Source organism: Leifsonia sp. 1010, from assembly GCF_031455295.1.
In the GTDB taxonomy this organism is placed as follows: domain Bacteria; phylum Actinomycetota; class Actinomycetes; order Actinomycetales; family Microbacteriaceae; genus Leifsonia.
Genome location: NZ_JAVDSL010000001.1, coordinates 955,247 through 1,010,402 on the forward strand (window position 1 = coordinate 955,247; position 55,156 = coordinate 1,010,402).

The following is a 55,156-nucleotide window of genomic DNA, read 5'->3' on the forward strand; positions in this document are numbered from 1 at the left end:
GGCGAGGACACCGTCGTCATGGAGCACGCCGTCATCCGCGGGAGGTCGGGGCACCCCGCCCGGGTCGGCGCCGCGGTCATGGTCGGGCCGCACGCTCACGTGAACGGCAGCACCGTGGGCGATGAGGCCTTCATCGCGACCGGCGCCTCGCTCTTCCCCGGCTGCCGCGTCGGAACGGGCGCGGAGGTGCGCATCAACGGGGTCGTCCAGGTGAACACCACGCTGGAGCCCGGTGCCGTGGTCCCGATCGGATGGATCGCGGTCGGGTCGCCCGCATCCATCCTGCCGCCGGAACGGCATGACGAGATCTGGGCCATTCAGCGGGAACTGGACTTCGCCGGGACCGTCTACGGCACCGGCCCGGACGTGTCGATGCGCGAGCTCATGAGGCGGCAGTCGGAGTTCTATGGCTCTCATGCCGACGACGTGGTGATCGACGGCAGCTGACGGGACGCGCCCGAAAGCGCTCAGCCATTACCTTGCTGGAGGATGCGGACCGCGTTGCCGAAGGGATCGCGGACGCCCATGTCGGTGCCGTAGAAGTGCTCGGTCGGCTCCTGGGTGAAGTCGGTGACACCTCGCTCGCGCAGGGTCGCGTACAGGGCGCGCACGTCATCCGCGACGAAGACGAGCCCCCCACCGAGGGCGCCTTTGGTGATCAGCTCGCGGATCTGGTCCCCTGTCGCCTGGTCGTGCACGGGCGGCCCCGGCTCCTCGAGGGAGATCTCGGTCTCGCCTCCGGGGACGCGCACGGTGAGCCAGCGGTAGGTGCCCTGCTGGACGTCGTTCCCTTTCTCCAACCCGAGCTTGCCGACGTAGAAGTCCAGCGCCTCGTCCTTGTCCAGGACGAAGATGGACGCGACATTCAGCGCGGTGATCATCTTCTTCTCCGGCCCCTTCGCCTGCTCGATCCGATCGTTGTTCTGATCCTAGGAAGCGGCGGCCGCCTCGGCCTTATCCGAACGTGCTCACTTACGCGATTTGAGCGGGCGCGCCGACAGGCCGGAGTACGGCGCGCTGAACGCAATGCGGCGTGGTCGCGGGCTGGTGCTGTTTCCGGTACGCGCCCGGTGTCTCCCCGACAATCGCCACGAACGTTCTGCTGAAAGTCCCCGGGCTGCTGAAACCGACGTCGAGACAGATCTCGCTTACCGGCCGTTCGGTCTCACGCAACAGGAACATCGACCGTTCGACTCTCCGCCGCTGCAGGTACCGGTGGGGCGACTCGCCGAACACGGCACGGAAGGAGCGGCTGAAATGCGTCGGCGAGATGTGGGCGACCGCCGCGACGGCACGCACATCGAGCGGCTCGGCGTACGACCGGTCCATGGCGTCCCGGGCTCTCAGCAGGCGCCGATTGCGCTCCTCGACTTCGCGGCTCACGTCTCCAGGTTAGGAGCTCGGACCGGTGGCGTGAGGATCAGATCGGGGCCATGTCCGTGAAACGGGAGTACATGCCCTGGAACGCCACCGTGACCGTGCGGGTGGGGCCGTTACGGTGCTTGGCGACGATCAGGTCGGCCTCGCCGGCGCGCGGGTTGTCCTTCTCGTAGGCGGACTCGCGGTGAAGCAGGATGACGACGTCGGCGTCCTGCTCGATCGAGCCGGACTCACGGAGGTCGCTCAGTGCGGGGAGTTTGTCCGCGCGCTGCTCGGGACCACGGTTCAGCTGCGACAGTGCGATGACTGGAACCTGGAGCTCCTTGGCGAGGAGCTTGAGGGCACGCGAGAACTCGCTGACCTCCTGCTGGCGGCTCTCGACGCGCTTACCGCTGGTCATGAGCTGCAGGTAGTCGATGATCACCATCTTGAGTCCGACGCGCTGCTTGAGCCGGCGGCATTTCGCGCGGATCTCGACGAGGGTCATGTTGGGGCTGTCGTCGATGTAGAGGGGAGCATCGTTGATGCGGCCGCGGGTGGATGCGATCGTCGTCCAGTCGCGGTTGTCGACGGTACCCTTGCGCATGTTCTGGAGCGGAACAGTCGCCTCCGCGGAGAGGAGGCGCATCGCGATCTCGCTGCGCCCCATCTCCAGGGAGAAGAAGATGGTGGGCATGTCGTGCTTGATCGCCGCCGCGCGGGCGAAGTCGAGCGCCAGCGTCGACTTACCGAGCGCGGGTCGGGCGGCCACGATGACCATCTGACCCGGGTGGAGCCCGTTGGTCAGCTCGTCCAGCTCGGCGAAGCCGGTGGGCACGCCGGTCATCGAGCCGTCCTTGTGCTTCGCCGCCTCGATCTCGTCGATCGCGACGGTGACGGCCTCGGTCAGCGGGACGTAGTCCTCGGTCTCCTGAGTGCCCGTGACGGAGTAGATCTCGGCCTGGGCGTTGTTGACGAGGTCCAGAACCTCGCCCTCGGCCTTGTAGCCCATCTGCGTGATGCGGGTGCCGGCCTCGACGAGCCGGCGGAGCAGCGCCTTCTCGCCGACAATGTTGGCGTAGTAGCCCGCGTTGGCTGCTGTCGGGACGAGGCTGGTCAGCGTGTGGAGGTACTCGGCGCCGCCGGCGCGGGAGAGCTCGCCGATCTTTGTCAGCTCGTCTGTGACGGTGATGACGTCGGTCGGCTCGCCGTGCGAGTACAGCGACAGGATCGCGTCGTAGATGATCTCGTGCTTGGGGATGTAGAAGTCGGTGCCGCGGATCACCTCGACCACGTCGGCGACGGCGTCCTTGCTGAGGAGCATTCCACCGAGGGCGCTCTGCTCGGCAAGGAGGTCGTGCGGGGGAGTGCGCTCCGGTGAGCGGGCGTCGCCCGGGTCACGACCGTCGGCGAGACCGATATGGGCGATCGACACGTTCACTCCTCTGCTGGTCCGTTGCCTCGGGGCACGACGAAGACGCCGCGGGGTCGTTCGACGCTTTCGCGTGGACGAGTTCCCCCGGGTCGATTGTCGGGACGACCTCCGACATCGCCGCTCCTCGCGGCCGCCGTCCGTCGACGTCGATCAACCCTACGAACCCCTGTCTGCGCTGACAACTCAGCCTGTGGATAAAACTGGGGAGAATGTGGGCGAAACGCCGTAGAGCGTGTGTAGAAGGTGTGTGGAAACCTGTGGACAAGAAAGAATCTTCGGCGCTGAAACCGGCGCTGAACAGCGGTTTTACTTTCCCCAGGCTGTGTGTAAAAACTTCCTTGAACCCTGTGTTCAAGCTTGCCCGGGAAGCGTCACGCCCTGTGCACAGAACGGGGGAAAACACCCTTAACGAGAGGTAGCGGCGGGCCTTCGCCCGCCGCTACACTTCTGCCTCGTCGCGCCTACTTGGCAGCGACCACCTGCAGGCTGATGACGGCCGAGAGGTCGTCGTGCAGACGCACGGTCGCCTCGTGGTCGCCGACGACCTTGATGGGGTTCGGGAGCTCGATCTTCCGCTTGTCGAGCTCGCCGATGCCGGCCGCCTTGACGGCGTCCGCGACATCGCCGGTCTTGACCGAACCGAACAGACGGCCCTCGCGGCCCGCCTTGACGGTCAGCTTGACGCGGGTCGCCTCGAGCTTGGCCTTGAGGTCCTGAGCCTGCTCGACGGTGTGCAGCTCGCGAGCGGCGCGGGCCGCCTTGATCTGCTCGACCTGCTTCTCGCCACCACGCGACCACGCGATCGCGAAGCCCTGCGGGACGAGGTAGTTACGGGCGTAGCCGTTCTTGACGTCGACGACGTCACCGGCCGAGCCGAGGCCGGTGACCTCGTGCGTGAGAATAACCTTCGACATGTCGTTGCTCCTTAGCGGCCAGAGCCGGCGTAGGGGAGGAGCGCCATCTCGCGCGCGTTCTTGACCGCGCGGGCGATGAGACGCTGCTCCTGGACGGAGACACCGGTGATGCGACGGGCGCGGATCTTTCCACGCTCCGAGATGAACTTACGCAGGGTGGCGACGTCCTTGTAATCGATGACGCCCACGCGAACGGACTTCGCGGGAGCGGCGTTCTTGCCGTCCTTGCCCTTGCGGATCGGCTTGCGGCGGTCGCCGCTCGACTTTCCAGCCATGGTTTCCTTTGCTTTCCGCCCGACCCGGCCTCCGGCCGGCGGGCTGATGATGTATGCCCCTCTGCGGAGGAGCGAGTCTCGTTAGAAGGGGGTCTCGTCGTTGTAGGAGCCCGGAGTGTTCCAGACATCCGCACCGGCGGAGGGATCCGCCGGAGCCGATGCGGCCCACGGCTCCTCGACAGCAGGCGAACCGCCGCCGAAGCCACCCGGGCCTCGTCCGCCTCCGGACGACTGCGTGCGGGTGATCTGAGCGGTGGCGTAGCGCAGCGACGGGCCGATCTCGTCGATCTCGAGCTCGATGCTGGTGCGCTTCTCGCCTTCCTTCGTCTCGTAGGAGCGCTGCTTGAGGCGGCCCTGCGCGATGACGCGCGACCCCTTGGTCAGCGAACCGGCGACGTGCTCCGCGAACTCGCGCCAGACGCTGGCGCGGAGGAACAGAGCCTCACCGTCCTTCCACTCGTTCGCCTGACGGTCGAACGTGCGGGGAGTGGACGCGATGGTGAAGTTGGCGACAGCCAGCCCGTTCTGCGTGTAACGCAGCTCGGGATCGGCGGTGAGGTTTCCCACCACGGTGATGACGGTCTCGCCGGCCATGGGACTAGGCGCCGGCCTTCTCGGAGGTGGCAGCCTTGCGGGCGGCCTTCTCGTCGGCACGCTTCTGAGCGGCGGCGACCTGAGCGATCGCTTCCTCGGCGCGGAGGACCTTGGTGCGCATGACGGCCTCGCTGAGCTTCAGCTGGCGGTCGAGCTCCTTGGTCGTGTCGCCCTCAGCGGTGAGCTGGACGACGGCGTAGATGCCCTCGGACTTCTTGTTGATCTCGTAAGCCAGGCGACGACGTCCCCAGATGTCGACGTTGTCGATCGTTCCACCGTCGTTCCGGACGACGTTGAGGAACTTGTCAAGGCTCGGAGCCACGGTGCGCTCATCGATCTCGGGATCGAGGATGACCATCAACTCGTACTGATGCATGACTAACCCACCTCCTCTGGTCTCAGCGGCTGCAGACGTTCTGCAGCAGGAGGGTGTCATAGACGTGCCCAGGGCAGGACTCTGCCCGGGCAACTTCCCTAGCGTAACGGATGCGGATGCTGGGCGCCAGCCGGCGGTGATCTCGGTCATGCATCCACCCTCGCCGGAGTGACGCATCCACAAGCCCGGAAATCCGAATCTGTGGACAGTCGGGTGATGCCCCGACCTGTGGACGACATCGGCGCCGAGCGGCCGTCCTCACGAGCCGATCGGACGGGTCAGCGGTTCTCCCACCACGTGAGGAGACGCCGCGTGGCCTCCTCTTCGCCCAGCGGCCCCTCGTCGAGGCGGAGCTCGAGCAGGAATCGCATCGCCTGCCCCACCTCCTTGCCGGGACGGATGCCGAGGATGCTCATCACCTGCTCTCCGTTCAGATCCGGGCGCACCGCATCCATCTCCTCCTGCTCGCGGAGCTCGCGGATGCGGGTCTCGAGATCGTCGTAGGCGAAGCCCAGGCGGTCGGCCTTACGCCGGTTGCGGGTCGTCACGTCGGCCCTCGTGAGCATGTGCAGGCGCTCGAGCTCCGGGCCGGCGTCACGGACATAGCGGCGTACCGCCGAGTCGGTCCAGTGAGCATCGGCGTAGCCGAAGAACCGCAGGTGCAGCTCGATCAGCCGGGCGACGGAGTCGATGGTCGACTTGTCGAACCGCAGAGCGGTGAGCCGCTTCTTCGCCAGCTTCGCGCCCACCACGTCATGGTGATAGAAGCTGACCGCCCCGCCGGGCTCGAAGCGGCGGGTCGCCGGCTTGCCGATGTCGTGGAGGATCGCGGCCAAGCGCAGCACGAGATCCGGCGCCTCGCCGGGATGCCGCTCCTTCTCGTATCCGATCGCCTGGTCGAGCACCGTGAGGCTGTGCTGGTAGACGTCCTTGTGGTGGTGGTGCTCGTCGGCCTCGAGCCGGAGCGCGGGGATCTCGGGGATCACCTCGTCTGCCAGACCGGTCTCCACGAGCAGTTCGAGACCCCGTCGCGGCTCGTCCGCCATCAGCAGCTTGCTCAGCTCGTCGCGGACGCGCTCGGCGCTGACGATCTCGATCCGCTCGGCCATCGACGACATGGCCTCCCGAGTGGCCTCGTCGACCGTGAAGCCCAGCTGGGCGGTGAAGCGGGCGGCTCGCATCATCCGCAGCGGGTCGTCGCCGAACGAGATCTGGGGGCTGCTCGGCGTGGTGATCACGCCGGCGATGAGATCCTCGACGCCGCCCGACGGATCCACCAGGCGAACCTCGGGCAGCCGGAGCGCGAGCGCGTTGACGGTGAAGTCGCGGCGCAGCAGGTCACCCTCGAGGGTGTCGCCGAACTCGACCTCCGGCTTGCGCGTGGTGCCGTCGTAACTGTCGCTCCGGTAGGTAGTGATCTCGACGGTGTCGTCGCCGAGGCGCGCGCCGATCGTGCCGTACTTGCGCCCGACGTCCCAGATCGCGTCGGCGATCGGCCCGACCGCCCGAACGATGTCGTCGGGCCGGGCGTCTGTGGTGAAGTCGAGATCGTGCACCGGCCGGCCGATCAGGGCGTCGCGCACCGGGCCGCCGACGAGTGCGAGCTCGTGCCCCGCGGCCTCGAAGGCGTCGGCGAGGCGGGCGACCGACGGCGTGCGTGCGAGGTCGCCGAGGCGTTCGAGGGATTCGGCGACGCTCTGCATGGTGCCCCAGTTTAACGGCCCTCCTCGCCGGCCTCTCAGCAGGCGGCCTCTACAATCGACCACATGGAGGCCGAGTCGGGATCGCGCGTCGACGCATGACGGCAACCTCCCCCACCCTCCGGAGGGGTGCGTCGCTTCACGCCCTGCTGCGCATGACGGCGGCAGCCGTGGCCGTCGGTGCACTCGCCGTTCTCGCGGGCGTCGCGCATTCCTCGAGTGCCGCGGAAGCGGCCACGCCGGCTCCAAAAGCCGCGGCCGGGACGGAGCTGACCGCATCCATCACCGCTGATGACGCAGGAGTCCTGACGCCCGGCAAAGACCTGGGCGTTTCGGTCACGGTCTCCAACCCGACCGACACCGCTTTCCAGTCGGGCACCGTCTCGCTCTGGGTCGATCCGGTGGCGCAGAACGACCGGAAGACGCTGGCGTCCTGGCTGGCGTCCACCGAGCCCGTCTCGGGTGCGGTCGACCTCGGCAAGGCGCAGCTGAATACGCTCGAGCCGGGGTCGAGCACGGTGGTACGCGTGAGCGCGCCCGCGGCCTCGCTCCCGTTCGCCGGTCGCACGTCGTCGGCCGTGTTCGGGATCGGCGCCTCGGTTCATGCCGGGTCCTCGGACGCCACCGCGCGCGGCTCCGCCGTCTGGTATCCGGGGGGATCCGCAAAACAGGCCAGCGTCAACGTCGCTCTGCCGATCGTCACACCGTCGGGCACGAACGGGATCATCGCGGCAGACGACCTCGCGACCTACACGGCGCCCAACGGCATCCTGACCCGCGAACTCGACGGCCTCGCCGGGCACACCACCGTCACGGTCGGCATCGATCCGATGATCATCGCCTCGATCCGTGCCCTCGGCAACGCAGCCCCGGCGAGTGCGCTCGACTGGCTGGAGCGGCTGGCCGACCTGCCGAACGAAACCTTCTCACTGGGTTACGGGGATGCGGACCTCGCCGGGCAGATTCAGGCCGGCCTCCCGACGCCGCTGCAGCCGACCTCTCTCTCGTACGCGATCGACCCCAAGAACTTCACTCCCGCACCCACTCCCGTGGGGGAGCCTGCGACGGCGACGCCCACCCCGACACCGAAGACCTCGACGTCGACGCCCACCCCGACACCGACGACCAGCCCGGGCCCCGTCCTGCCGACGATGGATGAGTTGCTGGCCTGGGACTACACCCTCACCGGCATCGCCTGGCCGGGCGACAAGACGGTCCGTCGTGCCGACCTCGCGCCGCTCGCGGCAGCCGGGCTGAAGACCACCATCGTCTCGGGCAGCAACACCAACGCCACCGACCTGAGCACGACCCCCAACGCCACCCTGAGCTCGGGCGACACCCGCATCCTGGCCTCCGATCAGCCGCTGAGCGACGCACTGCGCCAGGCGATCTCCGCCCCCAGCGACGTCGCGTGGAACTCGGCCATGTCGAAGGTGAACGCGCAGCTCGAACTCATCGCGCAGGAGTCCGGCGACGCGCGCCGACTCCTCGTGGCGCTCGACCGCTCCTGGCCGTCGAGCGGAACACAGTTCGAGCGAACGCTCAACGCACTCTTCTCCTCCCCGTGGTCCGCCCCGGCCTCCTTCCCGGCCATCGCCGGCGCGCCGCAGACAACCGGCTTCGACCTCGTCGACACTCCGGAGAGCGCCGACCGCATCACCGGCGTCCGCGCGCTCATCCAGGACGAGGTCGCGCTGGGCCAGTTCGCCACGGTGCTCGACGACCCGACGACACTGACCGGCCGTACCCGTTCGGATCTGCTCGCACTGCTCGCCGTCTCGTGGCTGAACCCGCGAACGGACTGGAACGCCGCCGTCGCGAAGGAGCGGGCGACGACGGACAAGACGCTGCACTCCATCCGCATCCTGCCGACGGAGAACGTCAACCTCGTGAGCGCCCAGGGGTCCATTCCCTTCACGGTGAGCAACGGCCTCACAGACGAAGCCGTGACGATCGTGCTGACCGCCGCGCCGTCGAACGGCCGGCTCGAGGTCGACCAGTCGACCACGAAGCGCATCGTCAAGGACTCGCGAGCCACCGTCCTCATCCCCGTCAAGGCGAAGGTGGGCAACGGCCAGGTCGTGCTGTCGCTGCATCTGTACAGCCCGACCGGCGTGCCCATCGGCGACCCCACCTCGGTGACGGTGGATGTGCATGCCGACTGGGAGGGCATCGGCGCGCTGATCTTCGGCATCCTGCTGGTGCTGCTGTTCGGCTTCGGGATCGTCCGGAACATCCTGCGACGACGGTCGAAGCGCGCGGAGGATGCCGCAGAGGCGGCCGAAGACGGGCAAGCCGAGGCGCAGGGCGACGGGGGCGCCGAGGACGTAACCCCGTCAGAGGGTTCCACTGCGGCATCGCCCCCGGAGGAGCGGCCCGGTGGCTAGCGTCGGCCGCGCCAGCGCGCTCCTCGCCTCCGGCACCCTGGTGTCGCGCCTTCTCGGGTTCGCGAAGGCGTGGCTGCTGGTGCAGGCGATCGGCGCCATCAGTTTCGCCGCGAACGCCTACGGCACGGCGACGATCGTCCCCAACAGCGTGTACGCGATCATCGCGCAGGGCATCCTCAACGCCGTCCTCGTCCCGCAGATCGTCCGCGCCTCCGTCAACGCGGACGGCGGCCGCGCGTACATCAACAAGCTCGTCACTCTCGGGATGGTCGTCTTCGCCGCGGTAGCGGTGGTCGCCACGTTCCTCGCACCGGTCCTGGTGTCCCTCTTCGGCATCCCCGCGGCCCAGAAGGACCTCGCCACCGCATTCGCCTACTGGTCGCTGCCGCAGATCTTCTTCCTCGGCCTCTACACACTGCTCGGCGAGGTGCTGAACGCGCGCAAGTCCTTCGGGCCGTTCACCTGGGCGCCGGTCGTCAACAACGTGATCGCCATCGTGCTGCTCGCGGCCTTCATCCTCGCCTTCGGCACCGCCGCCTCGGGCAAGCACGACAGCGGCTGGTCGTTCTGGATGATCGCCCTGCTCGCCGGCGGTGCCACCCTGGGCGTGGCGGTGCAGGCGCTCATCCTGTTCGTCTTCTGGCGGCGGGTCGGGCTCCGCTTCCGTTTCGACTTCGGCTGGCGCGGGGTGAACCTCGGGACGGCGGGCAAGGCCGCGGGCTGGACGTTCGCCATGCTCATCGCCACCCAGATCGCGGGTCTGGTCGAGACGAACGTCTCCAACTCGGCGGGAGAGGCCAACGCCGGTCCCTTCGTCATGCAGAACGCGTGGCTGATCTTCATGCTCCCGCACGGCATCATCGCCGTCTCCATCGTGACCGCCTTCTACACGCGCATGGCCGAGCACGCTCACCGGGGCGCAACCGCCGACTTCCGTCAGGACTTCTCGTCGGCGGCACGGTCGATCATGTTCCTCATCGTCTTCTCGTCCGCGGCCCTCATCGTCACGGCGTACCCGATCGCTCGCGTGTTCACCGGCGACTATCAGGCGATGGGGCTGGTCCTCATCGCGTACCTGGTCGGTCTGGTGCCCTTCTCGCTCGTCTTCATGGCTCAGCGCGCCTTCTACTCGCTGGGAGACACGCGCACCCCGTTCTTCTTCACGCTGGCCCAGGTCGCCGTCATCCTCGCCGGCGTGCTGCTGTGCTTCCTGGTTCCCGCCCCGAACCGGGCCGCTGCCGTCGCCCTCGTGGTCTCGATCGCCAGCTTCGTGCAGGCGGTCCTGGCCTTCGCGCTGCTGCGCCGCCGGACCGGGGGAGTGGATGGGGCGCGCATCCTGAGCTCGCTCTGGCGCTTCCTCGTCGCCGCCCTTGCCGCCATGGCCGCCGGCGCGGGCTTCCTGATCATCCTCGGCGGTGTAGAGAAGGGGGCGTTCCCCGTGAGCGGCCCGATCGCTGCGGTGGTCGCCACGGCGATCGTCGGCGTGGTCATGCTCGTCGTCTACGTCGGGTTCCTCGGGATGCTGCGGTCGCCCGACCTGGAGGCCGGTCTCGCGCCCCTTCTGGGCCGCGCCGGAAGGCGTTCACGCACGCCCAGGTGACACGGAATAGCATCCGCCTAGGATGTGTTCTACAGGTCGACGCCTCCAGACGAAGGTGTCGCGATCAGGTCAAGGAGTTCCGCCGTGCGGCAGATCATCATCATCGGTTCCGGCCCTGCCGGTTACACCGCGGCCATTTATGCGGCCCGCGCCAATCTGAAGCCGCTGCTGATCGCCTCCTCGGTCGAGGCCGGGGGTGAGCTGATGAACACCACGGAGGTCGAGAACTTCCCGGGGTTCCCGGAGGCCGTCATGGGCCCGGACCTCATGTTCAAGATGCAGGCGCAGGCCGAGAAGTTCGGCACCGAGATCGTCCTCGACGACGTCGTCTCCGTCGACCTGACCGGTGAGGTCAAGCGCGTCACGCTCGGATCGGGCGCCGTGCACGAGGCTCTCGCCGTGATCTTCGCGACGGGGTCCGCGTACCGGAAGCTGGGCCTGGAGGACGAGGAGCGCCTCTCCGGCCACGGCGTCTCCTGGTGCGCCACCTGCGACGGGTTCTTCTTCCGCCAGCGCACCATCGCGGTCGTCGGCGGCGGCGACTCGGCGATGGAGGAGGCCACCTTCCTCACACGCTTCGCCGACAAGGTGTACGTCATCCACCGCCGCGACTCGCTGCGCGCCTCCAAGATCATGCAGGATCGCGCGTTCGCCAACGACAAGATCGAGTTCATCTGGAACTCCGAGGTCGTGGCGATCGGTGGCGACGAGCAGGTCCAGAACATCACCCTCCGCAACCTGGTCACGGGCGAGGAGAGCGAGCTTCAGCTGCACGGTCTGTTCATCGCGATCGGCAACGACCCGCGCGTCCACCTGGTGCACGGTCAGCTAGACCTGACCCCCGAGGGGACGATCGCGGTCGACGGCCGGAGCTCGAAGACGAACCTGCCCGGCGTGTTCGCCGCGGGTGACGTGATCGACCCGACCTACCGCCAGGCGGTCACCGCCGCCGCGTCCGGTACGGTCGCCGCGCTGGACGCGGAGCACTACCTGACGACGCTTCCCCAGAACTTGCTCGACAGCGCAGCGGATGGCGCGTCGGGTGACCTCGAACTCACGACCACCGCATAAGGAGATACAAGAAAATGTCAGCAGCACGTTCGGTTACGGACGCCAGCTTCGAGCAGGACGTCCTCAACAGCGAGAAGACCATTCTGGTGGACTTCTGGGCTGAGTGGTGCGGTCCGTGTCGCGCCGTCGGCCCGATCCTCGACCAGATCGCCTCCGAGCACGCCGACAAGATCGAGATCGTCAAGCTCAACGTCGACGAGAACCCGCAGACCGCTGCGAAGTACCAGATCACCTCCATCCCCGCGATGAAGGTCTACCAGGGTGGCGAGGTCGTCAAGACCGTCATCGGCGCCAAGCCGAAGCCCGCCCTCGAGGCCGACCTGGCCGCCTACCTCGCGTAGCGCGACCCGTCCTCTTCAGACCCGTCCGGCGCTCACCCGCCGGGCGGGTCTTTTTCGTACCCGGCGACGCACGATTTTCTCCGCAGTGCGTCGCCCCCATAGCATGGCTCAACGGCAGAGAAACGGAACTCACACGTGATCGAACAGGGCACTCCGCAGCAGCGGGGCAACAATCTGGACCCGTGGTATCACCACTACGCACAGCGTACGAGCGGCCTCGCCGCCAGTGAGGTCCGAGCCCTGTTCGCCGTCGCCAGCCGCCCCGAGGTGGTCTCGCTGGCCGGCGGCATGCCGTTCGTCTCAGCCCTCCCGCAAGACCTGGTGGTCGGCGCGATGGATCGCGTCATGCGCGAGCGGGGAGCGGTCGCCCTGCAGTACGGCTCCGGTCAGGGCGTTCCCGCGCTGCGCGAGCAGATCCTCGAGGTCATGGCGCTCGAGGGCATCAGCGGCAGCGCCGACGACGTCGTCGTGACCACCGGCTCGCAGCATGCTCTGGAGCTGTTCAGCAAGCTCTTCATCGACCCGGGCGACGTCGTGCTCGCCGAGGGCCCGAGCTATGTGACCGCGATGGTCATCTTCAAGTCGTACCAGGCCGAGGTCGACCATGTTCCGATGGACGCGCACGGCCTCATCCCCGAGGCGCTGCGCGAGCACATCGCCCGGCTGAAGGCGGCCGGACGACGCGTGAAGTTCCTGTACACCGTGCCGACCTTCCATAACCCCGCCGGCGTCACCCTCACGTGGGAACGTCGCCTGGAGATCCTCGCGATCGCGCGAGAGAACGACATCCTGGTGCTGGAGGACAACCCGTACGGTCTGCTCTACTTCGACGAGAAGCCGCCCGCGGCGATGCGCTCGGTCGAGAAGGACGGCGTCGTCTACCTGGGGACGTTCTCCAAGACACTGGCTCCCGGATTCCGGGTGGGATGGGCGCTCGCGCCGCACGCCATCCGCGAGAAGCTCATCCTCGCCAACGAGGCGGCCGTACTGAGCCCCAGCTCGTTCAGTCAGCTCGTGATCTCGGAGTACCTGCAGGACGCGGATTGGAAGGCGCAGATCGACACCTTCCGCGGCGTCTACCGGGAGCGCAAGGAGGCGATGATCTCCGCACTGAACGAACACCTGCCCGAGCTGAGCTGGACCGACCCGAACGGCGGGTTCTACGTCTGGCTCACCCTGCCGCCGCACCTCGACTCGAAGGCCATGCTCCCTCGCGCCGTGACCGAGCTGGTGGCCTACACACCGGGCACGGCTTTCTACGCCGATGGATCGGGCGCCCAGAACATCCGCCTGTCCTTCTGCTACCCGACACCGGAGAACATCCGGGTCGGCGTGCGCCGGCTCGCGAACGTGATCGGCGGAGAGCAGGACCTGCTCGACACCTTCGCCGGCACGGGACCTCTCGAAGCCTCTCAGCGCCGAAGCCGAACGAGCGCCAACCCACCGACCGATCTGCGCTAGAGAAAGACCTGATCATGGCTGAAAAAGCTGCACTGAATGTTGTGGTCCTCGCCGGTGGGATCTCGCACGAACGCGACGTGTCCTTGCGCACAGGACGCCGCGTGGCGGACGGATTGAACGCGCTCGGCCACACGGTGACCTTCCGCGACCCGGACGCCTCACTGCTCGCCTTCCTGGAGGAGTCCGCGCCCGACGTCGTGTGGCCGGCGCTGCACGGCGCGAGTGGGGAGGACGGGGCGCTGCGCGGCCTGCTGGAGATCACCGGCGTGCCCTTTGTGGGGTCGCGGGCCGACGCCTCCCGTCTCGCCTGGTCGAAGCCGACCGCGAAGACGATCGTCGCCCGTGCCGGAGTCGCCACACCGGAGTCGGTCACCCTTCCGCAGGAGACCTTCCGCGAGCTCGGGGCGGGGAGCGTACTGACCACCGTGCTCTCGGGACTGGACCTCCCGGTCGTCGTGAAGCCCGCCCAGGGCGGGTCCGCGCAGGGCGTCACCATTGTGACGTCGGCCGAGGAGTTGCCGCGCGCCATGGTCGACGCCTACACGTATTCGGATGTCGCCCTGATTGAACGCAAAGTCGAGGGCGTGGAGGTCTCGGTCGCCGTGGTGGACACCGGCGATGGCCCGGAGGCCCTTCCCGCGGTGGAGATCGAACCCGTCGATGGTGTGTACACCTTCGACGCGCGGTACAACGCGGGGGAGACCCGGTTCTACGTGCCCGCACGGCTGGACGAGAAGGTGCTGGAGGCCGTGGCCGAAGCGGCGCGCACCGCCCACAATGCGCTGGGCCTGCGGCATCTCTCGCGGATCGACCTGATTGTCGACAGCGCTGGAACGCCTTGGTTCCTCGAGGCGAACGTCTTGCCGGGACTGACGGAGACGTCCATCATGCCGCAGGCGATCAGCGCCTCCGGGCGTGAGCCGGCCGAGGTGTACGCGGCGTTGGCTGCCGCGGCGATCGCCGACGCCTGATCCCGCGCCGCGCCGTTTCCGGACCGAGTCCTCGGGCCTGTCAGCTGTAGCTGGGCTGCCCGATCTCGTCGAGGATCCGGTTGAGGTCTTGGATGGTGGCAAAGTCCACGACGATCTGGCCCTTGCGCGCACCCAGGGAGATCTTCACCCGAGTGTTCAGCCGATCTCCCAGCTGACCAGCAATTTCATCCAGATGACCCCGGTGGCGACCTGCCGTCGCCTTGGTGCGCGGAGGCTTCGGGGTCTTGCTGGCGGCCGCCTCGGCAGCCCGCACGGAGAGGTCCTCGTTGACGATCTTGTCGGCAAGGCGGATCATCGCCTCCTGGTCGTCACCGAGTGACAGGATCGCGCGGGCGTGCCCAGCGCTGAGCACGCCGGCGGCGACACGCGCCTGCACCGATGCCGGCAGTTTGAGAAGACGGATGGTGTTGGTGATCTGCGGGCGCGAGCGACCAATCCTGGTCGCCAGCTCCTCCTGGGTGATGCCGAAGTCGGCCAGGAGCTGCTGGTAGGCGGACGCCTCTTCCAGGGGGTTCAGCTGGCTGCGGTGGAGGTTCTCCAGCAGCGCATCCCGGAGCATGTCCTCGTCCGCAGTGTCCTTGATCACTGCGGGGATGGTGTCGAGCCCGAGCTCCTTGGTGGCACGCAGGCGACGCTCACCCATGATCAGTTCGTAGCGGCCCGGCTCGTCGGGGAGCGGGCGCACGACCACCGGCTGAAGCACCCCGACCTCGCGGATGCTGGCGATCAACTCGTCGAGGGCGTCTCGGTCGAACTCGGTGCGCGGCTGGACACGGTTCGGGACGATGTCGGCGGGGGAGATGCTCGCGAGGCGGGCTCCAGGAACGGCGACGAGGTCATCCTCGCGCTCAGCGACCGCGACCGAGGAGCGCGCTGCTGCGCCTCCGGCGTTGTTGTCCGGGAAGAACACGTCGACGGGACGAGCGGACTGGTCGCTGGTCGGGATGAGGGCGCCGATTCCTCGGCCCAATCCGGTGCGCTTCGCTGCCATTAGCGGGGTACTCCTCTTCGTGCGATCTCGGCGGCCGCCTCCATGTAGGAGAGGGAACCGCTGGAGTTGGTGTCGTAGCTGATCACGCTCTGGCCGTAGCTCGGAGCTTCGGAGATGCGGACGGAGCGCGGGATGATCGTGTCGAGCACCTCGTTGGGGAAGTGCTCGCGAACGTCCGCGGCCACCTGGTGAGCGAGGTTGGTGCGGGAGTCGTACATCGTCAGCAGGATCGTGGACACCTGCAGCTTGGGATTCAGGTGACGCTCGATCAGCTGGATGTTCTTCAGCAGCTGGCTGAGGCCTTCGAGCGCGTAATACTCGCACTGGATGGGGATGAGAACCTCGCTCGCGGCCACGAACGCGTTGATGGTGAGCAGACCGAGTGACGGCGGGCAGTCGATGAGCACGTAGTCGATGTCGTACTCGTCGAGGAAGCGGTTGAGGGCGCGTGACAGCCGCTGCTCGCGCGCCACCATGGAGACGAGCTCGATCTCGGCGCCGGCAAGATCGATGGTTGCCGGGACGACGAAGAGGCCATCGAACTCCGGGCTCTTCTGAATCACCTCTTCAAGCTCCCGGTCGTTGACGACCACGTCGTACACGCTCGGCGTACCTTCGCGGTGTTCGACGCTGAGGGCCGTCGATGCGTTGCCCTGCGGGTCGAGGTCGATCACCAGCACCCGTGCGCCCGACTTGGCGAGCGCCGCGCTCAGGTTGACCACTGTCGTAGTCTTCCCGACCCCACCCTTCTGGTTGGAGATGGTAAAAATGCGCGTCTGCGACGGAAGGGGCAGCGTCGTGGATGCGATCACCTGCCGGCGGCGGGCCAGGTCCTGAATCTCCTCCGCCAGGGGAGTGCCTACATCAAAGCTGTCGTCTGTCGTTTCGGCATCCGTCACGCTGTCGATCTCACCTACTCCGCCGTGCTCGTCCTGATCGTGCTCGTCTTGATGGGGTTGTTTCACGTGAAACTCGCGTCGCTCCATGATGCGTGGCACCGGCTTCCGGCTGGTCGTCGGCACACCAGCAGCGCACCCGTGAACCACTCTAACTCGGATGTCTGACGCTTTCGGCGCGGCGCGCAACCTGTGGAGAAGTGTCGTTCCGTTCGCGCGCATCGGTGGGGACGAAGTGGTGTCGTTTCACGTGAAACGTCGGTTTCTGCCTCGCGTACCTCCGGTCGGACGTGTGCCTGTAACCGTCGGTGCCTCAGCCGAACATCTCCAGCCAAGCGAGCCTCTGCGCCGCCCAACCCACGTTTCACGTGAAACGCACGTAGGTGACCAGTGCCAGTCGCGTAGCGCGTCGAACCCCAGGATCCTGCACGGAGCGAGGATAGGCGACTGCTTGGGTCACGCGAGTTCCCCTGTGGCAGCGGGTACCACGGTAGCCAGGTTGGCCACCGGGCGTCGCAGCGGTAGCCTACCGGGGAAGTCGGCGGGACCCGGTTCAGCCCATCCGGGTGGACACGCAGTGCTTTCGCCCGTTAACGTCGAGTGGTTCACGCGGGACTAGTAGCGGATCCCGCCAATCGCACTCCTTGCCTACCGGGGGTCGACGCGGTACTGGCCAGATCGTGCCCAAGGGGTGGTGGGTAGCGCTCGTCGAGTCTGACCCGCCCGCCACGACGCCCGAGGTCCGACCGGTCTTCCACTCGCACCGGACAAGCCCATTGCCCGCCTGAGTCGCGCCCGTCTAGCTTCTGCGAGCAGTGGCCCCGACTTGCTAAGCGGATTGATCGACCGCGTCCCAGGGCGCGCGTCTCAGGGGAATCCCGCCGCAATTCTTTCTGGCCGCATCGCATTCCGAATGCCTGCTGTTGAGACGCCAGGGGATGCCTGCGTACATGCCGCGGCCTCCGTCGCCTTACCCGGGCCCGTTCCTGCGCTCCCCCTGCCGAAAGATGAAGGGGGTGCACAGAAGGTCGATCGGGGGAGGAGCAAAGGGGAGTCGAGCGCGCACCCCATAGTGGAGAGCAGAGCGGCGCGAATCAGACGGTCTGCCGGACTCCAAGCGCTCGCACCTTTGGTGACGCTCCGCTTCACGCACGTCAAGCGGCGCAACCGCGCTGTTTCACGTGAAACAACATCGCGCCCACAAAGGGCGCGACAGCCGCGCGCCGTCCCGCTGTGGCGAGCGTCGGCTCGCGCAGTTCGCTGCGGTCAGGGTCGGCTCGCGCAATTCTGCTGCGGCAAGCGTCCGCTCGCGCAATTTCGCTGCGATGAGCCGCGCAGTTCCGTTGCGAGGAGCGCCGGCTCGTGCAGTCCCACTGCGGTCAGGGTCGGCCCGCGCAATCCCACTGCGGTCAGGGTCGGCCCGCGCAATCCCACTGCGGTCAGGGTCGGCCCGCGCAATCCCACTGCGGTCAGGGTCGGCCCGCGCAGCCCCGCTGCGGCAAGCACCGACCCGCGCAGCCCCGCCACGGCAAGCACCCGCCCGCGCAGCCCAGCCACGGCATGCACCCGCCCGCGCAGCCCCGCCACGGCAAGCACCGGCCCCCGCAATCCAGCCACGGCATGCCCCCGCCCGCGCAGCCCCGCCACGGCAAGCACCGGCCCCCGCAGCCCAGCCACGGCAAGCGTCGGCCCGCGCAGCCCCGCCACGGTGAGGGTCGGCGCGCGCAGCCCCGCCACGGTGAGGGTCGGCGCGCGGTGAGCACCGAATCCGAACGGTCCACGTGGCGCCTACCGACCGCCAGACTGAAGAGCACGGCAACGGCGCCTGCGGGCGACTATTGTGCAAGCGCAGATGATCTACTAGTCCGGAGGCTGCGATTCAGGGGAGTCACTTCAATGGAAGGACTCGGCTCATCGGCGCCCGGTCGGGGAGGGCAAAGCTGGGCCTCGCGCCGCCGCGGCGGCGAGCCTCTCTCTGCGTCCAGCTGGGATCCAGAGAAACAGCCAGCGACCCGAATCCTCGGTTCCTGATCTCTCATGGGAAAGTCTGCGGCGAAGGCGCCTTTGGGTACGTCGGCTGCGCCGAGTCCGCATGGCGCTAAGCGACCGAGCGGCCCGTCGTCCAGCCCAATGAACGTGAGCGTGGCCGCCCAACCTGCTGACCTAGCAGTGGCGTTTCACGTGAAACGTTACCCGGACTCGACCGAGGGCCCGCTATCGCCGCGGGGATCGAGCGGCCCAGTGGCGCCGAGCAATGGAGCACGCTCGGTCGTCGCCGCAGGCTCAGCGCCGGCCAACCGTAGCCTCTTGCCCGTGCAACAGGCCGCCGCGACCGTTCAGAACCAATAGAGGCTGAGCTACTACAAGTGCGTCGCGGCGTCTCAACCACCAGGGCACGCGTGATGCGCGCGCCGGGAGCTGACTCGCTTCCCGAGTCCCGCATCGGTCGGCGCGCCCACCCGAAGCGACAGCAGTCCCGGTCGTCGACGTTTGGCGTCGCTAGAATTCGCGCCACTCGATCACGCCACGCGCCCGAAGAGAAGCAATCAATCTGGCGACCAGCGAACCGCGAACTAGAGAAGCCAACGACGTTCGAGCATGCTCTGTCACTGTTGCCACCGCAAAACGTGCTTCGCGGACGCGAAACCGAGTCCGGAGCCGCGTGGAACATAGCCTTAGAACCGCTCTGACGCAACGGAAGCACGTGATCCGCGTGTCAGAGAGCGATCGTAAGCGCGCCCGCTATGCCGCCGAGCGGTCCCAATCAGCGCACGCGAGCGCGGATAACGCGCGTGACCTCCGTCAGGACACCCTCACCGAGGGTCAGGACCTCGATATCGGTCACCCTGTACTTCCGAGTCTCCTTGGTTGCGGCTTCGACTTCGGCCGACGCGGCAGCGCCCTTCATCAGGACGAGTTCGCCACCATCGCGGAGCAGGGGAGCGGTCAGCGGAAGAAGCTTGCGGAACGCGCTGACGGCACGGGCCGTCACCTGGTCGAGAGGATCATCGAACCGGGCGTCTTCGGCGCGCGCCCGGAGGACCACCACATTGTCGAGACCGAGCTCAGCAACCTGCTCATTCAGCCACGCAACACGTCGCTCCATCGGCTCGATCAAGACGAACGACACGTCGGGTCGGGCAATGGCGAGCACCAGTCCCGGAAGCCCGGCGCCGCTTCCGACATCCCCGACTCGTCCTGGTCGAAGCAGCGGAGCGACGATCGCGCAGTTCAGGATGTGGCGTGACCACAGGCGGGGGAGTTCCAAAGGTCCGATGAGACCGCGTTCCTCACCCTGCTGCGCCAGGTTCCGCGTGAACTCGCGGGCGAGGTCCATACGGTCGCCGAAGAGGACGGCCGCCGCCTCGGGTTCGTGCTCGACGTCGGTCACAGTTTCACGTGAAACTAAGCGGCGGTGATGACCGTGTAACGGTCGCGGCCTTCGCCTCGCGACGTCGACACGTAGCCGCGCTCCGACACGACGTCATGCACGAGCTTCCGCTCGTAAGACGACATGGGCGGAAGCGCCGCCTCGGCCGCTCCCTCGTCGAGGCGCTCGATCGCGCGGTCGACGAGTCGAGCCAGCTCGGCCTGGCGTGCGTCGCGCGAGCCGGCGATGTCCAGGATGAGGCGAGAGTAACCGCCGGTCTGGTTCTGCACCGCCAGTCGCGTAAGCTCCTGCAGCGCGGCGACAGTGTCTGCATTGGCCAGGAGCGAGAGGTTCGACGACTCGTCGTCGGTGTTGACCGAGATGTACGCACGGCCGTTGCGGGTGTCGATGTCGATGTCGCCGTCGATGTCAGCGATGTCGAGCAGCTCCTCGATGTAGTCGGCCGCGATGTCACCCTCGCGGTCAAGATCGGCAGCAGTCGGCTCGGACGTCTCGGTCGAGACGGGAGCGTCGTCCGCCACCACCTCGGTGAGGTCGGCGGGATCGGGGGAGGAGGTCTGCACGTCGGTCATCGGTTGAAGATCCTAACTACTTTCCGGCCTGCTTCTTCGCGCGAGCCTTGCTCACCGGCTGAACGCGCTGAACCTGCTTCTTGGGCTGCTCCTCGACGGTCAGCACCGTCGCGCCATCCGGCTGGACCAGCTTGCCCTTCTTCGCGAGGCGCGCCTCCCGAGCCTTGGCCGCGTCCGACCCGGGGGTCGGCATGTTACGGATGACGAGGAACTGCTGACCCATGGTCCACAGGTTCGAGGTCAGCCAGTAGAACATGACGCCGAGCGGGAACGCGAAACCGGAGAAGAGGAAGACGAAGGGCAGCAGGTAGAGCAGGATGCGCTGCTGCTTGAACTGCGGGCTCGCCTTGGTCTCCGGCGACATGTTCTTCGAGACGATCTGCAGCTGCGTGAGGAACTGAGACCCGGTCATCAGAATAACCATAACGGCCGCGATGATCATGACGGCGACCTGCGGGGGGTGCGCGTTCATCGCACCCTGGAAGCTCTGGTGCAGCGGTGCGACGCCGAAGAGCGTCGCATTTCCGAACTGCTGCGCAAGCTCCTCGTTCAGCGGGCCGACACCGGCGTGACCGCTCTGCGCGCCGTTGAGCACCTGGAAGAGCGAGAAGAAGACAGGCATCTGCAGAAGCAGAGGCAGGCACGAACTCAGCGGGTTGGTGCCGGTCTTCTTGTAGAGCTCCATCGTCTCGCGCGACATCGCCTCGCGAGAGAACTGATCCTTCTTGCCCTTGTACTTGTCCTGGATCTTCTTCAGCTGCGGCGCGATCTCCAGCATTCGCCGCTGGTTCTTGATCTGGCGCACGAAGATCGGGATCAGCGCCGCACGCACGACCACGGTCAGGCCGACGATGGCCAGGACCCAGGTCAGACCCGCGGCCGGGTCGAGACCCATCTGCGTGAACAGCCAATGGAAGGCGACGAGGATCAGCTCGACGACCCATTTAATGGGCCAGAGGATGAGTCCGATGATGTCAGGCATGACTTCTTGCTAGGCCTTTCCCTGGCTGGTGGCGACGACGAATCCGAACGGGGTCACCCGATACCGCGGCCTCTTCGCCGGGGGGACGTCGTCGACCCCGCCGGCCGCCCACGGATGGCACCGGGCGATGCGCCGGATGCCGAGGAACGAACCCACGATCACGCCGTGCTGCTGGATGGCCTGCAATGCATAGGCCGAGCACGACGGGTAGTACCGGCAGACATCGCCGTAGAGCGGTGAGATCACGGCACGATACGCACGCAGCACCAGCACCGCGGCATTGCGCGGCGCGAGGAGCACTGCTGCGAGCGCGGTGTTCATGAACGGACGCTGCCCTTACTGAGATGACTGCGGCTGGTGAAACGGGACGATGCCCGTGAGAGCTCTTCGTGCAGGCTAGCCCACGGTGCTTGAACAGAGGCTGGCAATGCGCGCACGACCACGTCCAGCCCGGCACTATCGCCCAGACCCGGAGAGTAGAGCGGAAGCAGATCGTAGGCGGCGGCCTTGAGCCGGCGCCGGACCCGGTTCCGCATGACCGCGTTACCGACCGTCTTGCTCACGATAAAGCCGAATCGCACCACACTGGAGTCGGGATTCGGGCGGATGTACGTGACGGTGGACGCTCCAGTGAAGCGAGCACCGCGTCGTACGGTCGCCCGGTAGTCCGCCCCCCGCGTGATGCGATTGGCTTTCGCGAGCACCGGAAGCGGTTACGCCGAAAGCTTCTCGCGGCCCTTGCGGCGGCGAGCGGAGAGGATGGCGCGACCCGCGCGGGTGCGCATGCGCAGACGGAAACCGTGGGTCTTCGCACGCTTGCGGTTGTTCGGCTGGAAGGTTCTCTTGCTCATATCTATCTCCGTGGTGGTCTCTTCACAGGCCTGTGCTGAGAGAAAGAGCCAGCACGGGGAGGCCAGGAAAGTTACAGGGCAGCCGCAACGGCCGCAAGTCAACTGATTAAAACTACGGCCTGGGGTGGGACGAGGTCAAACCGATCGAGTCAAATCCACTGATTATGCACGGTATTAGCAGGGAAGCGATGGCCGACGCGCCGACGTATGCCGCCGATCGGATTTGATCGCTCTTCTGTGGACAAGTTACCGTGAGGTCGAAAGTTATCCCCAGGCCATGCCAATTCTGGCCGGAGATCGCTACGGTATTGCTCACACAGCGGTGGATAACTCTGTGAATACCCACCGGCGGCATCCGAAGCCGCCAACCCGACGAGAGTCACCGGGGGTCGACTCGTCCCCTCGTCGGGCTGACGGCATCCGCAACACAGACGAAGACGGGGAACGATGGCAGGCGGCGAAGAGTCCATAGCTGCGGCATGGCAGGACGTGCTCGGGAAACTCGAGACGGACGACCGGATCACCCCGCAGCTGTACGGGTTCCTCAGCCTGGTCGAGCCCAAGGGCATCATGGCCGGCACCTTCTATCTGGAGGTGCCCAACGAGTTCACCCGCGGAATGATCGAGCAGCGCAGCCGGGTCCCGCTCCTCCACGCGATCGGCTCGCTCGACGATGAGCTGCAGGTCAACACCTTTGCAATCGTGGTGAACCCGGAGATCCAGCAGGACACCATGGCCGGTTCGGCGCCCGAGACCGACTCCGCGCCTTCTTATGTCGAGCAAGCTGCACCGGTCATCTCGACCCCCACTGAGATCACCGCACCGCCGCGCGGCGGCGACACCCGGCTCAATGCCAAGTACAGCTTCGACAACTTCGTTATCGGCCAGTCCAACCGCTTCGCTCACGCGGCCGCGGTGGCGGTCGCCGAGGCGCCGGCCAAGGCGTACAACCCGCTCTTCATCTACGGCGATTCCGGACTCGGCAAGACGCACCTTCTCCACGCGATCGGTCACTACGCGATGAGCCTCTACCCGGGGATCCGGGTTCGCTACGTCTCGTCGGAGGAGTTCACGAACGACTTCATCAACTCGATCGCGAACAACCGCGGCTCGTCGTTCCAGGCGCGCTACCGCAACATCGACATCCTGCTGATCGACGACATCCAGTTCCTCCAGAGGGCGGTCGAGACGCAGGAGGCGTTCTTCCACACCTTCAACACGCTCCACGACCACAACAAGCAGGTGGTCATCACCTCCGACCTCCCGCCGAAGCACCTCACCGGCTTCGAGGACCGTATGCGGTCGCGCTTCGAGTGGGGTCTGATCACCGACGTCCAGGTGCCCGACCTCGAGACCCGCATCGCGATCCTCCGCAAGAAGGCGCAGAGCGAGAAGATCCAGGTACCGGACGACATCCTGGAGTTCATGGCGTCGAAGGTGTCGAGCAACATCCGGGAGCTCGAGGGCACGCTCATCCGTGTGACCGCCTTCGCGAGCCTGAACCGCACGCCCGTCGACATGCCGCTGGTGCAGACCGTGCTGAAGGACCTCATCACGCTGGACGACGACAACGTCATCGCGCCGACGGACATCATCACCAACACGGCCGAGTACTTCAAGCTCAGCGTCGATGACCTCTACGGCTCCAGCCGTTCGCAGGCGGTCGCCACGGCCCGACAGATCGCCATGTATCTGTGCCGCGAGCTCACGAACCTCTCTCTGCCCAAGATCGGCCAGTTGTTCGGCGGCCGCGACCACACCACCGTCATGTACGCCAACAAGAAGATCAGTGAGCTCATGAAGGAGCGTCGCTCGATCTACAACCAGGTCACCGAGCTCACGAGCCGGATCAAGCAGAATCACCGCTACGGCAAGTAGCGACGCGCCCCTCTAGCGCAGAACTTATCCACATATCCATCCCCAGAGTGGGGACAAAGCGTTATTAACACTTGTGGATAACTTGTGGAGAGCTTCCGGAGAACCACACGTTTAATGGGGACTGCGATCCGGATGCTGTGAAAAGGCGTCGCTCGGTCGCATCCCTGCGGATCGTTGTGAACACCCGGAATCCTCAGGTCATCAACAAGTCACCGACGTGTAGTTCCCAGTCGTCGCGCGGCTTCAACAGAGTTATCCACATTTTCCACAGCGGTTAACACGATTACTCCTTAACTCTTTTCAATGAGGGCGGACGACAACCTCAAGGGGTCGGGGGAGCGCCGCTTCAGCGTCACAAGGCAGGCGCTAGGATTTGTGACGTCCGTGACCGTCAAGCCGACAGAGGTGACTTCGTGAAGTTCCAAGCCAATCGGGATGTGTTCAGCGAGGCTGTCTCCTTCGCGGTGAAGCTCCTGCCGCAGCGGACGACCCTGCCCATCCTGAGCGGTGTCCTCATCGAGACGACGGACGACGGGCTTCAGCTGTCATCCTTCGACTACGAGGTGTCGGCCCAGACCCAGATCGCCGCAGAGGTCGAAGAGCCCGGACGCGTCCTGGTCTCCGGCCGCCTCCTCGCTGAGATCGCCTCGAAGCTTCCGAACGCACCGGTGCAGTTCTCGACCGAGGAGTCGAAGATCGTCGTTCGTGCCGGATCGGCGAACTTCACCCTGCTGTCCATGCCGGTCGAGGAATACCCGAGCATCCCGCAGGTGGGCGGCGATGCCGGTCTGGTGCCCGCGGAGGAATTCGCCGAAGCTGTGGCGCAGGTGGGCGTCGCCGCTTCGCGCGACGATGTGACCCCCGTGATCACCGGCGTGCAGCTCGAGGTCGGCGACAACACGCTGGGACTCGTCGCCACCGACCGGTACCGTGTCGCCGTTCGCGAGATCGACTGGGACAACGGCACCACCTCGGGTGAGCCCGTCACCGCGCTCGTTCCGGCACGGACGCTCACCGAGATCGGCAAGACCTTCGGGCACAGCGGGAACGTCTCCATCTCCATCACGAACCGCGAGGACCGGGAGCTGATCGCGTTCACCGCGGACAGGAAGACCGTCACGTCGCTCCTGATCAAGGGCAACTTCCCCCCGGTCCGCCGGCTGTTCCCCGAGCAGGTAGACAACTACGCGGTGATGAACACCGCCGAGCTCATCGAGGCGACCCGCCGAGTCGCTCTCGTCCTCGAGCGCGAGGCCGCGCTCCGCTACACCTTCACCGCCGACGGGCTGACGCTGGAAGCGATCGGATCCGAACAGGCGCAGGCATCCGAGAGCATCGACGCTCTTCTCACTGGCCAGGAGACGGTGGTTTCATTGAAGCCGCAGTTCCTGCTCGATGGTCTCGGTGCGGTGCACTCGGAATTCGTGCGCATCTCGTTCACCAAGACCGAGAACCCCAACAAGCCGGGCCCTGTGCTCATCACGAGCCAGACGTCCAAGGATCAGGCAGGAGCGGACTCTTACAAGTATCTGCTCCAGCCCAACCTGCTCCTGCGCTAGATCCCGGCGCCGCTGAAGCAAAGAAGAGAAGGACAATCATGCACATCGGCCTCATCGGTCTCGGACGCATGGGCAACAACATGCGTGCTCGTCTCGAGAAGAACGGCATCGACGTCACCGGCTACGACACGAACCCCGAGGTCTCCGACGTCGCGACCGTGGCCGACCTCGTCGCGGCGCTCCCCGCTCCGCGCACCGTCTGGGTCATGGTGCCCGCCGGCCAGATCACCGACTCGGTGATCCGCGAGCTCGAGCCGCTGCTCGAGAAGGGTGACCTCGTCATCGACGGCGGAAACTCCAAGTTCACGGAGGACTTCAAGCACTCCGAGCTCCTCGCGCCGCGCGGTGTCGACTTCATGGACGTCGGTGTCTCCGGCGGAATCTGGGGCCTGGAGAACGGTTACGGCCTGATGGTCGGCGGTTCGGCCGAGCAGGTCGAGCGCGTGATGCCCGTCTTCGACGCGCTGCGTCCCGAGGGTCCGCGCGACGAGGGATTCGTCCACGTCGGCGAGGTCGGTGCGGGTCACTACGCGAAGATGGTGCACAACGGCATCGAGTACGCGCTGATGCAGGCATATGCCGAGGGATACGAGCTCCTCGACACCCGCAAGGACATCATCAAGGACGTCACGGGCACCTTCAAGGCCTGGCAGCGCGGAACGGTCGTGCGGTCGTGGCTGCTCGACCTGCTCGTCCGCGCCCTGGAGCAGGACCCGGAGTTCGAGCACATCGAGGGCTACGTGCAGGATTCGGGCGAGGGTCGCTGGACCGTCGAGGAGGCGCTCAACAACGCCGTCCCCGTTCCGACGATCAGCGCCTCGATTTTCGCGCGCTTCGTCTCGCGCCAGGAGGACTCGCCGGCCATGAAGGCGGTCGCCGCCCTGCGCAACCAGTTCGGCGGCCACGCCGTCAAGGCCGTCGACTGAGACGCGTGAACTGAAAACTCTGTGCGTGTCACTCATCTCTCCCTGACCGACTTCCGCAATTACCGCACTGCGGAGGTGCCGTTCGCGGCCGGCGCGAACCTCTTCGTCGGCCGCAACGGCCAGGGAAAGACGAATCTCGTCGAATCGCTCGGCTACCTGAGCACCCTCGGGTCGCATCGGGTGTCGAGCGATCAGGCGATGATCCGCAAGGATGCCGACGCGGCGATCGTCCGGGCGCGCATCCAGCACGAGGGCCGGGAGATCCTCGTCGAGGTGCAGCTGAACCGCAGCTCACCGAACCGCGCCCAGGTGAATCGGGCCGCGATCAAGCCGCGTGAATTGCCGCGGTATTTCTCGAGCGTTCTCTTCGCACCGGAGGACCTCGCTCTGGTCCGGGGCGAGCCGGGCATCCGCCGACGCTTCCTTGATCAGCTGCTGATCCAGCGGAACCCGCGGTTCTCGGCCGTCATCGCCGACTACGAGCGCGTGCTGAAGCAACGGAACACGCTGCTCAAGTCGGCGCGCGCCTCCCGTGTGCGGGAGGATCAGCTAGGCACTCTCGAGATCTGGGACGATCGGCTCGTCCAGCTCGGTTCCGAGCTGATGGATGCGCGTCTCGACCTGGTCGGGCGCTTGAGCGATCCCCTCGTCGCGGCCTACCGCTCGGTCGCCGGCGACGACCATCATCCGCGACTGCTCCCGCAGCTCACCGTCTACGGTGCGCACGTCGACGAGGAGGATGGCGCGACGGAAGAGGATGTAACGGGCTCACCCGGTGTCGCGACCCCGGAGGCGTTCCGGCGGGCGCTCGCGGCCGTGCGCCGCAAGGAGCTCGATCGCGGTCTCACGCTGGTCGGACCGCACCGCGATGATGTGCTGTTCGAGCTGAATGCTCTTCCCGCGAAGGGATACGCCAGCCACGGTGAATCGTGGTCGTTCGCCCTGGCACTCAAGCTGGCCTCGGCGGAACTGCTCCGCCAGGAGTCGACGACCGGCGACCCTGTGCTCATCCTCGACGACGTCTTCGCCGAACTCGACCAGGCTCGGCGGCGGATGCTCGCAACCGCCGTGGCCGGTTACGAGCAGGTGCTGATCACCGCGGCCGTTTACGACGACGTGCCGGACGAGCTCACTGCGCACACGGTCCGCATCGAAGCGGGCAGCATCGTGGAGACGCCCGATGCCTGATCGCGCAACCCGCAACACGCCGAGCGAGAGCGAGGCGTCCGCCGTCTATCTGCGGCTGAAGGCGCTGTTCACCGGCACGACCTCCCGAAGCCGCCGCGGCCCGCGTCGCGAGGAGAGCACGACCGGCAGCCAGCCCTTCGGGTCGGGGCGCGACCCGCGCGGTGTCGGTGACGTCGTCGACGCGCTCGCGGCGCAGCTCGGCTGGACCTCCGCCCTCGCAAAGTCCGACCTGCTCGAAGGATGGCGTGAACTGGCGGGGGAGGAGACCGCGAAGCACGCCGAACCGGACCAGATCGCAGACGGCGTCCTCGTGGTCCGGTGCGAGTCGACGGCATGGGCGACGCAGCTGCGGATGATGCGATCGGAGCTTCTCGCGCGCATCGCGGAGCGATTCCCCGAGGCGGGCATCGAGTCGATCCGTTTTCAAGGGCCGGACGCCCCCTCCTGGAAAAGAGGCCCCAGGTCGATTCCAGGGCGTGGCCCGCGCGATACTTACGGCTGAGAGCGCAAAAGAGGTCGCCACAGTGCGGAAAAAGCCTCAGACGGCCGTTTTCGGGGATTTCGGCCCCCGTCTCTTGGTAGAATGGAACGTCACTGTTGAGTGCGGTCAGGAGCCTAATTTCATATGACGATGGAACCGAACGCGGCCGGGACGGAACACGAATACGGCGCTAATGAGATCCAGGTCCTCGAGGGTCTCGAAGCCGTCCGCAAACGACCCGGGATGTACATCGGTTCCACCGGTCCCCGCGGTCTTCACCACCTGGTCTACGAGATCGTCGACAATTCCGTTGACGAGGCCCTCGCCGGTCATGCCGACAACATCGAGGTGACGATCCTCCCCGATGGCGCCGTGCGGGTCGACGACAACGGTCGTGGTATCCCGGTGGATGAGCACCCGGTCGAGAAGAAGTCCACGGTGGAGGTCGTCCTCACCATCCTGCACGCCGGCGGAAAGTTCGGCGGTGGCGGGTACGCGGTGTCGGGCGGACTCCATGGTGTCGGCAGCTCTGTTGTGAACGCCCTGTCCAGCCGCCTCGACGTCGAGGTGCACCGCCAGGGTCACGTATGGAGGCAGAGCTACCGCAACGGTGTTCCGCAGGCTCCGCTCGAGAAGGGCGAGGCGTCGGACCGCACCGGGACGATCATCACGTTCTGGCCGAGTGCCGAGACGTTCGAGACGATCGTGTTCGACTACGAGACGCTGCGCACGCGGTTCCAGCAGATGGCCTTCCTGAACAAGGGCCTGCGCATCGCGATCACCGACGAGCGCGCGCCCGAGATCGAGCACGTCGAGGGCGAGGTCGACGAGGAGCACACTCCGCGTCACGAGGTCTTCCTCTACGAGCGCGGCCTGATGGACTACGTGCAGTACCTGAACTCCGCGAAGAAGGTGGAGGTCGTCCACGACGAGATCATCTCGTTCGAGTCGGAGGACACCGACCGCAAGATCGCTCTCGAGGTCGCCATGCAGTGGACGACCAGCTACAACGAGAGCGTGTTCACCTACGCGAACACGATCAACACGCACGAGGGCGGCACGCACGAAGAGGGCTTCCGCGCCGCGCTGACCACGCTGGTCAACCGGTATGCGCGCGAGAAGGGCATCCTCAAGGAAAGGGATGACAACCTCTCGGGCGACGACGTGCGCGAGGGTCTGACCGCTGTCATCTCCGTGAAGCTCTCCGAGCCGCAGTTCGAGGGCCAGACCAAGACGAAGCTCGGCAACACCGAGGCCAAGGCCTTCGTGCAGAAGGTCGTCGGCGATCAGCTCGGCGACTGGTTCGACCGCAACCCGAACCAGGCGAAGGACATCATCCGCAAGGCGCTCCAGGCCGCGACCGCGCGCCTCGCCGCCCGCAAGGCCCGCGAGACCGCGCGCCGCAAGGGCCTGCTGGAGAGCGGCGGGATGCCGGGCAAGCTCAAGGACTGCCAGTCGAAGGACCCGACGATCTCGGAGATTTTCATCGTCGAGGGTGACTCGGCCGGCGGCTCCGCCGTGCAGGGCCGCAACCCGGAGACGCAGGCGATCCTGCCGTTGCGCGGCAAGATCCTCAACGTCGAGAAGGCGCGGCTCGATCGCGCCCTCGGCAACAACGAGGTGCAGGCGATGATCACGGCATTCGGCGCCGGCATCGGTGAGGACTTCGACCCGGAGAAGGCGCGGTACCACAAGATCGTGCTCATGGCCGACGCCGACGTGGACGGCCAGCACATCACCACGCTGCTCCTCACGCTGCTGTTCCGCTATATGCGCCCGATGATCGAGCTCGGCTACGTCTACCTGGCGCAGCCGCCGCTCTACCGGCTCAAGTGGTCCAACGCCGAGCACGAGTACGTGTACTCCGACCGCGAGCGCGACGCGTTCCTGGCCGAGGGGCTCGCGGCTGGCAAGCGCATCCCGAAGGACAACGGCGTGCAGCGCTACAAGGGTCTCGGTGAGATGGACTACCAGGAGCTGTGGGAGACCACGATGAACCCGGAGACGCGGACGCTGCTCCAGGTCACGCTCGACGACGCGGCCGCCGCGGACGAGATCTTCGCCACGCTGATGGGCGAGGACGTCGAGTCGCGCCGCTCGTTCATCCAGAAGAACGCCAAGGACGTGCGGTTCCTCGACATCTGATGCTCCGGCATGGATGAACGACGAGGGATCGCGAGGGAGAGAAGACTGTGACGGACGAAGAGAACGTGTCGGGCGAAAGCGGGGCCGGCTTCGGCATCCACGGCAGGATCGACCAGGTCGACCTGCAGTCGGAGATGCAGCGGTCGTACCTCGACTACGCCATGTCGGTCATCATCGGGCGCGCACTGCCCGAGGTGCGCGACGGCCTGAAGCCGGTGCACCGCCGCGTGATCTACGCGATGTTCGACGGCGGCTACCGCCCGGACAAGGCGTTCTCCAAGTGCGCGCGCGTCGTCGGCGACGTGATGGGACAGTTCCACCCGCACGGCGACTCGGCGATTTACGACGCGCTGGTCCGCCTCGTCCAGCCGTGGAGCCTGCGGTACCCGCTGGCCCTCGGCCAGGGCAACTTCGGCTCGCCGGGCAACGACGGCGCCGCGGCCCCGCGGTACACCGAGACGAAGATGGCCCCGCTCGCGCTCGAGATGGTGCGGGACATCGACGAGGAGACCGTCGACTTCCAGGACAACTACGACGGACGCACCCAGGAGCCCGCGGTCCTCCCCAGCCGGTTCCCGAACCTGCTCGTCAACGGCTCCGTCGGCATCGCGGTCGGCATGGCCACCAACATCCCGCCGCACAACCTGCGCGAGGTGGCCGATGGTGCTCTGTGGCACCTGCAGCATCCCGAAGCCTCCCGCGAGGAGCTGCTCGAGGAGCTCATCAAGCGGATCAAGGGACCGGACTTCCCGACCGGCGCGCAGATCCTCGGCGTCAAGGGCATCCACGACGCCTACCGCACCGGTCGCGGCTCGATCACGATGCGCGCCGTCGTCACGATCGAGGAGATCCAGGGCCGGGTCTGCCTCGTCGTCACCGAGCTGCCGTACCAGGTCAACCCGGACAACCTGGCGATCAAGATCGCGGACCTCGTCAAAGAGGGTCGGATCGGCGGTATCGCCGACATCCGCGACGAGACCTCCGGCCGCACGGGCCAGCGCCTCGTGATCGTGCTGAAGCGCGACGCGGTCGCCAAGGTCGTGCTGAACAACCTGTACAAGCACACGCAGCTGCAGGAGAACTTCGGCGCGAACATGCTCGCGATCGTCGACAACGTGCCGCGCACCCTGGCGCTCGACGGATTCATCACCGCGTGGGTGGATCACCAGATCGAGGTCATCGTCCGGCGCACGCGCTTCCGTCTGCGCAAGGCGGAGGAGCGCGCCCACATCCTGCGCGGCTACCTCAAGGCGCTGGATGCGCTCGACGAGGTCATCGCGCTCATCCGCCGCTCGCCGACGGTCGACGACGCACGCGATGGGCTGAAGACGCTTCTCGACGTCGACGACGTGCAGGCGGATGCGATCCTCGCGATGCAGCTCCGCCGCCTGGCCGCCCTCGAGCGGCAGAAGATCGTGGACGAGGCCGATGCGATCGAGAAGCAGATCGCCGAATTCCACGCCATCCTCGACGACCCGATGCGCCAGCGCTCGATCGTCAGCGAGGAGCTCACCGAGATCGTCGACCGCTTCGGCGACGACCGACGCACCGAGATCATGTTCGGCTACGACGGCGACATGAGCGTCGAAGACCTGATCCCCGAAGAGGAGATGGTGGTCACCGTCACCCGCGGCGGCTACATCAAGCGGACGCGCAGCGACAACTACCGCAGCCAGCACCGCGGCGGGAAGGGCGTCAAGGGCGCGCAGCTGCGCGGCGAGGATGTCGTCGACCACTTCTTCGTGACGACGACGCACCACTGGCTCCTCTTCTTCACGAACAAGGGACGCGTGTACCGCGCCAAGGCCTACGAGGTGCAGGAGGCCGGGCGCGACGCCAAGGGTCAGCACGTCGCCAACCTGCTCGCCATGCAGCCGGATGAGGAGATCGCCGAGATCCTCGACATCCGCGACTACCAGGCGGCCAAGTACCTCGTGCTCGCCACGCGCGACGGCCTGATCAAGAAGACGGCGCTCGAGGAGTACGACACCAACCGTACGGGCGGGATCATCGCGATCAAGCTGCGTGAGGACGACGAGCTCGTCTCCGCGCTGCTGGTCGAAGAGGACTCCGACCTGCTCCTCGTCTCGCGCAAGGGCATGTCCATCCGGTTCACGGCGTCCGACGAGGCCCTCCGTCCGATGGGACGGTCGACCTCCGGTGTCATCGGTATGCACTTCCGCGGCGACGACCGGTTGCTGGACGCTTCGGTGGTATCCGACGAGGGCTACGTGTTCGTCGTCACCGAGGGCGGGTATGCGAAGCGCACCGCTGCGGACCAGTACCGCCTGCAGAACCGCGGTGGTCTGGGCATCAAGGTGGCCAAACTCAACGACGACCGGGGCGACCTGGTGGGTGCGCTGATCGTCGGCGAGGACGACGAGGTCCTTGTGGTTCTTGCCAGCGGCAAGGTGGTACGCTCTGCCGTGGCCGAGGTACCAGCCAAGGGCCGCGACACCATGGGTGTCGTCTTTGCACGTTTCGCCGAGTCCGACAAGATCATCGCTCTGGCGAAGAACACCGAACGTGATCTCGAATCCTCCCTTCCCGCGGAGGATACCGAGGCCGTCGGGAAGGATGAAACCGTAGATGAGCAGTAGCGTCGCCGAGAAGTTGGCCAAGAAGTCGTCCCGTCGACCCGCATCCGCGAAGCAGGTGCGGCTGAAGCTGGTGTACATCGACTTCTGGTCGACCGTGAAGCTGTCGTTCCTCGCCGGGATCTGCCTCGCGATCATCGCCATCGTCGGTACGTTCCTGATCTGGACCGTGCTCGACCGCACCGGCATCTTCGACCAGGTGAACAGCCTGTTCAAGGACATCTCGGGCGCCGGCGGCAGCGACCTCCGCTCGGTCCTCGGGCTCGGTCAGGTGATGGGCTTCTCGCTCATCGTGGCCATCCTCGACATCGTCGTGGTGACCGCCCTGGGCGCCGTGTTCGCGCTGCTGTACAACCTCTCGGTGAAGATCACCGGCGGTCTCCTGGTCGGTTTCACCAACAACTGACCGATTTCGCAATGCTCGGGCAGATCGGGTAGTCTCGTATCTGCCCATTCGGGGATATAGCTCAGGCGGTTAGAGCGCTTCGCTGATAACGAAGAGGTCCGAGGTTCAAGTCCTCGTATCCCCACCATCACCTCATACGGGGCCTTAGCTCAGTTGGTAGAGCGCCTGCTTTGCAAGCAGGATGTCAGGAGTTCGAATCTCCTAGGCTCCACCCTTACGGGTCTGTCGCGGTTCACGACTGCGGCGGGACGATCGTCCGCGTCGGGAACGGGCTCGAGTACGAAACGCTCGTGGTCACGCTCCCCAGTGTTCCGACGCGACCGCTGATCTGCTCCAGGTGGCGCATGGAGGTTGCGACCACTTTGAGGATGAAGCAGTCGTCTCCGGTGACATGGTGCGCTTCGATCACTTCGGGGATCTCGGCGAGCAGGTCGTGGAGCGGCTTGTACTGACTGCTGGGGTAGCGCAGCCGCAGATACGCGAGGATCCCGAAGCCCAGCCGCTCGGGATCGATCACCGCCCGATAGCCGGTGATCACACCGGCCTCCTCCAACCGCCGCACGCGTTCGGCCACCGCACTGTTCGACATGTGGACGGTGCGGGCCAGCTCGGCGATCGACTGCCGGCCGTCGCGCTGCAGCTCCGCCAGGATGCTCCGGTCGGTGCTGTCGACGGCGAACGCTGAAGTGACGGTCATGGCGCGATTCTGCCACGAGATCGACGGCCGCGGCGGCCGAACGCCGTGGATCGGCCCTTCAACCGGCTGCCGCGTTTTCCTAGTCTCGTGGCATGAAGACAATGACCGAAGACGCCATCGAGCACTTCTCCGCGAAGCTCCGCTTTGAGACCGATCCGTCCGATGTGCACGCCGCGTTCGAGCGTGGTGAGCGCTTCGTCCTCATCGACAGCCGGGCCGCCGCCGCATGGAATCACGGACGCGTGGCGGGAGCCGTCCACCTCCCGACCGCGGAAATCGAAGAGCGGGCGCCCGGGTCGATTCCGCTGGACACGCCCGTCGTCGTCTACTGCTGGGGTCCGGGATGCAACGGCTCCACCCGAGCAGCCCTCGCTTTCAGCCGTCTGGGCTACGAGGTGCGGGAGATGATCGGCGGCTACGAGTACTGGGTGCGAGAGGGTCTCCCGACCGAGGACGAGTCGGGCCGCCGCATGACTGCGTCGGTCGACCCCCTCACCGCGCCGCGCGGGATCGGCTGCGCCTGCTAAGCTGGTAGGGCAGGACGCGAAAGCCTCCCGCAACAGCCAACGCCCCGCTCGCGCGGGGCGTTGTGTCTTTCACGGACGCCAGATGTACTCGCTTATCGTCACAGAGCGAATGTTCCTGACGATCTTGTCGATCACCCGCGCAGATCGTGGATCACGCTCCTCGATCGTGCGATGCCGATTCAGGAAGTACGTAGCGATGTCAGCGGCCTGCAGCATCCGACTGTCGCCGGAGGGCCCGAAGTAGAGGGTGTCGGCAATGCATTCCAGTGTTCGTGTGGTGTATCCGGGGACCGCCTGCAGCTTGAAGCTGCGCAGGCTCCTTCTGGCGTTCCCGGCTGAATGGTGCTCGTCGGCAAGGACCAGCCCGAGACCATCCTCGTCCATGCCACCCAACCGCATGTGCACATCTTCCAGGGTGTGGGCGAGCGCAAGGAGATGCGCGGGAAAGGGCCGTGCATATCGCGACCGCTGAGCGACCAGATCCACGCCTCTGAAGACGAACCGTGCAGTCGAGGCGGCCAAGATCTTGGCCACGACATCGCACGCTTTGATACGCCAACTGACGGGGACGCCCTCCCACCTGCCTTTGCCCTGGAACATCTCGACAGCATGGAACTCGGTGTGAGGGTCGAACGCGCGCACATTGGTCGCGATGAGGCGGCCGAGCTCGTCGATGCTCTCTTCGATGTGCCGTACGGCCGCCGCATCGGCGATCAGCGCACCGAAGAAGTAGAAGCGGTCGTCGCGGGCGGATTCGTCGAGGTAGACCAGGCGCATGCTGGGCGACTTTAGCCGTCTCCCAGGGTGGCGCTCGGCCGGTTGTCCGCAATCGGCGGCTACTTCAGCAGCCGGGAGAGCACGCGATCGGCGAGGGGCTTGCCGCCGGTCTGGCACGTCGGGCAGTACTGGAAGGTGGAGTCGTGGAAGATGACCTGCCGGATGGTGTCGCCGCACACAGGGCACGGCTGGCCGGTGCGTCCGTGCACGCGCAGGTTCGACTTCTTCTCGCTCTTCAACTCAGAGGCGGCCAGACCGTCCGCCCGAGCGAGAGCCTCCCGCAGCGTGGTCCGCATCGCTTCGTACAGGCGGGCGACGTCGTCGTGCGCCATGTTGGCCGGCTTGTACGGTGACATCTTGGCGACGTGGAGGATCTCGTCGGAGTAGGCGTTCCCGATCCCTGCGATGAGCGACTGGTTGCGGAGCACGCCCTTGATCTGTGCGCGACCCTGCCCGGCGAGGATGCCGGCGAACGCCTCTTCGGTGAACGACGGGTCGAGCGGGTCCGGGCCGAGGCGCTGGATGCCGGGAACCTCCGCGGGATCGCGAACGACGTAGATGGCGAGGCTCTTCTTCGTTCCGGCCTCGGTGATGTCGAGGCCGGAACCGTCGTCGAGGACGAGACGCGCCGCGAGGGGGCCCTTGCCCAGGCGGCCGTTGGGCGGTGGCGGAGGCGAGTCGCGCCAGCGGATCCAGCCCGCTCGTGCGAGATGCACGACGACGTGGAGCTCGCCCGCGGCGATGTCGAGGAACTTGCCATGGCGGCTCACGCCGGCGATCGTCAAGCCGTGCAGAGCGTCGGCCGGCGGGTCGAAGGTCTTCAGTGCGGAGAAGGCGACGATGCTCAACCGGTCGATGACACGCTGCTTCAGCCGGCCATCGAGGTCGGCGGCGAGGGCGGTGACTTCCGGCAGTTCGGGCATCACCCCTAGTCTGCCCTCGTCCACCGACAATGGCAGTACGTTGGTGCGATGGATATCAGAGTGGCTGCCTATGGCGTCATTGTCGACGGCGACCGCATCCTGCTCGCCCACTGGAACGAAGGCGGCCGGTCGGGCTGGACCCTGCCGGGCGGCGGTATCGACCCGGGCGAGGACCCGGTGGATGCGGTGGTCCGTGAGATCGCGGAGGAGACCGGCTATGTCGCTGAGGCCGGCGACCTGCTGGGGATCGACTCCAAGGTGATCCCGGCCGAGCACCGCTTCGCACCGGACGCCGGGCCGATGCACGCCCTGCGGATCGTCTACCGCGCGCGGGTCGTCGGCGGGTCGCTCACCAACGAACTCGATGGCACGACCGACGAGGCGGCGTGGTTCCCCCTGGACCGCATCCCGAGCCGCCGCGTCGAGTTGGTGGACACGGCGCTCGAGATGGCCGGACTGGCCGGCGGCCGCTAGACCGTCGCGGGGCCGCGTCCCTGCTGGTTCGGGATGACGATCCACATCACCAGGTAGGCGATGAACTGCGGACCCGGCAGCAGGCACGACAGCAGGAACAGGACGCGGACGGTCCACGGCCGGAGGCCGAAGCGGTTCGCCAAGCCGGCGCACACGCCGGCGATCACACGGCCATCACGGGGACGCATCAAAGTGCTCATGCGTCCCAGACTCGCAGCGGCGCGCACGCCGCACCATCGGGGTAACCCCCGAACAGACCCTGGTCGAGCGGTCGGACCTTACTGCTGCGTCGTGTCGGCGCCCGCGGTGGTCGTCGGGGTCGTGGGCTCCTCGTCGGCGACCCACAGCTCGTCGTCGGCGCGGAAGGTCTGCCACACCGCATACAGGAGGCCGACGGCGGCAACGATCCCGAGACCGATCGCGATCACACCACCGGCGCCGGGGCCGGACTTCTTCGCGGGAGCCTTCGGCTTCTTCGAGAGCTCCTTGCCCGCCTTCTTGAAGTCGCCGGCGAAGGCGGCCGCACGAGCGGCGCGGGCGTGGTCGACCACGGAGAGCGCAGTGCCGACGGCCGTGCCCACAGCGGGGATGACGTCCGTCACCACGCGCTGACGCGCCTGGCCGGCATAGTGGGTCGCCGTGTCCTTCGCGGTCTGAGCCGCGGGGCGCACGTACTGGTCGTAGCCGTCACGGACGCGCGGCGCGATCTCCTCACGGGTGTAGTAGGCCGCCTGCTTGCGCGCCTCGGCAGCGAGGGCGTTGGCGGTGGCCAGCACCTCCTGCTGCTGGGTCCACAGGTCCTCGGCTCCGCTGCGCAGTCGCTTGAGCTCCTTCTTGCGCTTCCGTGTCAGGCTCATCTGTTCCTCCGTTGGTCGGGGTGGCGACTGACTCCATCTTGCCACCGAAAGGGCTGGGGATGGCCCGAGAGGTCTCGAGCCCGCCCAAGTCAGCTATACGCGCTGTGCAAGAATTGGTGCCATGTCTAAGCACACCGCTGTCGCCACGCTCCACACTAACTACGGAGACATCAAGGTCAACCTCTTCGGCAACCACGCGCCGAAGACGGTGCGGAACTTCGTCGGGCTGGCGACGGGCGAGATCGAGTGGACGCACCCCGCCACCGGAGAGAAGTCGAAGACTCCTCTCTACGACGGCGTCGTCTTCCACCGCATCATCCCGGGCTTCATGATCCAGGGCGGCGACCCGCTCGGACAGGGCGTGGGCGGACCGGGCTACCAGTTCGACGACGAGATCAGCCCCGACCTCGACTTCACGCGGCCGTACATCCTGGCCATGGCGAACGCCGGCATCCAGGGCGGCCGCGGCACCAACGGCTCTCAGTTCTTCATCACGGTCGCGCCGACGACGTGGCTGCAGGGCAAGCACACCATCTTCGGCGAGGTCGCCGACGACGCGTCCCGCAAGATCGTCGACAAGCTGGCCGAGGTCCCGACGGACGCTCGCGACCGGCCGCTGGACGACGTCGTGATCGAGTCCATCGACATCGAGCAGGTCTGAGGAAGGACGGGCGAGCAGGACACATGACTCAGCCCGTCGACGCGCGCGCCAACTACTGTTACCGGCATCCCGATCGGGAGAGCTACGTGCTCTGCCAGCGGTGCGGCCGGACCATCTGCGGCGAATGCCAGACCCCGGGCGCGGTCGGGGTCGTCTGCCCGGAATGCATGGCGCAGCAGCGCGCTACCCACCCGCGGACGAAGCCGGCGTGGGTGACGCGGCTCACCGGCTCCGGCGCTCCGGTCGTCACCTACGCGATCATCGCGGTCTGCGTGCTCGTGTTCATCGTCCAGACCCTGGGGTCGTTGCTCGGCCTCCCGGTCAATTCGGCGTTGGTCTATGCCGGGGCGTACTCGTATCCGAGCGGGACGTTCGGCGTGGGCTTCGAGCCGTGGCGGATGTTCACCAGCGTGTTCGCGCACGCCAACATCATCCACATCGCCCTGAACATGTACACGCTGTTCATCTTCGGGATGGCCCTCGAGCCCCTGCTCGGTCGCGCGCGTTACCTCGCGCTCTTCCTGATCAGCGGGTTCGCGGGATCGCTGGGTGTGCTGCTGCTGGCCTCGCCGGTCCAACCCGTCCTCGGGGCCTCCGGCGCAATCTTCGGTCTGTTCGGTGCGTTCTTCATCATCCAGCGCCGTCTGGGCGGGAGCGCGACGCAGATGCTCGTGCTGCTGGCGATCAACCTCGGCATCGGATTCCTCCCGGGGTTCAACATCGCGTGGCAGGCGCACGTCGGCGGACTGATCGGCGGCGTCCTTGTCGGACTCATCTATGTGGAGACCCGGCAGCCGCAGCGGCGACGCTGGCAGCTGCCGCTCCTCGCTCTGCTGTGCGTCATCTTCGTCGCCGTGAGCGTCATCCACTTCTTCGTGTAGTTCCCCACACGGCGTGGATAAGTTATCCACAGGCTTATTAACATTGTGAGGAATTACACGCCTGTAACTCTCCACAGGCTTATTAACACTGGGGAAATCAGCGTCGAACGTGCGGCAACTGTTCACAGGGGGCCTGTGGAGAACTGTGGAAAACACGAAGCCCGGGGCGGCTGATGCCGTCCCGGGCCTCACAAGACACGGAGAATCGCGGGCTACCGCCAGCGCGTGGTCATCAGGAAGCCGATGAACGCGATGCCGAAGCCGACGAGGATGTTCCAGGCGCCGAGCGCGGGGATGGGGTACTGGTTCTGGCTGACGTAGAAGACGATGATCCAGATCAGGCCGAGCAGCATGAAGCCGAACATAACCGGCTTGAACCATACGGGGTTCGGGGCCTCTTCGCCGGATGCCGCGGCGCTGCGCTCGGCGCGGACGGGGCGCTCGGTTCTGGTCTTGGACTTGCTGCGTGCCATAGCACCACAGTGTAGCGGGGAAGCTCCTGAGGACGTTGATCCCCCCGTCCGGGGGAGGCCTGTGGACAACCGTGACGATTCTCAGCGAGCATCCCTAGAATCAGCGACGTGACTTCGAGGGGAACCCGCGCCGGACGGCCGCATCGCCGACCGACGGTGGTCGGCGTCCTCGGTGAGCTGCTGATCACGGCCGGAGTCCTGGTCCTGCTGTTCCTCGGCTGGCAGATCTGGTGGAACAACCTCGTCCTGGCCGGCCAGCAGACGAACGCCGCCGCCCAGCAGAGCCAGAAGTGGATCGACGACGCCATGAAGGCGCCGAAGCCCACGCCCGAGACCTCCACCGCACAGGTCGATCCGCCCGTGATGGCGAAGCCCGCTCCGTATCAGCCGTTCGCGGTCATCTACGTCCCGCGGCTCGGGCCGGACTGGAAGCGGACCATCCGACAGACCGTCGATGTCGAACGCGTTCTCAACAGCTACACCGCGGGGGTCGGCCACTACATCGACACGCAGCTGCCGGGTCAGGTCGGCAATTTCGCCGTCGCCGGCCACGACTCGGGATGGGGCAACACCTTCATCGACCTCTCCAAGCTGCGCATCGGCGACCGGATTTACGTGCAGACCGCCGACGGCTGGTACACCTACACCTTCCGCAACTTCGAGTACGTGCAGCCCTCGGCCGTCCAAGTCCTGCTGCCCGTTCCCCGTCAGCCGCAAGCCACCCCCACTGAGCGGCTCATGACCATCACGACCTGCAATCCGCCGTTCCACGCGGGGGAGCGGCTCATCGCCTACAACGTCTTCCAGTCGTTCGCACCGCCGCAGGACGTTCCGAGCGAGATCGCCGCAGCGGTCGGGCAGGGAGGCTGACATGTACGGAGCTCTGTGGCGCGTGCTGCCCGGTCCGGTCTGGCTGCGCATCATCCTGCTGCTCGTGCTCGTGGCCGTGGTGCTGTTCGCCCTGGTGACCTGGGTGTTCCCCTGGGTGGATTCGCTCCTCGGGCCGCAGGAAGGTACCGTGGGGCCGTGACTCGCGTACTCGTCATCGACAACTACGACAGCTTCGTCTACACGCTGAACGGCTACCTGCGCGAACTCGGCGCGGAGACCGACGTCGTGCGCAACGACGACGTCGCCGTGGCCGACCTCCCCGCGAAGCTCGCCGAGTACGACGCCGTGCTCGTCTCACCCGGACCGGGCAAGCCGGCCGACGCGGGAGTCTCCATCCCGGCTGTCGAACAGGCCCTGCGCACCGGCCAGCCGCTCCTCGGTGTGTGCCTCGGGCACCAGGCCATCGCGGAGGCGTTCGGCGGCGTGGTCACCAACGCCGAAGAACTCATGCACGGCAAGACCTCGCAGGTCACCCACGACGATAGCGCCCTGTTCGACGGTGTCGCTCAGCCGTTCACGGCCACGCGGTACCACTCGCTGGCCGTGGTCGACGGGACGCTCCCCGAGGATCTTCACGTGACCGCGCGCACCGCCGGCGGCGTGATCATGGCCTTGCAGCACGCAGACGCGCCGATCTACGGCGTCCAGTTCCACCCGGAGTCGGTGCTCACCGAGGGCGGCTACCGGATGCTCGGCAACTGGCTCGAGGTAGCCGGTCTGGCGGGCGCCGCGGAGGCATCCCGCTCGCTCAACCCGCTCGTCAAGCTGGGCTGAGCCAGGCGCTGACCCAGACGCGAGCCGAACCCCGCCGGCCGCTCGGACTCAGCCCGAGCAGTACGTGAGGTCGACCGTCGTGCCCTGGGGCACATCGCCCGGACTGACCGACTGGGTGTGCACCATCGTCGCGCCCTTGTCCTGCGGGCAGCTGGGGTCGGGCTTCGGATTGCCGGTCAGGCCGAGCTGCGACAGGATCCCGGTGGCCGCTTGGATGGTCTGACCGGTCAGATCGGTCAGAGTCACCTTGCCGCTCGACACATGGAGGCCGATCGGATCGCCCTCGTGCGCCGAGGTGTTCGCGGCCGGATCCGTCTTGATCACCACATTCGCGGGCACGCTCGACGAGTTCTCCGAGGTGGTCGGGCCGACGGTGAGCCCCGCCTGTTGGAGCGCCTGCGTTGCAGCATCCACGGTCATGTTGTGGACATCCGGGACGGTGACGGTCTTCTTGCCGGTCGAGACGTAGAGCGTGATGGTGTCGCCCGACGCCACCACGATGCCGGCACCCGGATCCGTCCGGATCACCTGGCCCTCGGCGTAAGTGGGGCTCGCCTCGGTGACCTGCGCCCACTTCAGCTTCATGTCGTCGAGCTGCGCGGTGGCCTTGTCGAGCGTCTGGCCCGACAGGTTCGGCACTTTGTGCGACGAGTCCGGCATCGTCGTGCTCGGCGCGAGCCGCAGCACCCAGGCGAGCACGGCCACGATGACGACCGCCATGATCGCGATGCCCGCCCAGATCCAGATCACCGGTGGGCGACGCTGGGTGCGCGTCATAGTCTGGTCTTCGGCCAGCTGACGGAACGCGGCCTCCGGACCGGAGACGGCGCTCGGCGGAGCGCCGAACAGGGTCTCGGCCAGCTCGTCCTCATGCTTGCGCTTCGGGATGCGGCCCGCGGCGGCCTCTTCGAGGTCGGCACGGAACTCCGCCACCGTCTGGTAGCGCTCGAAGCGGTCCTTCGTCATCGCGCGGGCGACGACGACATCCATCGCCGGCGACACCTTGGGGTTGATGGTGCTCGGCGGGACGGCGGTCTCGCTGACGTGCTGGTACGCGATCGCGACCGGGGTGTCACCGCGGAACGGCGGACGCCCTGTCAGCATCTCGAATAGCACAACGCCGGTGGAATACAGGTCGGTGCGGGCGTCGACGGACTCGCCCTTGGCCTGCTCCGGAGAGAAGTAACTGGCCGTGCCGAGAACCGCGGTGGTCTGCGCCACGGTCGCCGAGGAGTCGCTGATGGCGCGGGCGATGCCGAAGTCCATCACCTTCACCTGTCCGGTCTTCGTGATCATCACGTTGCCCGGCTTGATGTCGCGGTGCACGACGCCGGCGCGATGCGAGTACTCGAGCGCGGTGAGGATGCCCTCGGTGATGCGCACGGCCTCCGCACGCTCCAGGGGGCCCTTCTTGATGAGGTCCTTGAGGAGGACGCCGTCGACGTACTCCATGACGATGAAGGGCAGCTGCGCCTCGTGGCCGTTCGGCTCGCGCACCGTCTCTTCGCCGGCGTCGAAGACGCGGACGATCGTCGGGTGCGTCATGCGAGCCGCGGCCTGCGCCTCCTGGCGGAACCGGGTGCGGAACGCCGGGTCGGTGGCGAGGGACGGCTTGAGCAGCTTGATGGCGACCGTGCGGCCCAAGCGGGTGTCGGTGCCGCGATGGACGTCCGACATACCGCCCCGGCCGATGAGTTCGCCCACCTGATATCGGCCTGCGAGCAGGCGGCTATCTGGGCTCAATGCGAACTCCTTCTCGGTGACGACTCCGGCTAGTGTAGCGGGGCGATTCTGGATGTCTCCTCGGGCGTATTCGGCTGCTCAGCCGTTGCCGCCGCCGGTCCCGCCGCCGCCGGTCCCTCCTCCGGTGCCGCCGCCTCCACCGCCAGAGGTCGGCGGTGCGGCGACGACCTCGTACGACGTCGCGGGCGACTGGCTCGACTCCACCGACTCACCGCAGAAGATCGTGTACGTCAGCTGGTACGTGGCCGCGGTGCTCGGCGACCACACCATCTTGGTGTCGTTGACCGGAGTCTGCGGCTGCCCGTTGATGTACAGGCGGCGGCCGACCAGGTTCTGTCCTGCGGGGCAGGTGGCGGAACCGAAGTTGACCGTGATCTGCGAGTTCGGGGTGCCCTGACCCGACGGCGGCGTGGCCGAGACGGTGTCGGTCGGCGTCGGGATCGGCGCGACGGGTCCGTAGACCTTCACCGAGACGGTCGAGCCCTTCGGCACCGGGCCGGTCGGGTTGACCGAGTAGACCTTGTTGGCCTGGTCGTTGGTGGTCGCCGCGTTGCCCTGCGAGACGTCCGCGACCATCCCGAGGCCCTGCAGCTTGTCGCGGGCCTGGTCGGCGGTGAGGCCGAGGAAGTCGCTCTCCGTGATCTGGACCGTGTTGCTGGTGGGCGTCGGGGTGGGCTTCGGCGACGTCGGCTGCGTCTGCGTCGGAGTGGTCGACGGCGTGGGCGTCGGAGCCGTCTTCGGCGCGACCACCAGCGTGATGATCGTGCCGATCAGGACGAGCGCCAGCAGGGCGATGAGCGCGATCAGCGGCCACGTCCAGCGGCTGCGCTTGCGCTCCTCGACGGGGGCGGCGGCCTCCTCGTCGACGACCGGCGCGACGGCGGTCGCCGGGAGCACGGTGGTCGCGGCCGTCGGAGCCGCGGGCGGCTGCATGAGGACGGTCGCGGCATCGGTCAGGGCTGCGCCCCCGAGGATAGCGGGCACGGACTGGGCGGCGGCGCGCACGTCGCCGCGGCGGAGCGCCTGGGCGGCACGCGCCAGGTGGGCGGCGGAGGCGGGGCGGTCGGCCGGGTTCTTGGCGATGCACGCGAACACGAGGTTGCGCACGGGCTCCGCGACGGTGGCGGGGAGTTCCGGCGGCGCCTCGTTGATCTGCGCCATGGCGATGGCGACCTGCGACTCGCCGGTGAACGGCCGTCGGCCGGCCAGGCACTCGTACGCGACGATCCCGAGCGAGTAGATGTCGGTGGTCGGGGAGGCGGGGTGACCGGAGGCCTGCTCGGGAGAGAGGTACTGCACGGTGCCCATGACCTGGCCGGTCGCGGTGAGGGGCACCTGGTCGGCGATCCGGGCGATACCGAAGTCGGTGATCTTGACGCGACCGTCGGGCGTGATGAGGAGGTTGCCTGGCTTGATGTCGCGGTGGACGAGACCGGCGGCGTGAGCGGCGTGCAGAGCGGCCGCCGTCTGGGCGACGATGTCGAGCGTGCGGTCGGTGCTGAGGACGTGCTCCCGCTCCAGGATGCTCGAGAGCGCCTCGCCGGGGACGAGCTCCATGACCAGGAACGCGCTTCCGTCCTCCTCGCCGTAGTCGTACACGTTGGCGATGCCCTCGTGGTTGACGAGGGCGGCGTGGCGCGCCTCCGCACGGAAGCGCTCGAGGAAGCCCGGGTCGCCGAGGTACTCGTCCTTCAGGATCTTGATGGCGACGGTACGACCGATGACGAGGTCGGTGGCCTGCCACACCTCGCCCATACCGCCGATCGCGATCCGCGACTGCAGCTCGTAACGTCCCCCGAAGGTGAGCCCTGCTGTGGGTCTCATTTATTCAGCACCGCCTCTAGTACTTTCCTCGCGATCGGGGCAGCGACGGAGTTACCCGTGCCGCTCTGACCCTGTCCACCGCCATTTTCGACAACTACAGCCACAGCGAACTCCGGGTCGTTCGCCGGCGCGAAACCGGTGAACCACAGCGAGTAGGGGTCGTCATCCCCGTTCTGCGCCGTGCCCGTCTTACCGCCGACCTGAACCCCACCTATTCTTGCATTGCTCGCCACGCCGTGATCGACGCCGTCGACCATCATCTGCTTGATGGTGTCGGCGTTCTGCTGGCTCAGCGGCTGCGAGAACTCCTTGGGCTGGAAGCTCTCCAGCGTCTGCAGATCGGGTGACCGGATGGAGTCCACCAGGTTCGGGGTCATCAGCGTGCCGCCGTTGGCGATCGCCGCCGAGACCATCGCCATCTGCAGCGGCGTCGCGCGGTCGTCCTTCTGGCCGAAGGAGCCCAGCGCGCGCGCGGCAGCGTCGGGATAGAGCGGGTAGACGCTTTTCTCGACCGGGATGGGGATGTTGAACGACTGGTTGAACCCGAACTTGTCGGCCTGGTCCTTGATGACCTCGGGCTTGAGCTGCATCCCGAGCTCCGCGAACGGGATGTTGCACGACAGGATCTGTGCGGTCGCGATCGAGACCGTCGCGCCCGGCCCGCAGGTCGTGAGCGAGTCGTTCTTGACGACGGTGGGGGAGTCGGGCAGCGGGAGGGAGGCCGGGTTGGGGAGCTGGCTGTCCTTCGTGTACTGCCCGGTGCCGAAGGCGGAAGCGCTCATCACCGGCTTGAACGTCGATCCGGGCGGGTTCAGGTCTCCGCCGATCGTCCGGTTGATGAGGGGGTCGCCCGGGGCGGCGAGGAGCTGGTCGTAGGTCGACTCCACCGCCTTGCCGTCGTGCGACGCCAGGGTGTTCGGGTCGTACGTGGGCTTGGAGACCATCGCCAGGATCTTCCCGGTCTTGGGCTGCAGCAGCACCACGGCGCCCTGGTAGTCGCCCAGCGCATCCCACGCCGCCTGCTGCGCCACCGGGTCGATCGTCGTCTCGACCGTCGCGCCCTGCGGGTTCTTGCCGGTCAGGATGGCGTTGACGCGTTCGAAGAACTGGGAGTTCGACGAGCCGCTCAGCTTGGAGTTGAGGGCGCCCTCGAGGCCGGTCGGCTCTCCGTTGATCGGGAAGAAGCCCGTCACGGCCGAGTAGAGGGGACCGTTGCTGTAGACGCGCTGCCACTTGTAGACGTCGTTGGACGGCACGGACTGCGCGATCGGCTGCCCGGCGACGAGGATCGCGCCGCGCTGCGCCGAGTAGCTGTCGTTCAGGGCACGCGTGTTTCGCGCGTCGGCACCCAGCGCATCCGCCTGGAACACCTGGAGGATGGAGGTGGACACCAGCAGCGCCAGGAACATCGCCAGCACGATCGTGCTGACGCGCTTGATCTCGCGGTTCATCTCAGCTCACCACCAGCCGGGGTTGATTGCGGACGGTGTCGGACAGTCGCAGCAGCAGCGCCACGATGATCCAGTTGGCGACCAGCGACGACCCGCCGGCGGCGAGGAACGGCGTCGTCAGCCCGGTGAGCGGGATGACGCGGGTCACACCGCCGATCACGATGAAGCACTGCAGCGCCACGGTGAACGACAGGCCGACGGCGAGCAGCTTGCCGAAGTCGTCCGCCCCCGCGAAGCCGATGCGCAGGCCGCGCGCGACGAACACCAGGTACAGCGCGAAGATGGCGAAGATGCCGGCGAGGCCCAGCTCCTCGCCCAGGCTCGCGATGATGTAGTCGCTCTGCGAGACCGGGGTGATCCACGGCTGGCCCTGGCCGAGGCCGGTTCCGATCAGCCCTCCGTGCGCGAGCCCGAACAGCCCCTGGACCAGCTGGAAGCTGCCGCCCTGCGCGTCATAGACGCCCTGCGAGAAGGGGGTCAGCCAGTTCGCGAAGCGGTCGTGCACGTACGGGAGCACCTGGCTGGCGACGACGGCGCCGCCGACGATGAGCAGGAGGCCGAGGATCACCCAGCTGATGCGCGCCGTGGCGACGTAGAGCATGACGAGGAACAGGCCGAAGATGAGCAGACCGGTTCCGAGGTCGCGCTGGAAGACGATGACGGCCATCGACATGAGCCAGACGATGAGGATCGGACCGAGGTCCCGAGCGCGCGGGAACCGCATCCCGAGGAACTTCTTACCGACCATGGAGAGGGAGTCGCGCGCCTGGACCAGGTAGCCGGCGAAGAAGATCGCGAGGCAGATCTTCGCGATCTCGCCCGGCTGGAAGCTGAACGGGCCGATCCCGATCCACACCCGGGCGCCGTAGATCTCGCGGCCGATGCCCGGCAGCATGGGCAGCAGCAGGAGCACGAGCGCGGCGAACCCGAAGAGATAGGTGTAGCGCTGCAGGATGCGGTGGTTGCGGATGAGGACCACGACGAGGATCGCGCAGATGATCGCGATGGCGCTCCACACGATCTGCTTGACGCCCGCGCTGTCCCATCCGGCGTCCTTGTAGTGGATGTCGATGCGGTAGATCTCGGCGATGCCGATACCGGTCAGAAGTGTCGCGATCGGCAGCAGGAACGGGTCGGCCTGCGGGGCGACGAACCGGAGTGCGATGTGCATGCCCAGCACCAGTGCCGAGAGCCCGGCGCCGAGGTAGACCAGCGTGAGATCGACGTGTCCGAGCGCGCCCAGCTGCACCAGCACGACGGCCGCCGCGTTGATGGCGCACGCGATGACGAGGAGGAACAGCTCGCGGTTGCGCAGCTTCGCGGGCAGGCGCAGCCGCTTGACCGGCCCGGTCGCGTCCCGGGTCGGTTTCGCCTGCTCGCGCGCGGCCGTCCTACTGTCCGCCGGCATCGCTCAACTGCTCCACGATCGTCTTGGCCGCCGGAAGGTCGTCGGCGTTGATGGTCTGCTCCACCTGTTGCTTGTCGTACTCCGGGAGGTCGTCCACCTTCACGTCGGACTCCTCGTACAGGTGCGAGAGACTGATGGGCCCGATGCCCTGCTGGACCCCCTGGTAGATCGCGACGTGCCGGTCGGGCGACATGCCCACGTAGTAGCGGGACTGCGTCCACTGATAGCCGAAGAAGATGGCGAGCACGATGGCGACGACCAGCAGGATGAGGCCGATCATCCAGGTGAGCCGGCGGCGCCGCACGCGACGGGCGTCCTCCTCGATCAGCTCGTCGAGGTAGTCCTCGGACTGCGGCTCGAAGTGCGTGGGGCCCGTCGCCGGACGGATCGGGTGCAGGCGCAATCCGGGAAGGCGCGCCGCGCGGGTGGTCGGTTTCGGCTCGGCGCCGAACTGGAGCGGCGACGCGGCCGACCCGACCGTGACCGGCTCCTTCACCACGTCGCCGCGGCCCGTGTCGGCGATGTCGACGATGACGACGGTGACATTGTCAGGGGCGCCGGCGTCGAGGCTGTGCTTCAGCAGACGGTCGGCGACCTGCTTCGGGCCGTCCTTCGACGCGAGCGCCGCGAGCATGTCGTCGTGCTTCACCACGCCGCTCAAGCCATCGGAGCAGATCAGCCAGCGGTCGCCCGGGCGCGTGTCGAGCGTCCAGGTGTCGATCTCGGGGGACGCATCCACATCGCCCAGCACGCGCATCAGCACAGAGCGGCGTGGATGGACCATCGCCTCCTCCTCGGTGATGCGGCCGCTGTCGACAAGGCGCTGCACGAAGGTATGGTCCGTCGTGACCTGCTTCAACTCGCCGTCGCGGTACAGGTAGATGCGGGAGTCGCCGATGTGAGCGAACGCGATCTGGTCGCCGACGCGGACCATCGCGCTGACGGTGGTGCCCATGCCGGTGAGCTCGGGATGCTCGAACACGGTCTCGGCGAGGAGCGAGTTGGCGGCGATCAATGCGGACTGCAGGGCGAACTCGGCTTCGGAGGCGGAGGCGTACTCGCGGTCGGCCTCGCGGATGCGGGTGACCGCGATCGCCGAGGCGACGTCACCGCCGGCGTGACCGCCCATGCCGTCGGCGACGACGAACAGGTCCCGGCCGGCGTAGCCCGAGTCCTGGTTGTTCGAGCGGATCTTCCCGACGTGGGAGAGGGCCGCCGCCTTGTTCGCCGCCACCGTCTACCGCCGCAGCTCGAACGTGGTCGTGCCGATCTTGATCGGCGTGTCGAGCGGGACCTGGGTCGGGACGGTCACCCGGCGGCCGTCGAGGAACGTGCCGTTGGTGGAGTCGAGATCCTGGATCATCCACTCGTCGTTCCAGAGGAGCAGGCGGGCGTGGTGGGTGGAGGTGTAGTCGTCGCGGATGACGAGGTTCGACTCGCCGGAGCGGCCGATGGTGATGGGATCGCGGCCGAGGGGGAGCTCGGTCCCGGCGCGCGGTCCGGAGGTGATGACGAGGCGGTGCGCACTCTGCACACTCGCGTTCGTGTGGCCGCCCGCTCGGTTGGCGCCGGACGGCAGCGACGAGACCGGTGCCGACTTCATCACGGGCTCCGTGGGGCCGGCGGGCGCTGCGGCGGCGGGGGCGCTCGCCGCGGCTCCGGCCGGGAACGGTGAGGCGGGTGCAGGCTGAGCCGATTCCGGCAGCTTGCGGACACGCTGGCCGAACATGTCGCTGCGGAGTGCGTAGACGATGCCGAAGACGAAGAGCCAGAGGACCAGCAGGAAGCCGAACCGCAGCACCAGCAGGGTCAGCTCGCTCGGGTTCACGAGGGGCTCCAGAAGTTGCCGACGTCGTGTCGCCGGGTGGCGTCCTCCGCACGGCCACGAGGAGCGGGCGCCGCCTGGGGGAGCACGCGGAACACGATGCGGGTGCGGCCGAGGGTCACGACGGACTCGGGCTCCAGGATCGCCTTGCGCAAGGGCTCTCCGTCGAGCTTGGTGCCGTTGGTCGAGCCGAGGTCCTCCACCTGGGCGCGGCGGCCATCCCACGTGATCATGACGTGGCGGCGGGAGATGCCGGTGTCGTCGACCGTGATGTCGGCGTCGGCCCCACGTCCGACGACGGTGCGGGAGTGGGTGAGCGGGTAGTGCTTGCCGTTGATGTCGAGGACCGGGGTCCAGGCGACGTCGCCCTTCACGTTCTCAGACTCGACCTGGAGCATCCCGACGGACAGGTCCGAGTCTTCCGCGAGGTCGATGGAGATGCCGCCCGCGAAGGCGTAGTGCTGGCTCGCCGCGTGCTTCTGCACGAAGTCGATCAGCTCGTCGGTGAGGGCCGCGCCCATCGACCGCATGCGCGCGTAGTCGGCGGACGACATCCGCAGCACGAAGCTGTTGGGAGCGAGGACGCGGTCGCGCGCGACCACGGCGGCCTTCGTGTCGAGTTCCTTGCGGAGCGCGCTGGTGAGCTCGACCGGCTGCAGCCCGGAGCGGAAGGTCTTCGCGAACGCGCCGTTGACGGCGCGCTCGAGCCCCCGCTCGAAGTTGTCCAGAATGCCCACAGTCTCCCGCTTCCGGCTCGATGACTACATGCATGTTAGTCGGAACCCTGGAAAAGGGACTGGCTATACGGTGAAGATCAGCCCTGCGGAGGACGCCCGGATTCGTGAACGATCCCGGCGTCGTGTTAGAGTTCCTGGGTTCGCGCGAGTGGCGGAATTGGCAGACGCGCTGGCTTCAGGTGCCAGTGCCCGCAAGGGCGTGGGGGTTCAAGTCCCCCCTCGCGCACGGACGTGAAAGGGCCGGATCGAGACATCGATCCGGCCCTTTCTGCATGGTGCACGCCTACCGGAGGGTCACCGAGTTGGCCTGGTCGTTCATGCTGCCGAGCGACGACGCGTTGACGGCGTAGCCGTAGGACGCACCCGTGTACGCCGTGCCCTGCCACAGCTTGGTGCTGCATCCGGAGAAGCTCTTGAACGAGCTGACCCTGCCCGACCAGCCGACGTTTCCGAGCGGGCCGAAGTACCAGGTGGTGCTTCCGTTGCAGGCGCTCGAGTTGGTGATCTGGAAGAACGATCCGCCGTAGCCTGCGTCGTCGAAGAGCTGGCTCTGCACGAAGGTAGCGCGCACACCCTCGGGGAGGATGCGGGCGGCGGATGCGGCGTCGGTGGCGGCGACCGGCCAGCTCGGCGGCGTGACCACCAACAGGTTGGTCTGCTCCAGCACGGCCCGGTTGAGATCCTCGCCGGCGTCCACGCACACCAGCGAGCGTGTGCCCAGGTCGTACGAGCAGGACTGCGCGGGCGGCTCGGCAGCGGCGGCGGGCGCGACCGTCACGAACGTCGCCGCGATGGCCGCCGCCGCAGCCAGGACCGACGCCGCACGCCGCGCCGAAACAGACGATCTCTTCATCGACTTCCCCCCGAAGCGGATACTGCCCGGCCCCCTGCCGCGCACGCCCATTCTGCCCCACCGAGGTCGCGGCCGACCGATTTCGAGATTCGTTGAGAGGATTCGGCGGGGGGACACATTTCCTGGATATGAGCGAGTTGGCCGAGCCGCACCGTGCGGCGGATGCGGGGGAGGAGTCCGTTCCGACGGACCTCGACCTGCTTCGGCGACTCGCCGACGGCAGCAAGGCCGCGCTCGCCGCCCTCTACGACCGGTACAGCCGCGTCGTCTACGCCTACACGGCCGCGCGTCTCGAACCCCGCGAGGATGTGGAGGAGATCAGCCAGGACGTCTTCGTCACCCTCTGGCGCAAACGGGCGACCATCACCATCGCCGGCGAGTCGGTCCTTCCCTGGCTGCTCGTCACCAGCCGCAACCTGATCGCCAACCGTCGCCGCTCCCTCCAGGTGGTGGAGAAGCGCCGCAGCGACAGTCCCGTCGACGGATCACTCGCCGACGCCCGTCCGGGGCCGGAGGAGCTCGCCGAACGCGGCCAGCTGCTCGCCTACGTCGAATCCGTGGTCGCCGCGCTCACCGAGCCCGACCGCACCGTGTTCGAGCTGTGCATCCGAGGCGATCACAGCTATGAGGAGGCAGCCCGCCAGGTGGGCCTGAGCGAGGGCGCCGTCCGCAACCGCCTCTCCCGGCTCCGCGGGCGCCTCCGGAACGAACTCCGCACCCTCAGGGGGATGCCATGACCCATCACGACCTCCTGCCCACCGACGAGCGCTTCGAACAGATCAAGGCGAACCTGTTCGAGACCATCGCCGTCGACGACCGCCGCCGGACCCGGAAGCACCGCATCATCGCCATCGGAGTAGCCGGCGCCATCGTCGCCGGGACCACGGCCGGCGCGATCGCCGTCGCCCTCGCCTCCCAAGGCCAGATCAACAACGTCACCGATTGCTACGCGGCTGCCGACCTGAACTCCCGTCACGGCACCTCGGTGATGGTGACCGCCGACCTCGACGAGAAGACTCCGAACGCGCTCGATGCGCGCATCCGTCTGGCCGAGGACATGTGCGCGGCCACCTGGCGCACCGGCGTGTTCTCACCGGAAGGATCCTCCAGCACGGCGGAGTATCCGGTGCCCCACCTCGAGACCTGCCAGCTGCCCGACGGGCGACTGGCCGTGTTCCCCTCCGACCAGGCCCTCAGCGCGCTGTGCTCGCGACTGGGCCTCACGATCCCGCGCGAGTGATGAGAAGGGGTACTCCACCACGCGCGGGAGAAGGGACGGTGCCCGCCGCAACAGACGCCTGGGGGAAGGCGGCGGCGGGCACCTCCCGGCCTCACATCCGAGAACGACGAACCGACGACAGACAGAGCAGCAAGACAGAGAAGAAGGAGACGCCATGAAGACCATCGACCCGGCCGCGCTGGAGCTGCCGCCCACGGAGCCCATCGACATGACGGCGCTCATCCAGCAGGCGCTCGCTGTCGAGAGCTGAGCGGGGCCGTTCGGCGCGCCGGGCTCGGCTCACGCGTGCAGGGCGCGCAGAGCGAGCCAGGCCGCCGTGCGGTCGTCCGCATCGGCGAGCGAGAGCCCGAGAAGGCCCTCGACGCGGTGGATGCGCGCGGTGAGCGTCTGCCGGTGGACGCCGAGGCGCTCAGCGGTGGCGCCCCAGGCGCCGTTCTCGGCGAGGAACACCCGGAGCGTCTCGGTCAGCTCGCCGTGGCGGCCCGCGGCATCCCGCAGCGGGTCGAGCAGCCGCGCGATGCGTCGGGCGTCGTCGCCGTCGAGCCGGTCGAGCACGAGCGAGATGGTGGGGATGGACCGGTAGCGGACCACGCGCCGGCCCTCCGCCCGCGCCGACTCGACCGCGTGCCGTGCCTCGGCCGCGCTCCCGGCCAGGGCGTCGGTCGGCGCCGGCGTGCCCACGCCCAGGAACATCGCGGACGAGTACGCCTCCACGCGGGCTGCGACCGCATCCACGTGGTCGTCGCGGAGGAACCCGGTCACCAGGCCGTGACTCTCGGTGTGGATGTGGGCGGCGCCGAGTTCGTCGAGCCAGTGCGATACCAGCCGCTCCACCTCGACGGATGCGGACGCGCGGTCAGGGCGAACGCGGTCAGCGAGCTCTCGTGCACGCCCCATTTCCGCAGGAGGGAGACGGCGGGCGGCCCGCCGGTGAGCAGCGCGTCGATCATGACCGCGCGTCCGAGCCGTTCGGTGCGCGTCGGGTCGTCCGTCCGGAGCACCAGGTCGAGCAGCGCGGCCGCCTGCGACCCGAGTTCGCGGGCGCGGCTCGACGACTCCGTCCGCGGGCTGACGACCAGCCGGGCCGAGAGGTCCTCGCCGGAGCCGACGGTGTGCACCTGCAGCGAGCGGTGGCGCACGCGCACCGGACGGGAGAGCGCGACGGCCATCGCATCCTGCACGTGCAGGCCGCCGGCGCCCGCGCTCGTGATGACCTGACCGTGCCGGTCGAGGAGGACGACCCACCCGTCGATGCGGTGCGCGAGTTCGGCCACGACGCCGGAGACGCCGCCGCGGCGGGCAGCCAGGGTCAGTACCTTCATCGCGCTGGTGACCGCACGATCCTCGGCGGCCTGGTCGACGGCCAGGAGGGCGGTGAGGCTGGGGGCGAGGAGGGCGTCGGAGGCCGAGGTGCCGACGATCGCGGTCGTGCCGGTCCGGTCGAGCGCCCGGAGGAGTGCCGGGTCGGCCCCGTGGCTGACGATGACGGCGTGCCGGATGGCCTCCGCGCGCTCGTCGTCCGCGCTGAGGGCGGCCGCGGCGGCTCGGGCGGGCGCCACGACGAGCGTCGCGAACGCCGGGTGGCCGACGACGGAGAAGTCGTCGAGGCCGACCACGGCGTCTACGCGCATCCCGGCGTCGAGACGGCCGTCGACCAGCCTGCCGTGAAGGGAACGCGCGACGGAGGCGATGTCGCGGCTCATGGCCTCAGTGTACGGAATGTCGAATCAGCGAGGCGTACCCACACTTTCTGTGAATGACACCGGCTGCGAGCGCTTCCTAGCATCGAGCGAGACCCGCACACGAAGGAGTACCCATGCAGGCCGTCGTCTTCACGGAACCGTCCGAGCCCATCCAGTTCACCGAGGTGGACCTCGCGGCCCCCGGCCCGGGGGAGGTGCGCGTGCGCATCGCCGCGGCGGGCGTCTGCCACTCGGACCTGCACGTCAAGCGCGGCGAGTGGGATGCTCCGGCGCCGCTCGTCATGGGACACGAGGGTTCCGGCGTGGTCACCGAACTCGGAGAGGGCGTCACCTCCCTGGCCGTCGGCGACCACGTCGTCCTCAGCTGGGTGCCGCCGTGCGGCGACTGCCGGTACTGCCGCTCCGGCCACGAGGCGCGCTGCCAGAAGGTCGCCACCATCGTCGCCCCGAAGGGCGTGCTGTTCGACGGCACCTCGCGCCTCTCGCGCGACGGTGAGACCATCCACCACTACCTGGGCGTCTCATCGTTCGCCGAAGAGGTCGTCGTGCCGGCATCAGGCGCGGTGAAGGTGCGCGACGACGCGCCTCTCGACGTGATCGCGGTCGTCGGCTGCGCGGTCGCTACGGGCGTCGGGGCAGTGCTCAACACTGCAGCAGTCGAGCCGGGCTCCACCGTCGCGGTGATCGGCTGCGGAGGCGTCGGCCTCAACGTGGTGCAGGGCGCGCGCCTGGCCGGGGCCGAGCGGATCGTCGCGATCGACGTGCTCCCCGACAAGACCCAGATGGCCCTGCAGTTCGGCGCCACCGACCGGATCGACGCCTCCCGGGCGGATGCGGTCGAGCAGCTGTTCGAGCTCATCCCGGACGGCGTCGACTACGCGTTCGACGCGATCGGCCGCACCTCCACGACCGAACAGGCGATCCGGATGCTCGGGCTCGGCGGTGCCGCCGTCATCGTCGGCCTGCCGCCGACCGGCGCGAAGGCGTCGTTCGAGCCGCTCGTGCTGGCGGAGGCGGACCAGCGCATCCTCGGGTCGAACTACGGCTCCGTGCGCCCGTCCATCGACAT

The 55,156-nt window shown here is 67.3% G+C and carries 58 protein-coding genes and 3 tRNA genes (2 of these 61 cut by a window edge); 28 read left to right on the forward strand and 33 right to left on the reverse strand.

Translation table 11 applies throughout. From position 1 onward, the window contains the following. Nucleotides 1–447 carry the 3' portion of a gamma carbonic anhydrase family protein gene (locus tag J2Y42_RS04600; RefSeq protein ID WP_309855455.1) on the forward strand. The gene continues 153 nt to the left of window position 1, outside the view, so the window shows 447 of its 600 coding nt (coding positions 154–600); the start codon falls outside the window, past its left edge; its stop codon occupies nucleotides 445–447. Between the two features lie 20 nt (nucleotides 448–467). On the opposite strand, the gene J2Y42_RS04605 is transcribed toward J2Y42_RS04600, so the two are convergent. The 8 genes from J2Y42_RS04605 to J2Y42_RS04640 all read right to left on the reverse strand — a co-directional run bounded on the left by J2Y42_RS04605 (nucleotide 468) and on the right by J2Y42_RS04640 (nucleotide 6,656). Then, nucleotides 468–881 carry a VOC family protein gene (locus tag J2Y42_RS04605; RefSeq protein WP_309855457.1) on the reverse strand — a complete coding sequence of 138 codons (414 nt, stop codon included), beginning with the start codon at nucleotides 879–881 and terminating at the stop codon, nucleotides 468–470. Nucleotides 882–972: 91 nt separating this feature from the next. After that, nucleotides 973–1,383 carry an AraC family transcriptional regulator gene (locus tag J2Y42_RS04610; protein WP_309855458.1) on the reverse strand — a complete coding sequence of 137 codons (411 nt, stop codon included), beginning with the start codon at nucleotides 1,381–1,383 and terminating at the stop codon, nucleotides 973–975. Nucleotides 1,384–1,420: 37 nt separating this feature from the next. Beyond that, nucleotides 1,421–2,794, reverse strand: a complete 1,374-nt coding sequence (gene dnaB, locus J2Y42_RS04615) for a replicative DNA helicase (RefSeq protein ID WP_018189010.1) — start codon at nucleotides 2,792–2,794, stop codon at nucleotides 1,421–1,423. A gap of 461 nt (nucleotides 2,795–3,255) precedes the next feature. Beyond that, on the reverse strand, nucleotides 3,256–3,708 hold the full coding sequence (rplI, locus tag J2Y42_RS04620) for a 50S ribosomal protein L9 (protein WP_121263114.1): 453 nt from the start codon (nucleotides 3,706–3,708) through the stop codon (nucleotides 3,256–3,258). A gap of 11 nt (nucleotides 3,709–3,719) precedes the next feature. Continuing rightward, nucleotides 3,720–3,983, reverse strand: coding sequence for a 30S ribosomal protein S18 (rpsR, locus tag J2Y42_RS04625; RefSeq protein WP_018189012.1), 264 nt, complete (start codon nucleotides 3,981–3,983; stop codon nucleotides 3,720–3,722). An 81-nt stretch (nucleotides 3,984–4,064) separates the two neighbouring features. Next, nucleotides 4,065–4,577 (reverse strand): single-stranded DNA-binding protein, encoded by a 513-nt coding sequence (locus J2Y42_RS04630; protein ID WP_018189013.1) that lies wholly within the window; start codon nucleotides 4,575–4,577, stop codon nucleotides 4,065–4,067. A 4-nt stretch (nucleotides 4,578–4,581) separates the two neighbouring features. Then, on the reverse strand, nucleotides 4,582–4,953 hold the full coding sequence (gene rpsF / locus J2Y42_RS04635) for a 30S ribosomal protein S6 (protein WP_018189014.1): 372 nt from the start codon (nucleotides 4,951–4,953) through the stop codon (nucleotides 4,582–4,584). A 278-nt stretch (nucleotides 4,954–5,231) separates the two neighbouring features. Beyond that, the gene (locus tag J2Y42_RS04640; protein ID WP_309855466.1) at nucleotides 5,232–6,656 is read right to left on the reverse strand and encodes a CCA tRNA nucleotidyltransferase; all 1,425 of its coding nucleotides are present in this window, start codon (nucleotides 6,654–6,656) and stop codon (nucleotides 5,232–5,234) included. 95 nt (nucleotides 6,657–6,751) lie between these two features. Here J2Y42_RS04640 and J2Y42_RS04645 point away from each other — a divergent pair, with 95 nt between their 5' ends. From J2Y42_RS04645 to J2Y42_RS04670, 6 genes are all read left to right on the forward strand, one after another. After that, nucleotides 6,752–9,040 (forward strand): DUF6049 family protein, encoded by a 2,289-nt coding sequence (locus J2Y42_RS04645; RefSeq protein WP_309855468.1) that lies wholly within the window; start codon nucleotides 6,752–6,754, stop codon nucleotides 9,038–9,040. Next, nucleotides 9,033–10,640 (forward strand): lipid II flippase MurJ, encoded by a 1,608-nt coding sequence (gene murJ / locus J2Y42_RS04650; protein WP_309855470.1) that lies wholly within the window; start codon nucleotides 9,033–9,035, stop codon nucleotides 10,638–10,640. Before J2Y42_RS04645 ends, murJ begins: the two co-directional genes overlap by 8 nt. Nucleotides 10,641–10,724: 84 nt before the next feature. Next, nucleotides 10,725–11,711, forward strand: coding sequence for a thioredoxin-disulfide reductase (gene trxB, locus J2Y42_RS04655; RefSeq protein WP_018189021.1), 987 nt, complete (start codon nucleotides 10,725–10,727; stop codon nucleotides 11,709–11,711). A gap of 14 nt (nucleotides 11,712–11,725) precedes the next feature. Continuing rightward, nucleotides 11,726–12,052, forward strand: coding sequence for a thioredoxin (gene trxA / locus J2Y42_RS04660; protein ID WP_089916071.1), 327 nt, complete (start codon nucleotides 11,726–11,728; stop codon nucleotides 12,050–12,052). Between the two features lie 135 nt (nucleotides 12,053–12,187). Next, a complete protein-coding gene (locus tag J2Y42_RS04665) occupies nucleotides 12,188–13,513 on the forward strand; it encodes a PLP-dependent aminotransferase family protein (protein WP_309855473.1) in 1,326 nt (441 codons plus the stop codon). 14 nt (nucleotides 13,514–13,527) lie between these two features. Next, the gene (locus tag J2Y42_RS04670) at nucleotides 13,528–14,484 is read left to right on the forward strand and encodes a D-alanine--D-alanine ligase (RefSeq protein WP_309855474.1); all 957 of its coding nucleotides are present in this window, start codon (nucleotides 13,528–13,530) and stop codon (nucleotides 14,482–14,484) included. Nucleotides 14,485–14,524: 40 nt separating this feature from the next. Here the strand turns inward: J2Y42_RS04670 and J2Y42_RS04675 are convergent, their stop codons facing one another. From J2Y42_RS04675 to rpmH, 9 genes are all read right to left on the reverse strand, one after another. Then, a complete protein-coding gene (locus tag J2Y42_RS04675) occupies nucleotides 14,525–15,496 on the reverse strand; it encodes a ParB/RepB/Spo0J family partition protein (protein WP_309855476.1) in 972 nt (323 codons plus the stop codon). Further along, on the reverse strand, nucleotides 15,496–16,482 hold the full coding sequence (locus tag J2Y42_RS04680; RefSeq protein ID WP_309858019.1) for an AAA family ATPase: 987 nt from the start codon (nucleotides 16,480–16,482) through the stop codon (nucleotides 15,496–15,498). Before J2Y42_RS04680 ends, J2Y42_RS04675 begins: the two co-directional genes overlap by 1 nt. 1,176 nt (nucleotides 16,483–17,658) lie before the next feature. Further along, nucleotides 17,659–18,129 carry a hypothetical protein gene (locus J2Y42_RS04685; RefSeq protein WP_309855478.1) on the reverse strand — a complete coding sequence of 157 codons (471 nt, stop codon included), beginning with the start codon at nucleotides 18,127–18,129 and terminating at the stop codon, nucleotides 17,659–17,661. Between the two features lie 1,027 nt (nucleotides 18,130–19,156). After that, nucleotides 19,157–19,729, reverse strand: coding sequence for a 16S rRNA (guanine(527)-N(7))-methyltransferase RsmG (gene rsmG / locus J2Y42_RS04690; protein WP_309858022.1), 573 nt, complete (start codon nucleotides 19,727–19,729; stop codon nucleotides 19,157–19,159). Between the two features lie 68 nt (nucleotides 19,730–19,797). Beyond that, complete coding sequence (locus tag J2Y42_RS04695) at nucleotides 19,798–20,355, reverse strand: R3H domain-containing nucleic acid-binding protein (protein WP_309855480.1); 558 nt, start codon at nucleotides 20,353–20,355, stop codon at nucleotides 19,798–19,800. 16 nt (nucleotides 20,356–20,371) lie between these two features. Next, complete coding sequence (yidC, locus tag J2Y42_RS04700) at nucleotides 20,372–21,337, reverse strand: membrane protein insertase YidC (RefSeq protein WP_309855482.1); 966 nt, start codon at nucleotides 21,335–21,337, stop codon at nucleotides 20,372–20,374. Between the two features lie 9 nt (nucleotides 21,338–21,346). Continuing rightward, nucleotides 21,347–21,658 (reverse strand): membrane protein insertion efficiency factor YidD, encoded by a 312-nt coding sequence (gene yidD, locus J2Y42_RS04705; protein WP_309855484.1) that lies wholly within the window; start codon nucleotides 21,656–21,658, stop codon nucleotides 21,347–21,349. Beyond that, on the reverse strand, nucleotides 21,655–22,041 hold the full coding sequence (gene rnpA / locus J2Y42_RS04710; protein ID WP_309855486.1) for a ribonuclease P protein component: 387 nt from the start codon (nucleotides 22,039–22,041) through the stop codon (nucleotides 21,655–21,657). Before rnpA ends, yidD begins: the two co-directional genes overlap by 4 nt. Before the next feature lie 9 nt (nucleotides 22,042–22,050). Next, nucleotides 22,051–22,188 carry a 50S ribosomal protein L34 gene (rpmH, locus tag J2Y42_RS04715; RefSeq protein WP_018189031.1) on the reverse strand — a complete coding sequence of 46 codons (138 nt, stop codon included), beginning with the start codon at nucleotides 22,186–22,188 and terminating at the stop codon, nucleotides 22,051–22,053. A 447-nt stretch (nucleotides 22,189–22,635) separates the two neighbouring features. Here rpmH and dnaA point away from each other — a divergent pair, with 447 nt between their 5' ends. The 10 genes from dnaA to J2Y42_RS04765 all read left to right on the forward strand — a co-directional run bounded on the left by dnaA (nucleotide 22,636) and on the right by J2Y42_RS04765 (nucleotide 33,579). Next, nucleotides 22,636–24,066, forward strand: a complete 1,431-nt coding sequence (gene dnaA, locus J2Y42_RS04720) for a chromosomal replication initiator protein DnaA (RefSeq protein ID WP_309855489.1) — start codon at nucleotides 22,636–22,638, stop codon at nucleotides 24,064–24,066. A gap of 413 nt (nucleotides 24,067–24,479) precedes the next feature. After that, nucleotides 24,480–25,625: a DNA polymerase III subunit beta gene (gene dnaN, locus J2Y42_RS04725; RefSeq protein ID WP_309855491.1), complete on the forward strand. Its 1,146-nt coding sequence runs from the start codon at nucleotides 24,480–24,482 to the stop codon at nucleotides 25,623–25,625. A 38-nt stretch (nucleotides 25,626–25,663) separates the two neighbouring features. Further along, on the forward strand, nucleotides 25,664–26,551 hold the full coding sequence (gene gnd / locus J2Y42_RS04730) for a phosphogluconate dehydrogenase (NAD(+)-dependent, decarboxylating) (protein ID WP_309855493.1): 888 nt from the start codon (nucleotides 25,664–25,666) through the stop codon (nucleotides 26,549–26,551). A 21-nt stretch (nucleotides 26,552–26,572) separates the two neighbouring features. After that, nucleotides 26,573–27,739 (forward strand): DNA replication/repair protein RecF, encoded by a 1,167-nt coding sequence (gene recF, locus J2Y42_RS04735; RefSeq protein ID WP_309855495.1) that lies wholly within the window; start codon nucleotides 26,573–26,575, stop codon nucleotides 27,737–27,739. Next, nucleotides 27,732–28,241 (forward strand): DciA family protein, encoded by a 510-nt coding sequence (locus J2Y42_RS04740; protein ID WP_309855497.1) that lies wholly within the window; start codon nucleotides 27,732–27,734, stop codon nucleotides 28,239–28,241. Before recF ends, J2Y42_RS04740 begins: the two co-directional genes overlap by 8 nt. A 123-nt stretch (nucleotides 28,242–28,364) precedes the next feature. Next, complete coding sequence (gene gyrB, locus J2Y42_RS04745; RefSeq protein WP_309855499.1) at nucleotides 28,365–30,365, forward strand: DNA topoisomerase (ATP-hydrolyzing) subunit B; 2,001 nt, start codon at nucleotides 28,365–28,367, stop codon at nucleotides 30,363–30,365. Nucleotides 30,366–30,412: 47 nt separating this feature from the next. Beyond that, a complete protein-coding gene (gyrA, locus tag J2Y42_RS04750; RefSeq protein WP_309855500.1) occupies nucleotides 30,413–32,965 on the forward strand; it encodes a DNA gyrase subunit A in 2,553 nt (850 codons plus the stop codon). Beyond that, nucleotides 32,955–33,368, forward strand: coding sequence for a DUF3566 domain-containing protein (locus tag J2Y42_RS04755; RefSeq protein ID WP_309855501.1), 414 nt, complete (start codon nucleotides 32,955–32,957; stop codon nucleotides 33,366–33,368). Before gyrA ends, J2Y42_RS04755 begins: the two co-directional genes overlap by 11 nt. A 50-nt stretch (nucleotides 33,369–33,418) precedes the next feature. After that, a tRNA-Ile gene (locus J2Y42_RS04760) sits at nucleotides 33,419–33,495 on the forward strand. An 11-nt stretch (nucleotides 33,496–33,506) separates the two neighbouring features. Then, nucleotides 33,507–33,579: transfer RNA gene (locus J2Y42_RS04765), tRNA-Ala, on the forward strand. A gap of 21 nt (nucleotides 33,580–33,600) precedes the next feature. On the opposite strand, the gene J2Y42_RS04770 is transcribed toward J2Y42_RS04765, so the two are convergent. Next, nucleotides 33,601–34,065 carry an Lrp/AsnC family transcriptional regulator gene (locus J2Y42_RS04770; RefSeq protein ID WP_309855502.1) on the reverse strand — a complete coding sequence of 155 codons (465 nt, stop codon included), beginning with the start codon at nucleotides 34,063–34,065 and terminating at the stop codon, nucleotides 33,601–33,603. 101 nt (nucleotides 34,066–34,166) lie between these two features. On the opposite strand from J2Y42_RS04770, the gene J2Y42_RS04775 reads away from it, so the two are divergent. Further along, nucleotides 34,167–34,592 carry a rhodanese-like domain-containing protein gene (locus J2Y42_RS04775; RefSeq protein ID WP_309858025.1) on the forward strand — a complete coding sequence of 142 codons (426 nt, stop codon included), beginning with the start codon at nucleotides 34,167–34,169 and terminating at the stop codon, nucleotides 34,590–34,592. A 69-nt stretch (nucleotides 34,593–34,661) separates the two neighbouring features. Here the strand turns inward: J2Y42_RS04775 and J2Y42_RS04780 are convergent, their stop codons facing one another. After that, nucleotides 34,662–35,369, reverse strand: coding sequence for a DUF3800 domain-containing protein (locus J2Y42_RS04780; RefSeq protein ID WP_309855503.1), 708 nt, complete (start codon nucleotides 35,367–35,369; stop codon nucleotides 34,662–34,664). Nucleotides 35,370–35,428: 59 nt separating this feature from the next. Beyond that, nucleotides 35,429–36,292, reverse strand: a complete 864-nt coding sequence (locus tag J2Y42_RS04785; RefSeq protein WP_309855504.1) for a DNA-formamidopyrimidine glycosylase family protein — start codon at nucleotides 36,290–36,292, stop codon at nucleotides 35,429–35,431. Between the two features lie 48 nt (nucleotides 36,293–36,340). Here J2Y42_RS04785 and J2Y42_RS04790 point away from each other — a divergent pair, with 48 nt between their 5' ends. Further along, nucleotides 36,341–36,766: an NUDIX hydrolase gene (locus J2Y42_RS04790; protein ID WP_309855505.1), complete on the forward strand. Its 426-nt coding sequence runs from the start codon at nucleotides 36,341–36,343 to the stop codon at nucleotides 36,764–36,766. On the opposite strand, the gene J2Y42_RS04795 is transcribed toward J2Y42_RS04790, so the two are convergent. Both J2Y42_RS04795 and J2Y42_RS04800 read right to left on the reverse strand, forming a co-directional pair. Beyond that, the gene (locus J2Y42_RS04795) at nucleotides 36,763–36,966 is read right to left on the reverse strand and encodes a PspC domain-containing protein (RefSeq protein WP_309855507.1); all 204 of its coding nucleotides are present in this window, start codon (nucleotides 36,964–36,966) and stop codon (nucleotides 36,763–36,765) included. The genes J2Y42_RS04790 and J2Y42_RS04795 overlap by 4 nt on opposite strands. A 78-nt stretch (nucleotides 36,967–37,044) precedes the next feature. Then, nucleotides 37,045–37,623, reverse strand: a complete 579-nt coding sequence (locus J2Y42_RS04800; protein ID WP_309855509.1) for a hypothetical protein — start codon at nucleotides 37,621–37,623, stop codon at nucleotides 37,045–37,047. Nucleotides 37,624–37,744: 121 nt separating this feature from the next. On the opposite strand from J2Y42_RS04800, the gene J2Y42_RS04805 reads away from it, so the two are divergent. Further along, entirely contained in the window at nucleotides 37,745–38,284 is a 540-nt protein-coding gene (locus J2Y42_RS04805; protein ID WP_309855510.1) for a peptidylprolyl isomerase, read from the forward strand. A 23-nt stretch (nucleotides 38,285–38,307) separates the two neighbouring features. Beyond that, nucleotides 38,308–39,165, forward strand: coding sequence for a rhomboid family intramembrane serine protease (locus tag J2Y42_RS04810; RefSeq protein ID WP_309855512.1), 858 nt, complete (start codon nucleotides 38,308–38,310; stop codon nucleotides 39,163–39,165). A gap of 212 nt (nucleotides 39,166–39,377) precedes the next feature. Here J2Y42_RS04810 and J2Y42_RS04815 read toward each other — a convergent pair whose 3' ends face one another. Continuing rightward, entirely contained in the window at nucleotides 39,378–39,638 is a 261-nt protein-coding gene (locus J2Y42_RS04815; protein ID WP_018189048.1) for a cell division protein CrgA, read from the reverse strand. 108 nt (nucleotides 39,639–39,746) lie between these two features. Here J2Y42_RS04815 and J2Y42_RS04820 point away from each other — a divergent pair, with 108 nt between their 5' ends. The 3 genes from J2Y42_RS04820 to J2Y42_RS04830 are packed head-to-tail and all read left to right on the forward strand — an operon-like array spanning nucleotide 39,747 to nucleotide 41,303. After that, on the forward strand, nucleotides 39,747–40,508 hold the full coding sequence (locus J2Y42_RS04820) for a class E sortase (protein ID WP_309855514.1): 762 nt from the start codon (nucleotides 39,747–39,749) through the stop codon (nucleotides 40,506–40,508). 1 nt (nucleotide 40,509) lies between these two features. Beyond that, entirely contained in the window at nucleotides 40,510–40,668 is a 159-nt protein-coding gene (locus tag J2Y42_RS04825) for a hypothetical protein (RefSeq protein ID WP_018189050.1), read from the forward strand. Then, nucleotides 40,665–41,303, forward strand: coding sequence for a glutamine amidotransferase-related protein (locus tag J2Y42_RS04830; protein ID WP_309855516.1), 639 nt, complete (start codon nucleotides 40,665–40,667; stop codon nucleotides 41,301–41,303). The genes J2Y42_RS04825 and J2Y42_RS04830 overlap by 4 nt, the downstream gene beginning before the upstream one ends. Before the next feature lie 48 nt (nucleotides 41,304–41,351). Here J2Y42_RS04830 and pknB read toward each other — a convergent pair whose 3' ends face one another. From pknB to J2Y42_RS04865, 7 genes are all read right to left on the reverse strand, one after another. After that, nucleotides 41,352–43,046 (reverse strand): Stk1 family PASTA domain-containing Ser/Thr kinase, encoded by a 1,695-nt coding sequence (pknB, locus tag J2Y42_RS04835; protein ID WP_309855517.1) that lies wholly within the window; start codon nucleotides 43,044–43,046, stop codon nucleotides 41,352–41,354. A gap of 78 nt (nucleotides 43,047–43,124) precedes the next feature. Continuing rightward, complete coding sequence (locus tag J2Y42_RS04840; protein WP_309855520.1) at nucleotides 43,125–44,870, reverse strand: serine/threonine protein kinase; 1,746 nt, start codon at nucleotides 44,868–44,870, stop codon at nucleotides 43,125–43,127. Then, entirely contained in the window at nucleotides 44,867–46,321 is a 1,455-nt protein-coding gene (locus J2Y42_RS04845; protein WP_309855522.1) for a penicillin-binding transpeptidase domain-containing protein, read from the reverse strand. Before J2Y42_RS04845 ends, J2Y42_RS04840 begins: the two co-directional genes overlap by 4 nt. 1 nt (nucleotide 46,322) lies before the next feature. After that, nucleotides 46,323–47,729: an FtsW/RodA/SpoVE family cell cycle protein gene (locus J2Y42_RS04850; protein WP_309855524.1), complete on the reverse strand. Its 1,407-nt coding sequence runs from the start codon at nucleotides 47,727–47,729 to the stop codon at nucleotides 46,323–46,325. Next, entirely contained in the window at nucleotides 47,713–48,963 is a 1,251-nt protein-coding gene (locus tag J2Y42_RS04855; RefSeq protein ID WP_309855525.1) for a Stp1/IreP family PP2C-type Ser/Thr phosphatase, read from the reverse strand. The genes J2Y42_RS04850 and J2Y42_RS04855 overlap by 17 nt, the downstream gene beginning before the upstream one ends. A 3-nt stretch (nucleotides 48,964–48,966) precedes the next feature. Next, entirely contained in the window at nucleotides 48,967–49,557 is a 591-nt protein-coding gene (locus tag J2Y42_RS04860) for an FHA domain-containing protein (protein WP_309855527.1), read from the reverse strand. Further along, entirely contained in the window at nucleotides 49,554–50,291 is a 738-nt protein-coding gene (locus J2Y42_RS04865; protein ID WP_309855529.1) for a DUF3662 and FHA domain-containing protein, read from the reverse strand. The genes J2Y42_RS04860 and J2Y42_RS04865 overlap by 4 nt, the downstream gene beginning before the upstream one ends. 142 nt (nucleotides 50,292–50,433) lie before the next feature. Between J2Y42_RS04865 and J2Y42_RS04870 the strand changes: the two genes are divergently transcribed. Then, nucleotides 50,434–50,517 (forward strand) — tRNA-Leu (locus tag J2Y42_RS04870). Between the two features lie 57 nt (nucleotides 50,518–50,574). Here J2Y42_RS04870 and J2Y42_RS04875 read toward each other — a convergent pair. Beyond that, nucleotides 50,575–51,144, reverse strand: coding sequence for a hypothetical protein (locus J2Y42_RS04875; protein ID WP_309855532.1), 570 nt, complete (start codon nucleotides 51,142–51,144; stop codon nucleotides 50,575–50,577). 128 nt (nucleotides 51,145–51,272) lie between these two features. On the opposite strand from J2Y42_RS04875, the gene J2Y42_RS04880 reads away from it, so the two are divergent. Further along, entirely contained in the window at nucleotides 51,273–51,881 is a 609-nt protein-coding gene (locus J2Y42_RS04880) for a sigma-70 family RNA polymerase sigma factor (protein ID WP_309855534.1), read from the forward strand. Further along, nucleotides 51,878–52,384, forward strand: coding sequence for a hypothetical protein (locus J2Y42_RS04885; protein ID WP_309855536.1), 507 nt, complete (start codon nucleotides 51,878–51,880; stop codon nucleotides 52,382–52,384). The genes J2Y42_RS04880 and J2Y42_RS04885 overlap by 4 nt, the downstream gene beginning before the upstream one ends. A gap of 279 nt (nucleotides 52,385–52,663) precedes the next feature. Here J2Y42_RS04885 and J2Y42_RS04890 read toward each other — a convergent pair whose 3' ends face one another. Both J2Y42_RS04890 and J2Y42_RS04895 read right to left on the reverse strand, forming a co-directional pair. Continuing rightward, complete coding sequence (locus tag J2Y42_RS04890) at nucleotides 52,664–53,146, reverse strand: helix-turn-helix domain-containing protein (RefSeq protein WP_309855538.1); 483 nt, start codon at nucleotides 53,144–53,146, stop codon at nucleotides 52,664–52,666. Continuing rightward, complete coding sequence (locus tag J2Y42_RS04895) at nucleotides 53,143–54,087, reverse strand: hypothetical protein (protein ID WP_309855540.1); 945 nt, start codon at nucleotides 54,085–54,087, stop codon at nucleotides 53,143–53,145. The genes J2Y42_RS04890 and J2Y42_RS04895 overlap by 4 nt, the downstream gene beginning before the upstream one ends. 113 nt (nucleotides 54,088–54,200) lie before the next feature. Between J2Y42_RS04895 and J2Y42_RS04900 the strand changes: the two genes are divergently transcribed. Further along, nucleotides 54,201–55,156, forward strand: partial view of a Zn-dependent alcohol dehydrogenase gene (locus J2Y42_RS04900; RefSeq protein ID WP_309855541.1) — the 5' portion only. It continues 142 nt past the right edge of the window; the window shows 956 of its 1,098 coding nt (coding positions 1–956); the start codon lies at nucleotides 54,201–54,203; its stop codon lies off the right edge, out of view.

Excerpts from the sequence above, each read along its gene's own strand:
- J2Y42_RS04605 (WP_309855457.1), bottom strand. The coding sequence starts at position 881 with ATGATCACCGCGCTGAATGTCGCGTCCATCTTCGTCCTGGACAAGGAC.
- rplI (WP_121263114.1), bottom strand. The coding sequence starts at position 3,708 with ATGTCGAAGGTTATTCTCACGCACGAGGTCACCGGCCTCGGCTCGGCC.
- rpsR (WP_018189012.1), bottom strand. The coding sequence starts at position 3,983 with ATGGCTGGAAAGTCGAGCGGCGACCGCCGCAAGCCGATCCGCAAGGGC.
- J2Y42_RS04630 (WP_018189013.1), bottom strand. The coding sequence starts at position 4,577 with ATGGCCGGCGAGACCGTCATCACCGTGGTGGGAAACCTCACCGCCGAT.
- rpsF (WP_018189014.1), bottom strand. The coding sequence starts at position 4,953 with ATGCATCAGTACGAGTTGATGGTCATCCTCGATCCCGAGATCGATGAG.
- J2Y42_RS04640 (WP_309855466.1), bottom strand. The coding sequence starts at position 6,656 with ATGCAGAGCGTCGCCGAATCCCTCGAACGCCTCGGCGACCTCGCACGC.
- J2Y42_RS04645 (WP_309855468.1), top strand. The coding sequence starts at position 6,752 with ATGACGGCAACCTCCCCCACCCTCCGGAGGGGTGCGTCGCTTCACGCC.
- trxA (WP_089916071.1), top strand. The coding sequence starts at position 11,726 with ATGTCAGCAGCACGTTCGGTTACGGACGCCAGCTTCGAGCAGGACGTC.
- J2Y42_RS04670 (WP_309855474.1), top strand. The coding sequence starts at position 13,528 with ATGGCTGAAAAAGCTGCACTGAATGTTGTGGTCCTCGCCGGTGGGATC.
- J2Y42_RS04675 (WP_309855476.1), bottom strand. The coding sequence starts at position 15,496 with ATGGCAGCGAAGCGCACCGGATTGGGCCGAGGAATCGGCGCCCTCATC.
- J2Y42_RS04680 (WP_309858019.1), bottom strand. The coding sequence starts at position 16,482 with ATGGAGCGACGCGAGTTTCACGTGAAACAACCCCATCAAGACGAGCAC.
- rsmG (WP_309858022.1), bottom strand. The coding sequence starts at position 19,729 with ATGGACCTCGCCCGCGAGTTCACGCGGAACCTGGCGCAGCAGGGTGAG.
- J2Y42_RS04695 (WP_309855480.1), bottom strand. The coding sequence starts at position 20,355 with ATGACCGACGTGCAGACCTCCTCCCCCGATCCCGCCGACCTCACCGAG.
- yidC (WP_309855482.1), bottom strand. The coding sequence starts at position 21,337 with ATGCCTGACATCATCGGACTCATCCTCTGGCCCATTAAATGGGTCGTC.
- yidD (WP_309855484.1), bottom strand. The coding sequence starts at position 21,658 with ATGAACACCGCGCTCGCAGCAGTGCTCCTCGCGCCGCGCAATGCCGCG.
- rpmH (WP_018189031.1), bottom strand. The coding sequence starts at position 22,188 with ATGAGCAAGAGAACCTTCCAGCCGAACAACCGCAAGCGTGCGAAGACC.
- dnaA (WP_309855489.1), top strand. The coding sequence starts at position 22,636 with ATGGCAGGCGGCGAAGAGTCCATAGCTGCGGCATGGCAGGACGTGCTC.
- gnd (WP_309855493.1), top strand. The coding sequence starts at position 25,664 with ATGCACATCGGCCTCATCGGTCTCGGACGCATGGGCAACAACATGCGT.
- J2Y42_RS04740 (WP_309855497.1), top strand. The coding sequence starts at position 27,732 with ATGCCTGATCGCGCAACCCGCAACACGCCGAGCGAGAGCGAGGCGTCC.
- gyrB (WP_309855499.1), top strand. The coding sequence starts at position 28,365 with ATGACGATGGAACCGAACGCGGCCGGGACGGAACACGAATACGGCGCT.
- J2Y42_RS04755 (WP_309855501.1), top strand. The coding sequence starts at position 32,955 with ATGAGCAGTAGCGTCGCCGAGAAGTTGGCCAAGAAGTCGTCCCGTCGA.
- J2Y42_RS04770 (WP_309855502.1), bottom strand. The coding sequence starts at position 34,065 with ATGACCGTCACTTCAGCGTTCGCCGTCGACAGCACCGACCGGAGCATC.
- J2Y42_RS04775 (WP_309858025.1), top strand. The coding sequence starts at position 34,167 with ATGACCGAAGACGCCATCGAGCACTTCTCCGCGAAGCTCCGCTTTGAG.
- J2Y42_RS04780 (WP_309855503.1), bottom strand. The coding sequence starts at position 35,369 with ATGCGCCTGGTCTACCTCGACGAATCCGCCCGCGACGACCGCTTCTAC.
- J2Y42_RS04785 (WP_309855504.1), bottom strand. The coding sequence starts at position 36,292 with ATGCCCGAACTGCCGGAAGTCACCGCCCTCGCCGCCGACCTCGATGGC.
- J2Y42_RS04790 (WP_309855505.1), top strand. The coding sequence starts at position 36,341 with ATGGATATCAGAGTGGCTGCCTATGGCGTCATTGTCGACGGCGACCGC.
- J2Y42_RS04795 (WP_309855507.1), bottom strand. The coding sequence starts at position 36,966 with ATGAGCACTTTGATGCGTCCCCGTGATGGCCGTGTGATCGCCGGCGTG.
- J2Y42_RS04800 (WP_309855509.1), bottom strand. The coding sequence starts at position 37,623 with ATGAGCCTGACACGGAAGCGCAAGAAGGAGCTCAAGCGACTGCGCAGC.
- J2Y42_RS04805 (WP_309855510.1), top strand. The coding sequence starts at position 37,745 with ATGTCTAAGCACACCGCTGTCGCCACGCTCCACACTAACTACGGAGAC.
- J2Y42_RS04810 (WP_309855512.1), top strand. The coding sequence starts at position 38,308 with ATGACTCAGCCCGTCGACGCGCGCGCCAACTACTGTTACCGGCATCCC.
- J2Y42_RS04815 (WP_018189048.1), bottom strand. The coding sequence starts at position 39,638 with ATGGCACGCAGCAAGTCCAAGACCAGAACCGAGCGCCCCGTCCGCGCC.
- J2Y42_RS04825 (WP_018189050.1), top strand. The coding sequence starts at position 40,510 with ATGTACGGAGCTCTGTGGCGCGTGCTGCCCGGTCCGGTCTGGCTGCGC.
- J2Y42_RS04840 (WP_309855520.1), bottom strand. The coding sequence starts at position 44,870 with ATGAGACCCACAGCAGGGCTCACCTTCGGGGGACGTTACGAGCTGCAG.
- J2Y42_RS04845 (WP_309855522.1), bottom strand. The coding sequence starts at position 46,321 with ATGAACCGCGAGATCAAGCGCGTCAGCACGATCGTGCTGGCGATGTTC.
- J2Y42_RS04850 (WP_309855524.1), bottom strand. The coding sequence starts at position 47,729 with ATGCCGGCGGACAGTAGGACGGCCGCGCGCGAGCAGGCGAAACCGACC.
- J2Y42_RS04875 (WP_309855532.1), bottom strand. The coding sequence starts at position 51,144 with ATGAAGAGATCGTCTGTTTCGGCGCGGCGTGCGGCGTCGGTCCTGGCT.
- J2Y42_RS04880 (WP_309855534.1), top strand. The coding sequence starts at position 51,273 with ATGAGCGAGTTGGCCGAGCCGCACCGTGCGGCGGATGCGGGGGAGGAG.
- J2Y42_RS04885 (WP_309855536.1), top strand. The coding sequence starts at position 51,878 with ATGACCCATCACGACCTCCTGCCCACCGACGAGCGCTTCGAACAGATC.
- J2Y42_RS04895 (WP_309855540.1), bottom strand. The coding sequence starts at position 54,087 with ATGAGCCGCGACATCGCCTCCGTCGCGCGTTCCCTTCACGGCAGGCTG.